Genomic DNA, 55318 nt, shown 5'->3' on the forward strand with positions numbered 1-55318 from the left:
CTGCAGTGCAGTCACCGGCGTAGCGCTTGCGCGGCCGGTGGCCGCGCCGGAGCACTGGATGGTGATATCCAGCGGCCCGTTGTGGGCGACGTTCAGAGTCAGAACCCCGTTACTGGGTGTGGCGGTCACACTACTGGCCCGGTGCTCGCCGCGATCGGTAAACGTATAGCTCGGCGTGCTGCTGGCGCCGCTGATGGCGATGGTGTCGGTCTTGAGCGGGCCGGTCTCCGAGTCGAAATTGGTCAGGTAGATCGACACCGAGTTGGCGAACTCCTTGACCACGCCGGTGGTGTAGGGGCCATACGTCATGCTGAGCGCGGCGCAACTGTTGTACTTGAGGTTGAACGCACCGCTGGTGGCCTTGTTGGTCTTGTAGGGGTTGTAGGTGACCCAGGTGTTGTCCTGGCGCCCGACGTAGAGGTCGCCGGTGGATTCCTGCGGGAACAGCGCATTCAATTCCTGGGTCTTGGCGGCGATGGAGGGCCAGCGGCTGTCGTATGCGCTGCGCTTGATCTGTACCGGGAAGGACTTGGCCAGGTCGTCGTTCAACTGCCACACGGTGGGGATGGCGGGGTAGCGTCCGCTCTTCTTGTACCAGCTGTGCTGGTTGAGATTAGGTGCCGTCGTCATCCATCAGGTAGAGACCGGAGAACAGCGTCTCTGGCGTCGCGTACACGGCACGGTCGTTACCGGTGGTGACATCGTCGACCACCACCACCTTGGTCCGATCGATCACCTGCTGGCGATTGAGGATGTGCAAGGTGCCGTCGAGGATCTTGCGGTAGACATCCATGTGGATGTTCTTGAACTGCGGGAAGAACTGCCAACGACGGGTGTTGTAGCCATCGGCGGTGGTGCCGTTGGGCAGGCTTTGCACGCTGTCGGTCCAGATCAGTTCCGGGCCGTCGAAGTAGGTTTCGCCGGTCAGCGCCAGGTGCTCGATCAGATGCGGTGCGCCCGCCGGGATCGGATAGGCGCTACCATCGGCGGCGTACCAGCCGCTGCTGTCCGGACGGATGCCGTAATGGCCCGCGAATCCCGACAGGAACATGCCCAGGCTGACACTTTCGATGTCGTGGTAGCCATAGTTCATCGTGAACTTTTCTTCGATGATGAAGTTTTTGGCATAGCTGGTGAGCGAGGTGCGCAAGGCATCGTTACGCTTGACCATCGCCAGCGGATTGATGTTGGCGCCCCAGAAGCCGCCGGTGAAGCTCACCGCCAGATAGCCGCCGTACTTGTTGGTCAGCTTGAGCAGGTTGGCCCAATGCTCCCAGCGCTGCGCCGCCGACACCGAGCACGGTTGATCGAATCCCCAGAACTGCTCGGCATAGTTGAAGCCAAGGAAGTTCGGATAGTCGCGGAAGAATTCACCGTACACCGTCGATTCGAGATCGGTGCCGTTGGGATAGTCGGGGAAGTGGCTGAAGCCGCCGCTGGAAGGCTGGACCATCGCCCAGACGCCGTTGGCTGCCGCGGTCTTGATCCACGAGCGTGCCGTCTCGATGCCGTTCTCCACCTGGTTCCAGTTGCACTGATTGTTGGTGGCGCCGTTGTGACTGATCGAGAGCGAGATCAGCAGCACCGTGTAGGGGCGCAGGTCTGCAGGAATCAGATCGATGATCTTCTGCGGATCGGCGGCGTTCCAGGTGTCGGCATGGATCACGAACATCGGCTTGTCGGGCGCGAGGCTGCGCCGGAATGCCGGGTCGGTACTGGCGCTCGCCGTTGCCGTGGACGCCTGCGTCGTGGCCGGCGGCATGGCGCGCGGGGCACTCACGGTGACCGTCGCCGCCGGCGATGGGGTCGCAGCGGCGCCGACATCGGCGGCATCCTCGCCGCCGCAGGAACTGAGTAGGCAGGGCAGCAAGACGCAGGGCAGCAGGAATGGCGAGCGCGATCGACGCAGGATCATCGGTTGTTCCGTTGAGCTTGGGAGGGGGCAGGGCCAGGCACACGCGTGACTGCATTGCGTGACGCGGTGGTGCGCCAGTCGACGATGCAGCCGCATCTCGGCAAGCCGCGCCGCCAGGAGCGTCCTCGCATGACAGCAGGCAATGGTCGTGGTGCGCCCGGTGGTGCGGCGATAGTAGGCAAGCGCAGACAACGCGCTAGCGCGTGCAGCCGGTCAGCGCGCTTTATGCGATGCGCTTTCGCTTTTCGAACACAGAAAACAGCGCTGGGTCACGTGGCGCTGCGATGGCGCAGCTGGTGGCGTGAGGTCGGCAGCAGCGCGTGCGCAGCGCGGCGAAAACAGACATGCAGTCATGGCAGTGTCACATCGCTCGGCGCGATGCGGTGCGACGCGACTCGACGCGGTAAGAGGCCGCTAGCCGCTAGCCGCAGTCATCGTTGGTACGAGAAATGCGCGCGCATGCTTGCAGAAAGCCAGGGCACGCCAGTGTGGGTGCGGTGTCGATGGCATGCGCCTGTGGCGCACGCCAATCGCAATGAGCCGCGGTCTCACTCGTCCGCGCGTAGCCGCGGCATCGATACCGCTGCACCTTCCACTTCGGTGGAGCGCGCCGCATAACGCGTGGCAAAGCGCACGTGGGTGGCGAAGCTTGCAGCCGGTACCTGCGCCAGCGAGGCAACCAGCGCACCGTTGAACGCGTCGCCGGCACCGGTGGTGTCGATGGTCTGCGCGCTTTCCGCACCCACGCGGTAATGCGCCTGGGTATCGCCGCACAGTTGTTCTTCGGCGTGCGAAATGAAGGCGCCCACCGCGCCCAGCGTCACCACCACGGTACCGCCCGGCAGCAGCTTGCGGCACAGCGAATGCAGCGTATTGCCGTCCAGCGCGGCGACGTCGTCGGCATTGATGCGCTCGCCGACATGGCGACCGAGCAGTGCGGCGAATTCGGTTTCGTTGGGCGTCAGCACATCCGAAAGCTTGAGCAGGCCAATCGAGGTCGGTGCATTGGCCGGTGCGGCATTGAGGACGGTGAGCACGCCGCATTCGTGCGCCAACGCCAGGGCAGACTCGACCGTCTCGGCCGGGGATTCCAGCTGCGCCAGCAGCACCTTTGCCGCAGCGACCAGCGGGCGTTGATTCTCGATGAAGGCCGGGCTCAACACGGCGTTGGCGCCGGCGCCGATCACGATGGTGTTGCGGCCATGCCCGTCGACATAGATGCCGCCGGTGCCGGTCGGTTCGTTGCTGGGCTCGGCGATCAGCGCAAAGCCGTCCTGCGCGGCCAGCGAGCGCGCCAGCGCACCACCGGCGTCATCGCCCAGTGCGCACAGGAAATGTGTCTTGGCGCCAGCACGTGCGGCCGCAACCGCCTGATTGAAGCCCTTGCCACCCGGGCCAGTGCTGTAGCGCCCGGCGATGGTCGCGCCCGGCACCGGCAAGGTATCGCAGCGCCACACGTGATCGACATTGAAGGACCCGACAACGACGACCGAACTCATAAATACCTTGCCTTGAATGACTGACTTGAATGACTGGATGAAACGCGGCGTGCAGTGATTAGACCGTCACGCCGATGAACCCGCACCGCCTCAACCGAAATGCGACAGCACACCGGCAATGGTAGCGGTCATGAAGGTGGCGATCGAACCGCCGAGCACCGCACGCAGGCCGAACTTGGCCAGATCGTGACGACGTTCCGGCGCCAGCCCGCCGATCCCGCCGATCTGGATCGCGATCGAGCTGAAATTGGCGAAGCCGCACAGCGCGTAGGTGGCGATCAGGCGGCCCTCGGCGCTCAGGCCCACGCCCGGCACTTCGCCCTTGACGATGCGCGACAACTCGCTGTAGGCGACGAACTCGTTGATCACCACCTTCTGGCCGATCAACGAACCGACCGTGGTGGCATCCACCCACGGGGTGCCGATCACCCAGGCGATCGGCGCCAGCACGTAGCCGAAGATCGTCGACAGGTTGGTCGGGCGGCCCAGCAGCGCGGCGGCGCCGGTGACCTCGCCCAGCCAGGTCAGCGGTGCGTTGATCAGCGCGATCAGCGCGATGAAGGCCAGCAGCATCGCGCCGATGTTCAGCGCCAGGCGCAGGCCGTCGCCGGCACCGGCCGCAGCCGCATCGATGACATTGCTGGTGGTTTTTTCCACTTCCATCTTCACCGTGCCGCGGGTCAGCGGAGTGCCGGTTTCCGGCACCAACAGCTTGGCGACCACCAGCGTGGCGGGCGCGGCCATGATGCTGGCGGCCAACAGATGCTTGGCATAAAACGCCTGCTGCGCCGGATCGCTGCCGCCGAGCATGCCCACGTATGCAGCCAGCACGCCACCGGCGATATGCGCCATGCCGCCGATCATCATCGTCAGCAGCTCGGACTGGGTCATCTTGGGGATATACGGGCGCACCGTCAGCGGCGCTTCGGTCTGGCCGATGAAGACGCTGGCGCACACGCTGGTGGTTTCCGCACCGGAAACGCGCATCACCTTGGTGATTGCCCACGCCATCGCACGCACCACCATCTGCATCACGCCCAGGTGGTAAAGCACGCCCATCAGCGCCGAGAAGAAAATGATGGTGGGCAGCACCTGGAACGCAAAGATGAAGCCGTAGCTGTCGATGTTCATCAGGTTGCCGAAAATGAAGGTGGACCCCTCATTGACAAAACTCAGCACCTTGACGAAGCCCTTGCCCAGCGCGTCGAACACGTCGCGCCCGCCCGGCACCAGCAACACCAGTGCGGCGAACGAAATCTGCAGGGCCAGACCGGTGGCGACCAGCTTCCAGTCGATCGCGCGGCGGTTGCTCGAAAACAGCCAGGTGATGCCGATGAGCACCGCCAGACCGAACAGGCCGAAACCGATCCTTCCCAAACCTTCGACCATTCCAATCCCCGGGCTGCTGATGGCAAAACGGGAAGCCTAGAGCAGGGGGTGACAGGGGGCAAGGCGAGGGGCATTCAGATGGCCTCGGTCGGCCCACAGACGAGAGGCGGCGGGCTCGGGCAGGCCCGCGTTGGCGCGCCGTGGGACCGTGCTTGCGCAAAGTCGGGAGTTCGCTTGGACGAGGTGGCGGCATTTCACAGCGTGGCGGCGCGGCTGGTGGCTGTCGTGGCCGCGCCCGGATGAGGTGTTCACCGTCATGCGTCAGCGTTCGGGGGAACTGCCGCGCAGCCTGCAGTGGCTGAAGCGCGTGATTCGATCTACTGCTGCGACTGCTACGGCTGTCGTTGCTGTATCCGCTTCATTGGGCGGGGTGTCTCTGGCGCAGATGGCCTGGGACTGTTGGCGTTTGTGCGCGAGTGCTGCTGACCGCTGCACGCATATCCGCCGGCGTCATGCGCTGGTGTATCCAGGCACGGTGCCGCATCCGGTGTCGGGGCACGCCGTCAATCCGTCCATGCGGCTGGCTGGCGCATGCATGCCACCAATGGCCCCGCCCTGGTTGCGACGCCACACGCTGGCGATTTTGCCTGTCGATCGGCAAGCAGTCGCTGCAGCAAGGCGTCGCGCCTGTCACCTGTGGATTGATGGTGACGCATCGCGCATGTAGGTGTGGAAACGCCCATGCAAGCCGAAGCATTCGGTGCAGGTAACCACCAACGGCAGACCAACACCGACGCAAGCACCGATCACGGTGCATGCGCAGTGCAGGCGGTGCTGCGAAGAGACAGTCGATCCGAGGAGAGGCCGATGCACCGCGCCGTACACGCCGCGCGCTGTGCCTGCCCGACTACACTGCGCACTCCGGTCCGGGGCAGGTGCCCTGGAGGTTGTGGGAGTTCGCCATGCTTTACCGTCGTCTGGGTTCCACCGGGCTGCAGCTATCGGCCTTGTCGTTCGGGGCCTGGGTCACCTTCGGCAAACAGATCGGGCGCAGCGAAGCGCGCAATCTGATTGCCGCCGCCTGGGACAACGGCATCAACTTCTTCGATAACGCCGAGGTCTACGCGCGCGGTCGCGCCGAGGAAGTGATGGGCGATGTGATCGCCGATCTGCGTTTGCCGCGCGATGGCTTTTGCGTGTCGAGCAAGGTGTTCTTCGGTGCGGTCGACAGCCCGCGGCCGACCCAGCGCGGGCTCTCGCGCAAGCATGTCACCGATGCCTGTCACGCCGCGCTCAAGCGCCTGCGCGTGGAGTACCTGGATCTCTATTACTGCCATCGGCCCGATCCGGAAACCCCGATCCAGGAAACCGTACGCGCCATGGATGCGCTGATTCGCCAGGGCAAGGTGCTGTACTGGGGCACGTCCGAATGGAGCCCCGCGCAGTTGCGCGAGGCCATCGCCATTGCCGAACGCGAACATCTGCATGCGCCGGCGATGGAACAGCCGCAATACAACCTGCTGCACCGCGAGCGGCTGGAGCACGAATACGCCCCACTGTGCGAGAACGGGCTGGGCACCACGATCTGGTCGCCGCTGGCCTCGGGCCTGCTGACCGGCAAGTACAACACGGGCGTGGAGGCCGACAGCCGGCTGGGCCAGCCTGGCAACCAATGGTTGCAGGACGAAGTGCTGGGCGCGCCTGAAGCGCGCCGGCTGGAGCGCGCCCGCGCGTTCTGTGCGGTGGCGGCCGAGCTTGGCCAGTCGCCGGCGCAGTTGGCCATCGCCTGGTGCCTGCGCAACCGGCATGTGTCCAGCGTGATCCTGGGCGCGAGCCGGGTCACGCAGCTGGAAGAAAACCTCGGTGGCCTGGACACCCTGGATCAGGTCGATGACGCCGGCTGGGCGCGGGTGGAGTCGAGCACGCGCTGAGCCTGGGTTGATCGAGTGCTGCGGTGGATGTCTTGTGGCGGTCGCCGCAGCTGAGAACAGCGACGCCATCGTTTTGATTTGTACCATGAATCGAAAATCAGGAAACGATTTAAAGATCAGGTGCCTCAAATGAGAATGGCTCTTGATCATTAAATGAGAATGGTTATTATTTGTCTGGCCAACCGACTGGAGAACCAGATCATGACCGCTCACCCCGTGCTGCTTCGCTCCGAACCGGTCAATCTGCGCGACCGCGCCACGCCGCGTGCCGTGCCCGCCGAAGACCTCATCAGCAGCGAGGCGCTGCTCAAGGGCCGGCGTGAAGTGCTGATCCAGCACGGCGATCGCGTCTATCGCCTGCGCCACACCAGCAACGACAAGCTGATCCTGACCAAGTAATTCCAGCCACGAGCTGGGCTGCGCACAGCCATTGTGCGCAGCCGCTGCCGCAACGCTCATCGTGCGCCTTGAGTGCCGATGACGCGATCCTGCTCCGCGCGCAACGCTCGATGGCCATCGCATCCCATCTCGCCGCACTCGCTCGCTGCGTGTGCGCAAAGATCGCAGCGGGCGCTGCCGCCGCCGCCCGCCACTCAACTCCCTCTTCCCTGCCGCGCGCGGCCTATGCCGCAACGCGCGCTGCCGGGGACGCGTAAAGGTTCCTGATGATCCGCCTGCATCCGCTGGTGGTCGCGCTGTCGCTGGCGCTGCCTGCTATTTCCCTGTGTGCCCGTGCTGCCGAACACGATGCCGGAGCGGAGGCTGCGCGTGAGGTGCACGACTTCGAACGGCTACAGGTCACCGCCACACGCACCCAGCGCGCACTGGTGGATGTGCCCAGCACGGTGGATGTGATCGATCGCGAACAGCTCGACAACCAACTGGTGCGCGAACTCAAGGATCTGTTCCGCTACACGCCGGGCGTATCGGTCACCAGCACCAGCGGCCGCTTCACCGGTGCCAGCGGCATCCGCATCCGTGGGCTGGATGGCAACCGCGTGGCGATGTTGGTGGATAACGTACCGGTGCCGGACAGCTTCAGCTTCGGCAGCTATCTCAACGCCAACCGCAACTTCGTCGACCTGGAGACGCTCAAGCGCGTGGAAGTGGTGCGCGGACCGGCCAGTTCGTTGTACGGCTCGGACGCATTGGGCGGTGTGGTCGCCTTCGTCACCAAGGATCCGTCGGACTATCTGAGCGCCGCCAAGCACAGCTACGTCGGCCTGAAGTTCGGCTATGAAGGCGACTGGAACGGTCTGTTCGCCGGTGCCACCGGCGCGTTCGGTGGCGAACGCTGGAGCGGCATGGTGGCGGTGAGTCATCGCCAGGGCCAGGAGGCGCAAAACCAGGGCGATAACCGCAGCCGCGATTTCACCCGCACCGCGGCCAATCCGCAGCGCATCGATGGCCGCAGCGTGCTCGCCAAACTGGTGTATGCCCCAAGCGCGCAACAGCGCTTCAAACTCACGGTCGAAGGCAACGAAGACGACGGCAGCATCGATGCATTGACCGGCGTCGACACGCGTAGTCCGACGGCGTCGCTACGCATCCTGTCGCAGGAAGGGCGCGATCATCAGACCCGTGCGCGGGTTTCGCTGCGGCACGAAGTCGATGCGCTGGATTCCGTGTTGGCCAACGATATGCAGTGGCAGCTGTATCGCCAGGACAGCGAGAGCCTGCAACGCACCAACGAACTGCGCGGCAACAACACGCGCCGGCATAACGAGCACACCTTCGATCAGCGTGTTTACGGGCTGCTGGTCAACGCGCATAAAGCCATCGACACCGACATACTCAGTCACCAGATCACCTATGGCCTGGATGGCACCTGGACCGATACGCGGGCCAAGCGCGACGGCTATTCGGTCAACCTGGCCAATGGCATGGTGAGCGAGCGCGTTGGTCAGGACGCGTTTCCGGTGCGCGATTTCCCGATGAGCGAAACCACCAAGCTGGGGTTGTATGCGCAGGACGAAATCGGCTTGCTCGATGGGCGCTTGTCGCTGACCCCGGGTGTGCGCGTGGATTATTTCCGCCTGTCGCCGCAGGTGGACGCCATCTTTCGCGAAGACAATCCGGGCGTGGCCGTCGAGACCATCGATCAAACCCAGCTCTCGCCCAAGTTCGGCGGGGTGTGGCGGTTCTCCGATGCATGGTCGGCGTACGCCAACTATGCGCATGGCTTCCGTGCGCCGCCGTACAACGACGTCAATATCGGCTTTACCAATCTGCAGGCGCGCTACACCGCCATCGCCAATCCGGACCTGAAGTCGGAAACCAGTCGCGGTGGCGAACTGGGGCTGCGTTTCAACGATGCGGTCGGCTATGTCGGGCTGGCCGTGTACTACACCGATTACCGCAACTTCATCGAATCGTATGCGCCGGCCGGTGTGAATGCCGACGGGCTGGCGCTGTTCCAATCGCGCAACGTGGACGATGTGGTGATCAAGGGCGCAGAAGCACGCGCGGGGATCGATCTGGGCGCGCTGGCCGGTTGGCAGGGTTGGTCGCTCAACAGCGCCGTTGCCTATGCAGAAGGCGACAACCTCACCGACAGCACGCCGCTCAACTCGGTCGACCCATTGCGCGGCACGCTCGGCGTGGCCTTCGACAGCGATGCCTGGGGGGCGGAATTGATCGGTACCTTGGTGGCCCGCAAACGGCGCCCGCAGCTGGATAGCTATTACGTACCGGCCGGCTACGCCACGCTGGATCTGATGGGGCATTGGGAATTCGCGCCCGGCGCCAAGCTCACTGTCGGCGTGTTTAATCTGGCCGATCGCCGTTACGTGGACTGGAACGCGCTACCCAACGGCACGCTGGCCAGCAGCACGGTGCTGGACCGCTTCACCGGCGCCGGGCGTACTGCCTCGGTCAGCCTGGCCGTGAGCTGGTAGCGGCCATGCCCAACCTCCGCGCAATCCCGTTGCCCCTGCATGCACGTGCTACCCGCGCGGCACTGCCGCGACCACAGCAGTTAGCGGCGCTGGGGACGGTGCTTTGCCTGTATCGGCCCACGTTGGGCAACGAACTGGATGGTTGGCAGCACGCAGTCGCTGCAGCCGCGTCCCGTCGGGTGGACAGCGATGGCGTGCACGAAAGTATCTGGTTCTTCGATGCGGCAGGACACTGCTGCTGGCGGCTCTGCCTGTTGCCCGACAGCGATTTCCTGGGCTGGGACCGCCTGGTCTCGCGACTGCCGCCACTGCCAATGGATACGCACGCGCTGGGCGTCGGCGAACGGCTATGGCGCCGGCTGGCCGGACGCATGCGCGGTGATGCATGGCGCGTGAGCGCACTACGCTTGCAGCCTGCGGCCAGCCGCGATCACCCCATCACCGCCAGCCTGGTCACTGTCTCTGCACTGGGCGCCGAGGTTGCTGCACGGCTGGCACGCGAAGAGGGTATCGACGGCCGCGTGCTCGTGGACGACTGTTGCTGCGCCCGCGCTGCGGCACTGCGTACTACCGCTGCAAACGCATGCGGTTCCGATCCCACCGACATGACGACGTCGCTGCTGCGCTTGCGCCGTTGACCTCCCCACGGTCACAACCGAGAGTTCCAATGAGCCGACTGTTTCCCCGCTGTATCGCCGCCACGCTGAGCCTGTTGCCGTTGATTGCCGCCGCCGATGCCCAGCGCGATCGGCAAAGCATCCTGGCGATGCAGGGCGAGTACGCGGTGGATTTCGCGTTCGACGAAACCGTGCTGCTCAAGCCTGGCTACGAGCGTGCATCGGCCATGCGCAGCGGTGCCAGCGAAGTGGTCATCGTGGTGGAGGATTCGCCGCGCAAGCTGGTGCTGCAGCATCTGCTGGTCGACGAAAAGAGCGGGCATGTGACCAAGCATTGGCGGCAGGACTGGACCTTCGAGGCACCGCAGCGCTTCGAATTCACCGCCGAGCAGACCTGGACGGTGCATGCGCTGGCGCCTGCCCTCACCCGCGGTGCCTGGACGCAATGTGTGTATGAAGTCAGCGACGCGCCGCGCTATTGCGGCACCGGCCGCTGGGACTACGCCGATGGCCACCCCACCTGGACCAGCGATCCGAGCTGGCGCCCGTTGCCGCGGCGCGAGTACACCCGGCGCAGCGACTACAACGCGCTGTCGGTGATCAACCGCCACACGCTCACGCCGAACGGCTGGACCCACGAACAATTCAACACCAAGGTGTTGCGCAAGCCCGACGGCACCCAGGAAGCGATCGCACGCGAGTTCGGCTTCAACGATTACCGCAAGACCACCGAGGTGAACTTCGCCCCGGCCTACGCGTACTGGAAAGGCACGCAGGGGTATTGGGCCAAGGTGCGCGCGCGCTGGGCCGCATTCCTGCAAACACCACCGGGCCTGCATCTGAAAACCAAGCCGGACGGCATGGCGATGATCGTGCCGATGTTCGAGCAGGCCGAGTCAGTGCAGAAGGGCAAGCGGGTCAAGGACACGCAAATCGATGCGGTGTTCGCGCAGTGGGTCGAACCGGCGAACTAGGCACCCCGACGCCGTAGGAGCGCACCCGGGCGCGATATGGCATTCCCGGTAAGGCCCATCGAGCCGCGGGAGGCTCTTGCGAGGTCGACCCCGGGTACGCTCCTACGAGCGAGACGGCGCTTGCCTTTATTCCTTGAACATCAGAAGCGCGGCCACCAGGATCAGGCCGAACGCGGCCCAATGGTTCCACTTCAGCGACTGCCCCAGGTAGAAGGTGGAGAAACCGGCAAAGACCAGCAGCGTGATCACTTCCTGCATGCCCTTGAGTTGCGGCGCCGAATACACCGCGCTGCCCAGACGGTTGCCAGGCACCTGCAGGCAGTATTCGAAGAACGCGATGCCCCAGCTGACCAGGATGGCGATCATCAGCGGCGTGGTCTTGTACTTCAGGTGCCCGTACCAGGCGAAGGTCATGAACACGTTGCTGGCGATCAGCAGCAGGACCGGGTACAGGTAGGCGGTGAAGGGGGCAGTGGGCATGGCGGCGAGCGGCAGAGAACGGGGGCCGAAGCATAAGCCAAGCTCGTTAAGCGCACGCGACCGTGCCGCCGGGCTCGCTCTAGCGCAGCATGCCCCAGCGGCGCACCGTGGGCCGCTCGATCGCCTGGAACACCACGCCCTCCACCAGCAGTCCCAGCACGATCACCATCGCCAGCCCGGCGAATACCTTGTCGGTGTAAAGCTCATTGCGGTTCTGGAAGATGTACCAGCCCAGGCCGCCCTGGCCGGAGGTGGCGCCGAACACCAGTTCGGCGGCGATCAGGGTGCGCCAGGCGAACGCCCAACCGATCTTCAGCCCGGACAGGATCGCCGGCAGCGCTGCCGGAATCAGCAGTTGCGCCACATAGCGCGGGCCGCGCAGGCCGTAGTTGCGTCCGGCCATGCGCAGCGCGTCCGGCACCGCCTGGAAGCCGGCGTAGGTGGTCAGCGCCAGCGGCCACAGCACCGAGTGCACCAGCACGAACACCTGGCTGCCGGTGCCCAGCCCGAACCACAGCAAGGCCAGCGGCAGCAGCGCAATGGCCGGCAGCGGGTTGAACATGGCGGTCAGCGTGCCGAGTACATCGCGGCCCCAGCGCGTGGAGGCGGCCAGTGCGGTCAGCACGAACGCCAGCAGCACGCCCAGCGCATACCCCTGCGCCAGCACGCGCAACGAGGCACCCACCCGGCGCAGCAGTTCGCCCGACAGCAGCCCGTCGTAGAACGCGTGCGCGGTCTGGACTGCGCCGGGCAGCATCAGGTCGTCGCCGACCAGCCGCGCGGCGATTTCCCATGCCGCGACCAAGACCGCCAGCACCCATGCCTTGCGCAGCCATGGCGGTGCCTGCCGACGCGTGGGCGTGGTCGCGGCAACCAGGGCAGGGTCCAGCGGCGTCAGCGCCACTTCGTACTCGGGCCGTACCGGTGGAATCGGCGGCAATGCGCTTGCGGTGTTGTCGCTCATGTCAGCGCCTCGCGTTGACGCAGGGACGGGCGACGCAACGGTGCCACCTTGTCGTCGTCCAGCGTTTCGTCGGGCAGGTCGAACAGCAGCCGATGAATGCGTTGCGCGGTCTGCTGGAACGCCACGCTGCCGGCACTGTGCGGGCCAAAGGCATGCGCGTTGAGTTCGGCGCGCACCTGGCCCGGGTGCGGCGACAGCAGCAACACGCGGTTGCCGACCACCAATGCCTCTTCGATGGAATGGGTGACGAACAGTAGCGTGAAGCGCAATTGTTCCCACAATTCCAGCACCTGCTCCTGCATGCGCGAACGCGTCAGCGCATCCAGTGCCGCGAACGGTTCGTCCATCAGCAGGACACGCGGGCGCATCGCCAGGGCGCGTGCGATGGCCACACGCTGCTTCATGCCGCCAGACAAGGTGTGCGGGTAGGCATCTGCAAATCCGCCCAGCCCGACCTGCGCCAGACTTTCGTCTGCCCGCTCGCGCGCTTCGGCGCGACCGAGTTTGCGCGCCGCACGCAGCCCGAACACCACGTTCTCGCGCACGGTTTTCCATGGCGCCAACTGGTCGAATTCCTGGAATACCACCACCCGGTCCGGCCCAGGACCGGTGACCGCATGACCGTCCAGACGGATCTGTCCTTCGCGCGGGGCAACGAAACCGGCAACCGCCTTGAGCAACGTGGATTTACCGCAGCCTGAAGGCCCCAGCAGCACGAAGCGGTCGGCTTCGTGCACGTCGAAGCGCACGCGATGGGTCGCGCGCACCACGCGCTGGGCGGAGGCATATTCCAGGCTGAGCTGATCGATCTGCAGCAGGGGCATCGACATCGCTCAGCTCCCGCCCGCAATCAGCGGGTCGTCGAAAAAGTAATCGCCCACCTTGCCCGGCGCCTGCTTGATCGCCCCGCTGTGCTGCATGAACTTGCCCAGCCCCAGCGTGTTCTGCGGTGCCACGGTGAACTGCACCTTGGGGTCCTTGAGGATCTGCAGCACCAACGCGCGGTCGATGCCCGAGCCATTGCGGCGCAGGAAAATGTCTGCCGCCTGCTCCGGATGGGCAGTGACGAACTTCGCTGCCTGGTCCAGGGCCGCGACAAACGCGCGGTAGGTCTTGGGATTGTCCTTGCGGAATTTTTCGGTGGCATACAACACCGTTGCCGACGACGGCCCGCCTTCGATCTCGTAGGAACTGGTGACGATATGCGCGGCCGGGTTACGCGCCAGTTCCTGCTCCTGAAACGGCGGGCTGGCGAAATGCGCGGTGATTTCGGTGCGGCCACGGATGATCGCCGCGGCGGCATCCGGGTGCGGCAACGCCACCTGCAGCGCGTCGAGCTGATGGGTGCCCTTGTCGCCCCAGCGTTGTTGCGAGGCATGCTGCAGAAACCGCGACTGCACCGAGACACCCGTTGCCGGCACCGCAATGCGGTCCCTTGGCGTGAAATCGCCGATGGACTTGATGCGCGGAGCGTTGCTGATCAGGTAGTACGGGAAATTGCCCAGCGATGCGACACCACGGACATTCTGGCGGCCGCGCGTGCGGTCCCAGATCGTGAACAACGGCCCGACACCGGCACCGGCGATATCGATCGAACCGGTCAACAACGCATCGTTGACTGCCGCCCCGCCGGAGAGCTGCAGGAACTGCACGTCGATATCCACACCGGCGGCCTTGCCCTGCTGTTCGATCAACTTTTGGTCCTGCGCCACGTCCAGCAGCAGGTAAACGATGCCGAATTGCTTGGCGATCCGCAGCGTGCCTTCGGCCTGCGCCTGCGCGCTGTGCACCAGCGGCAGCGCGGCCAACACCAGCAGCGCGATGCGCCGCGAAAAACGCCGGCGCGGCGCAGGAGCGTGGGAAGAGACAGTCAAACGCATGCGGCGCTCCAGTCGAGAAGGGGAGGGAACAGGTGCAGGCTCAGAACGGCGCATCGCCTTCGATGGTGGTGCGGTTGAGCCGACGGCGCAGATGATCCGGCGTGCCCGCAGCCAGATGCATCACCGAACGGTTGTCCCAGAACACCATGTCGTGCGCCTGCCAGCGATGCCGATACACCAGCGCAGCATGCGTGGAGTGTTCGAACAACCTCTGCAATAGCGCGCGGCTCTCGTCCTCGGACAAGCCGACGATGCGAGTGGTGAAATGCTCGCTGACGAACAGCGCCTTGCGGCCGGTTTCCGGATGCGTGCGCACCACCGGGTGCTGCACCGGGGTGACCTCGGCAATCTGCTCCGGGCTCAATGCCGGGCGCCACGGATTGCGGGCGCGCAACTCCTCGTACTTGGCCAGATAGCTGTGTTCGGCACGCAGGTCCTGCACCGTGCGTTTGAGCGATTCGGGCAGCGTTTGCCATGCCAGGTGCTGGTTGGCAAAGAGGGTGTCGCCGCCTTCGCTGGGCAGCTCCTGCGCATGCAGCAGCGATCCCAGGCTCGGTGTTTCCTTGTAGGACAGATCCGAGTGCCAGTAATGCCCGGCATCGCCCAGCCCGATCGGCTCGCCGTTCTCCTTGATGTTGGACACCACCAGCACTTCCGGGTGCCCGCGCAGTTGAAAGTTGCGCAGCACGTGGATCTGCAGCGGCCCGAAGCGACGGCTGAATTCCACCTGCTGCGCCGGTGTGATGCGTTGATCGCGAAACACCAGCACGTGGTGATCCAGATACGCACGGTGGATACGCGCGAAGGTGGCCGCATCCAGCGGTTGCGCAAGGTCCAGACCGATCACCTCGGCGCCCAGCGGAGCGTCGAATGGCACGATCCGGACGCTGGAGGTCTGCACGGGGGAAGACGCATCGCGCGGCGTGTGCACACGCGTTGCGGAAGTGATGCTGGCCATGACGTGGCACCTCGACGGCAACGAAAGGCCGCCTGGGCCGGCGGCCGGACACACCACTCTAGGCAGTCGTGCCACCGCTGCGAACGTACGATTTGCAAGGTACTTATGCGCTGCAGACATATGCAGCGCTCACCGACGCGCGAGGCCTCTCGCGCCGGTCGCCACAGCGTCCGTTGCCTGGCGTGCAGCACCGCCACCAAGCCACCCGCCGCATGCCGTTACCCGCATGCGACGGGTGTTACCCGCACTTACTCGCTCCGCAATGCCAGCGCCGGCGGCGTGGACAGGATGCGCCGGGTGCCCGACCAACCCGCCAACAGACTCAACGCCAACCCGAACGCGCCGCCGAGCAGCAGGCGCGGCCAATCGGGCGTCAACGCCATCTCGAACGCCTGCTTCCCCACGACCGCGCCGATCACGGCCGCAGCGGTCACCGCCAGTGTCGCCGCCAGCACGCCGAGCGCGCCGAATTCCACCAGCACCGCCCCGCGTAACTGGCCACGGCGTGCGCCCAAGGTGCGCAATACCGCGCTATCGTAGCGGCGTTCGCCGGCGGTGGCCTGCAACGCGGCCAGCAACACCAGCACGCCGGCCAGCAGGCTGAAGCCCATCACCAGTTGCACCGCCTGTGCCACCTGGTCGATGACCTCGCGCACGCGGCCCAGGATGGCATCGATATCCAGCAGCGAAATGTTCGGATAGTCGCGACTCAGCGCCGCCAGCTTGGAGGCATTGCCCGGCGGCAGGTGGAAGGCCGAAATCAGGTTGTACGGCGCATCGCCGACCGATCCTTGATTGAGCAGCAGGAAGAAGTTGACCCGGAACGAATCCCAGTCGGCCTTGCGGATGCTGGTCACGGTGAACGTGCGTTGCTGCTCGCCCAGCAGCAGGGTGATGCGATCGCCCAGCTTGAGCTGGCAGCGCTGTGCCCAGCCTTCTTCCACCGAGGCTTCCGCCGCGGTGCTGTCGGCCGCCCAGAACTTGCCCTGCAGCAGCGTATTTGCCGGCGGAAACGCGTGGCACCAGGAAAAATTCACCGGGCGGTTGTCGCCGTCGCCATCGTCGGCCGGGTCGCGGTCGCCACGCACCGGCGGTTTGTCGTTGATGGCCACCAGGCGCCCGGTGGAAAACGGCTCCACGGCCGCATCATTCACCCCCAGGCCGCGCAGCGTCTGCAGCACCGGCTGGGTTTGTTCGGGCTGGATGTTCATCAGGAAGTAGTTGGGCGTGTCTGCCGGCAGGCGGTCGCGCCATTGAGCGAGCAGGCCCGGGCCGACCACTGCCAGCAGCAACAGCGCGCACAACGACAGCGACAGCCCGACCAGTTGCACCACGCTCAGGCCGCGGCGCCGTGTCAGCGAGGCCAGGCCCAGTTTCCAGGCACCGCGCAGGCGGTGCTGGATCGGCCGCAGCAACGCGAGCAGGCCCAGCCCCAGCAACATCGCCACCAGTGCCAGCGCGGCCAGGCCGCCCAGCACCCAGCCGGCCAGCACCAGATTGCCGGTGGCATAGACGGTGAGCGCGAGCGTGGCGGCCAGTGCTGCGCCGTACACCAGCAACGAGCTGGGCGGCACGGCAGCAAAGCTGCGGTTGAGCACGCGCATCGGCGGCACGTTGCGCAGCCGCAGCAGCGGCGGCAGGCCGAAGCCCAGCAACAGCACCAGGCCGATGCCTGCACCGGCCAGGGCAGGGGTGGCCTGCGGCAGCGGCAGCCGGTTCGGGATCAGGCTGCCCAGCGCCTGCACCAGGCCTTCCTGCGCGAGCATGCCAAGCCCGATACCGACCAGGCAGGCCGGAATCGCCGTCAGCAGCAGCTGCAGCGACAGCATCGCCAGGATGTCGCGCTGGCGGGCACCCAGGCAGCGCAAGACCGCCACGGTGTCGATGCGTCGCATCGCGAACCGGTTCGCCGCCAGCGCAGTCGCCACGCCGGACAACAGCACGGCCAGCAATGCCGACAAGGCCAGGAAACGGCCGGCGCGATCGAACGCTGCACGCATGCCGCGTTGGGTGTCTTCGATACCGACCAAGCGGTACTCGCTGGCGCGGGGTTTCAACCAGGCGCGCAGATCGGCGATGGCATCCGGTGCGCCGGCGAACATCAGCCGATAGGAAGCGCGGCTGCCGGGGCCGAGCAGGCCGGCGCCGTCGATATCGGCGCGATTGACCAGCAGCGGCGGCGCGAGCTGCATCAGCTCACCGGAGGCATCGGGCTCGGCGCGCAACACGCCGGTGATGGTCAGATGGCCGGCACCGAATTCCAGCTGCTCGCCCACGTGCAGGCCCAGTGTTTCGAGCAGGCGCGGATCGGCATAGGCCTGGCCCGGCGGCGGTGCGCTGGCGGCGCGACCTTCCGTGCCGGTGCCGTCCCTGGACACCAGCAACTGCCCGCGCAGCGGGTAGCCGGCGCCGACGCCGCGGATATTGGCCATCTGGCTGGCATCGCCATGGAACAACACGCTGGGGAAGCTGACCATGCGCGTGCTCTGCAGGCCGCGCCGTTTGGCTTCTTCGGCAAAGTCGGCCGGGATTTCCTGCCGCCCGGTCACGCCCAGGTCGCCGCCAAGCACTTCGGCCGCGCTGGAGGTCAGTGCGAGCGTCACCCGGTCGACCAGGGTGCCCACTGCGGTCATCACCGCCACGCCCAGCACCAGCGCGGCGAACACGGTCAGCAGGTCCCCGGCCAGGAATTCGCGGCGCACCGCGCGCGCGGCTTGTCGCACGACGTTCATGCGGCCGGACCGGTCTGTGCGTGCAGGCGGCCGCTGTCGATGCGGTAAATATGGCGACAGCGCTGCGCCAGCGTCATGTCATGCGTGACCAGGACCAGCGTGGTGTCGCTGGTGGCGTTGAGCGCGAACAGCAGGTCGCTGATCTGCGCACCGGTGGCCTGGTCGAGGCTGCCGGTGGGCTCGTCGGCGAACAGGATGCGCGGGCGGGCCACGAAGGCGCGCGCCAGCGCCACGCGTTGCTGCTCGCCACCGGACAGCTGGCGCGGATAATGCCGCGCACGTGCGCTCAGGCCCACGGCCTCCAGCACCTCGCGCACCCGCGCCGGATCCTCGCGCCCGGCCAGTTCCAGCGGCAATGCGATGTTTTCTTCGGCAGTCAGCGCCGGCAGCAGGTGAAAACTCTGGAACACGAAGCCGACGTCGCGGGCGCGTAGCGCAGCGCGCGCTTCTTCGTCGAGCTGGCCCAGGTCCTGGCCCGCCAGCGCGATGCTGCCGCGGCTGGGCAGGTCAAGCCCGGCCAGCAGGCCGAGCAGGGTGGTCTTGCCGGAACCGGACGCGCCAACGATGGCGATGCTGTCGCCTTCACTGACCGTCAAGCTCACGTTGTCGAGGATGTGGAGCGTTCCCTCCGGGCCACTGACGGACTTGCCGACCTCGCGAACGTCGATGGCGGTGCGGGTGCTGGAGCGGGGGGCCAGACTGTCGATGAGGAATCTCCGAATGCGTGAAAGAACACTGCGATATGGCGTACTGGCCCTGTGGCTGCTGACACTCTCCCTGCTTGCGCCGGGGATTGCCTCTGCCAAAAGTCCGGTCGCCACCGCGCCGATCCTGGTCGTCGGCGACAGCCTGAGCGCTGCGCACAACATCCCGGTGCAGTCCGGCTGGGTGATCTTGCTGGACCAGCGCCTGAAGCGTGACATGGCGACGCCCCCGGCAGTCGTCAATGCCAGCATCAGCGGCGAAACCACCTCCGGCGCGCTGACCCGGCTGCCGGGCCTGCTGGAAAAGCACCGCCCCGGCGTGGTGGTCATCGAGCTCGGCGGCAACGACGCGCTGCGCGGGCTGACCCCGGCCCAGCTCAAGGGCAACCTGGAAAAGATGATCCAGCTCAGCCAGCAAGCCGGCGCCAAGGTGCTGTTGCTCGGGATCGACGTGCCGCCCAATTACGGCCCAGCCTACCGCGAGCGGCTCAAGGCGACCTATGCGGACCTCTCCAAACAGTACAAGACCGCGCTGGTGCCGTTCTTTTTGGAGAAGGTCGCGCTGCAGCCTGGCCTGATGCAGGCAGACGGCCTGCATCCCACCGCCGCCGCGCAACCGAAGGTGCTGGAGACGGTATGGCCGGCGTTGCGCCCGCTGCTCGGCCGCTAACGACGGGGCAGCGCAAAACGTTATCCAGTCTTCACGCCCTTTCCACCGTCGATCCGGCATGTTTCACAAAGCTGAAGACCGAGGAAAGTCCATGCGTCAGACCAAGGAAACGTCCGGCCTCGTGCTGGTCGTCGAAGACAACCGCAATATCTCCGAAATGATCGGCGAGTACCTGGAAGGCCGTGGCTTCGAGGTCGACTACGCGCAGGACGGCCTGGATGGCTACCGCCTTGCCGCGGAGAACAGCTACGACGTGGTCGTGCTGGATCTCATGCTGCCACGCCTGGACGGCATCGAAGTGTGCCGCCGCCTGCGTAACGACGCACGCAAGTCCACCCCGGTGTTGATGCTGACCGCCCGCGACACGCTGGACGACAAGCTCACCGGCCTGGGCTTTGGTGCCGATGACTACCTGACCAAGCCGTTCGCAATTCAGGAACTGGAAGCGCGCCTGCGTGCCCTGATCCGCCGCGAGCGTCGCCAGGTGGGCTCGGAAGTGCTCAAGGTCGCCGACCTGGTGCTGGACCCGGTGAGCATGCGGGCCACCCGTGCCGGCACCGAGCTGCAGCTCTCGCCGATCGGCCTGCGCTTGTTGACCATCCTGATGCGCGAATCGCCGCGCGTGGTCACCCGCCAGGAAATCGAGCGCGAAATCTGGGGCAACGGCCTGCCGGATTCGGACACCCTGCGCAGCCATCTGTACAACCTGCGCAAGATCATCGACAAGCCGTTCGACCGTCCGCTGCTGCACACCGTGCAGAGCGCCGGCTATCGCATCGCCGACATCGCCCAACCGATGGCGTGATGTCATGTGCCGGCCGCCGTTCTGGCGGCCGGCTGCCTGCGGTGCAGGCGCTCGCGCGCCGATCGATCTCCTGTGCCGCCGGCTGGTTGCACGAAGGACTCACGGAAGCGTTGCCTATACTCCGGCGCTCTTCCCTGGATGCAGCAATGCCACACGGGCTCCCGAGAAAAATACGTCTCGCCTTCCTGCTGCAGGTCGCGCTGGCGAGCCTGGCGCTCGTGCTGGCCGGGTATCTGGTGTCGTTCGTCATCAAATACAGCCTGGTGCGCACCGTGCTCGCCGACGAAGCCGTGCATTTCTGGCAGATGCAAAAGAGCGTGCCGGACAACCGGCCACCGAATACGCGCAACATCCAGGGCTATTTTTCGCCTGCCGGTGCTGCCCCCGCCGCTGCGCCGGCCGCGCTGCGCCACCTGTCTCCGGGTTTCAGCGAAGTGGCTGCTGCCGATGCGCTGGTGTATGTCGATCAGCGCCCGGAGGGGCGGCTGTATCTGGTGTTTCCGCGCTCGCGTGCGGCGCATCTGACCTTGTGGTTCGGTGTGGTGCCGGCAATCGTGGTGCTGGTGGCGATCTATGGCGTGTCCTGGTTCACCTATCGGGTTTCCAAGCGGCTGGTCTCGTCCATCAGCTGGCTGGCGCGGCGTGTGTCGCATTGGGATCCGCGCAACCCGGATGTGGACGAACTGGCTCCGGAGCGGCTGCCTGCCGAATTGCAGGGCGAAACACGCCAGTTGGCCGCCGCGCTGCATGCGCTGGGGCTGCGCGTCAGCGAGCATGTCGCGCGCGAACGCAATTTCACCCGCGATGCCAGCCATGAATTGCGCACTCCGCTCACGGTGATCCGCGTGGCCAGCGACATGGCCTTGGCCGACGACGAATTGTCCGCACGCACGCAGCGCAGCCTGCGCCGCATCCAGCGTGCCGGCCACGATATGGAAGCGGTGATCGATGCGTTCCTGATCCTGGCGCGCGAGGCAGAGATCGACCCGCAAAGCGAAAATTTCGATGTGGCCGAGCTTGCCAGCGAAGAACTGGAAAGTGCGCGCGAACTGCTCGGCGACAAACCGGTGTCGTTGCGCATGGTCGGCGACCGCAGCCTGCAGATGTTTGCTCCGCCCAGGGTCATGCGGGTGGTGCTCAGCAATCTGTTGCGTAACGCCTGCGCGTACACCGATACCGGCAGCATCGAGGTCGAGGTGACCCACGACCGTATCGTGGTCCGCGATACCGGCATTGGCATGAGCGAAGAGGCGCGTGCCCGCGCGTTCGAACCGTTCTTCCGCGCCGATCCCACCCGCCCGCAAGGCACGGGGCTTGGCCTGTCGATCGTTCGTCGGCTGTGCGATCGCTTCGGCTGGCGTATCGAACTGCAGAGCGAAGCCGGGGTCGGGACGTCAGTGGCGGTGATCGTCGCCTAAGGCGGTACTCGGGGGTCCTGGCGCGTGCTGATAACGCCCTGCTGCCGGCCAATAGCCAGGCAGCATGGCAGGAAGACGACGAACGGCTGCTGCACGTGCGATTGGCTAACTGCTTCAATCACTTTACTGGCCGCTCGGTAGCCGGAACGCTCGACGTGGTGCCAGCAGTGCAGCGCCCGGCGAGTGCACTCCTGCAGCGTGTTTAGCGACGTTGCAGATGCTTGGCATCGCCGGTATCTCTCGCGCACCGCAAACGCCATCGCCGCGGCCGAAATCGCAGACGCCTACGGCAGTCGTGTGTGAGAACAGGGCCGGCAGCCTGCCGCCACGATAAAAACGCGCTGCCATGGAGCGGCAGCCAACCTCGCGCCTGCAGCCGGCCGATCCGGCGACAGGCGTGCCGGATCGGCTCGGTTGCGTTCTAGCGTTGTTCCAATACCGGTGCCACGACCTTGCGCCAGATCGCGTACCCATCGGCCGTCATATGCAGCCTGTCGGCGCGGAACAGTTCTGCGCGCGGCTTGCCGCTGGCGTCGAGCATCGGAGTGTAGATGTCCACGAAGTCCACCCGCGGCAGCGGGGCGAGCGCGTCCTTGATCAGGCGGTTGGCCGTGATTACCGCCGGCAGCAACTGCGCGCGCGACGGGCTGGGCTTGATCGACAGATAGCTGATGCGTGCCTCGGGCAGGTCGCGGCGTACACGTGCAACGAATGCCAGCACGTCATCGCGCACCTGTTCGGGCGTGCGGCCGCTGTTGAGGTCGTTGTCGCCGGCATACAGCACCACCTGGCGTGGCGCATATGGAATCACGATGCGGTCTGCGTACCAGGTGCTGTCGCGCACTTCCGAGCCGCCGAAGCCGCGATTGATCACCGGTTTGCCCGGGAAATCCTGCGCCAATGTCTCCCAGAACCGGATCGACGAGCTGCCGACGAACACGATGCCGTGCTTGGGCGGAGGCTGGCGCGCATCGCTCTCGGCGAAGCGTTGCATGTCTTGTTCCCAAGCGGCATTGGAAACCTGGGCCGGCACGGCCGGAGCGGTGTGCAGGGCGTCGGCGTACGCATGGCCGGACAGAAGGGCGAGGGCGCACAGCACGCTGCGCAGGCGATGGATGGTCATGCAGGAACCTTCAACAGTGAAGCGGGCTCCCATGGTGCGCCAGGCTGGAAGCTGAGGGCAAACCTGCCGGCAGCTGGCGGGGCGGGGCGCCACGGTGCAAGATTCGCACTTTCCCCAGCAGCGACCATGCCATGCGTTCGACTTGTTCCCCTCTTCGCCCCTGCGGCAGGACGCACTGACGCATGGCCGATCAATTGGGGCACGTCCCGCGCGGTCCGCGCCGCATGCTCAAGGCGGCGATCTGGTCATGGCAGGGATTGCGCGCGGCGTGGCTGCACGAATCCTCGTTCCGCCTGGAGGTCTGTCTGGCAGCCGTGCTGGTACCGCTCGGTCTGTGGCTCGGGCAGTCGGGACTCGAGCGCATTGCACTGATTGCACCACTCTTGATCGTGTTGGCGGCCGAACTGCTGAACTCGGCCATCGAAGCGGTGATCGAACGCTACGGCCCGGAACATCACATATTGGCCGGGCGTGCCAAGGACATGGGTTCGGCGGCGGTGTTCGTGCTACTGATCAATGTGCTGCTGTGCTGGGGATTGATCCTGCTGCCGCGGCTGTGGTGACGCGCGGCAGGCAGGGCGAACCGGGCGGGGAGGTGTGCATGCGGGCTTGACTTGGCACGTGGCATGCTCGGGCTCTCTTCCAACGGAATCGCCTGCATGCCTGTCCTGATTCGCGCCCTGGTGTTGCTGATCCTGACCGCGTCGCTGTCCGGTTGCGGCTATAACGCGATCCAGCAGAAGGAAGAAGGCGTCAAGGCCGGTTGGTCGGAAGTGCTCAATCAGTATCAGCGCCGTGCCGATCTGATTCCCAACCTGGTGCGAACGGTGCAGGGCTACGCCCAGCAGGAACGCCAGGTCCTGACCGAGGTGACCAATGCGCGCGCGCGCGTCGGCCAGATCCAGGTCAACGCCGATGACGAAGCGTCGTTGAAGCAGTTCCAGCAGGCACAAGGCGAATTGGGTAGCGCGCTGTCGCGGTTGTTGGTGGTCAGCGAAAACTATCCGCAGCTCAAGTCGGACCAGTCGTTCCGCGATCTGCAGGTGCAGCTGGAAGGCACCGAGAACCGGATTACGGTAGCGCGTGGCCGCTATATCCAGACCGTGCAGGACTACAACACCTACATTCGCTCATTTCCGCAGGTGATCACGGCCAAGATCTTCGGATATCAGCCCAAGCCCAATTTCAGCGTGGAAAACGAAGCGCAGATCTCGCGGGCCCCGCAGGTGGATTTCGGTACGCAGCAGGCGCCGCAGCAACAGCCCGTGCCGCGGCCTGCGCAGTAATCAGCTGCTCTACGTGTCCGGCGCCTGTGCAGTCGTCGCCAGCAAGCGCAGTACGCGCTGTCGAACGACGCACGGGCACCTGCCACGGCAACGCCTGCCAAGGTGCACATCGGTCCGAATCTGCAGGCCAGACCGACAGAGGCGAGCGCTGGCTTCTCGCCCATCGGGGAGGGGGTGAAGGGAAGGCGCCAGAGCGTGCAGTCGTTCCGACCACCCGTGGCCTCGCTTCGGGCGCACCCTCTCTGCAAGAGGCAATGTCCTGCAGTGAGAAGGAATCGCAAACCCAGCGCTGATCGACGGTCAGCGCACATCAGCTAGGAGTCGGCAATGCGGCGATTGTGTGTGCGAGTGGTGTGGATGATGGCGTTGCTGCTGCTGCCGGCATCGCTGCTGGCGCAGGAGTTGGCTGCCATCCCGCCGCTGCGGTCGCCGGTGGTCGACGTCACCGGCACCCTGGATGCGGCGCAGATCCAGCGACTGGAGCAACAGGCGCTGGCCTTGCAGCAGCGCAAGGGCGCGCAGCTGCAGATTTTGATCGTGCCCACCACGCAGCCCGAAGCGATCGAGCAATACGCCCAGCGCGTGTTCGACCAATGGAAGATCGGCCGCCAGGGCGTGGACGACGGCGTGCTGCTGCTGGTGGCCAAGGACGACCGTCGCGTGCGCATCCAGCCAGGTTACGGGCTGGAGGGCGCCATTCCGGACATCACCGCCAACCGCATCATCCAGGAGTATCTGGCGCCGAGCTTTCGCGAGGGCGATTACGCGGGCGGCATCACGGCGGCGACCGCAACACTGGCCGGGCTGATCGAGGGCGAGGCCCTGCCGGCGCCGGTCAGCGGGCACGCCGATGGCGGCAACGGCACGGGCGGCGGTGGCTGGATCATGGCGCTGTTTATCGGCTTCGTGGTGGCGATGGTGGCGCGCGGCATCCTGGGCGCGCTACCGCGCCCGCTGCGCGCGGTGCTGACCGGCGTTGCCGCTGGCGGCGCGGCATTGCTATTGACGTCGTTGCTGTTCGCCAGCGCAGGTGCGGCGGTGATCGGTCTGCTGGCTGGCTTGGCCTCCGGCTCGCCGGGCCGCTTTGTCGGTGGCGGTGGCTGGGGTGGTGGCGGCTTCGGTGGATTTGGCGGCGGCGGCCGTGGCGGCTTCGGCGGTGGTGGTGGTTGGGGCGGTGGCGGCGGGTCATCAGGAGGCGGTGGCGCCTCGGGGAGCTGGTAATGCGGTGGCTCAGGCATCTTTTCGCGCCCTCGGCGCAGCGCATCTTTCCAGCCGCATGCATGGATTCCATTGCGGCGGCGGTGACTGCGAGCGAGCGCTCGCACACCGGCCAGATCATGGTCGCGGTCGAGGCCGACCTGCCACTGCAGGCATTGTGGCGCGGACACAGTGCACGCCAGCGCGCCGAGCAGGCCTTCGCGCAACTGCGGACCTGGGATACCGAAGCCAACAACGGGGTGCTGATTTACCTGCTGCTGGCCGACCACGCCATCGAGGTGGTGGCAGACCGCGGCCTGCGCAGCCGGGTGCCGGAAGCGTGTTGGGCAGAGGTGTGTCGGCGCATGCAGCAGTTCCTGCGCGAAGGCCAGCACGAAGCGGCGGTCCTGGCCGGCATCGAGGCGGTGACCGAGCTGTTGGCCGAGCATTTCCCGGCCCCCGCCGGCGCGCAGCATGAAGACGAGCTACCTGACCGGCCGCGGATCTTAGGCTGAGCGCGTACGAGGTGTCAGAATAGCGGCCTCGCTCTATGTGATACGCGGTCCGCATGATCTATTTGCACGCCATCGACCCCATTGCCTTCTCGCTCGGCCCGGTGCAGGTGCACTGGTATGGCTTGATGTACCTGGCGGCGTTCTTCTCTGCCTGGGCGCTGGGCCGTTCGCGCATCCTGCGCGGTCGTCTGCCCGGGGTAGACATGGATGGTTTCTCCGATCTGCTGTTCTACGGCATGCTCGGCGTGGTGTTGGGCGGGCGCATCGGCTACATGCTGTTCTATGCGTTCGAGACCTTCCTGGCCAATCCGCTGATCCTGTTCAAGGTCTGGGAAGGCGGCATGAGCTTCCACGGTGGCCTGCTCGGCGTGTTGATCGCTTGCTGGCTGTGGGCGCGCAAGCACCGGCTGCACTTCTTCGATGTGATGGATTTTGTCGCCCCGCTGGTGCCGCTGGGTCTCGGTTTCGGGAGGCTCGGCAATTTCGTCGGCGGCGAGTTGTGGGGAAAATTCACCCAGGCCGGCTGGGGCGTGATCTTTCCGCATGCGCCGGAGCTGGCCGACCGGTTGCCCGCGCAGATCCAGGCGCAGTACGCCGCCGGCGCCTTGAACCAGTTCGCCCGCCACCCCTCGCAGCTTTACGAAGCTGCGCTGGAAGGCGTGGTGATGTTCGTGGTGTTGTGGACGTTCTCGATGAAGCCGCGTGCACGGTATGCGGTCTCCGGCCTGTTTGCATTGCTGTATGGCGTGTTCCGTTTCATCGTCGAATTCGTGCGCGTACCCGATGCACCGATCGGCTACCTGGCCTTCAACTGGCTGACGATGGGCCAGATTCTGAGCCTGCCATTGATTGCGGTTGGCCTGGTGTTGCTGGCGATGTCGCGCCGCGCGCCGGTGTTGCAGCCGGTGCTGCCGGCGCCTGCGGGCGTGGAGGCTGCCAAGTGAAGCCGTACCTGGAGTTGTTGCAGCACGTGCTGGAACACGGCGCGGAGAAGTCCGACCGCACCGGCACCGGCACGCGCAGCGTGTTCGGCTGGCAGATGCGCTTCGATCTCAACGACGGCTTTCCGTTGGTGACCACCAAGAAGCTGCACCTGCGCTCGATCATCCATGAGTTGCTTTGGTTCCTGAAGGGCGACACCAATATCGGCTACCTCAGCGACCACCAGGTGCGCATCTGGGACGAGTGGGCCGACGACAACGGCGATCTGGGGCCGGTGTACGGTAAGCAGTGGCGGCGCTGGACTGGCCCGGACGGCGTCGAGATCGACCAGATGCAGTGGCTGGTGGATGAAATCAAGCGCAATCCGGATTCGCGTCGCCTGGTGATCAGCGCCTGGAATGTCGGCGAGCTGCCGCAGATGGCGTTGATGCCGTGCCACAGCCTGTTCCAATTCTATGTGGTGAACGGCAAGCTCAGTTGCCAGCTCTATCAGCGAAGCGGCGACATCTTTCTGGGCGTGCCGTTCAATATCGCCAGCTATGCGCTGCTGACCCACATGGTGTCGCAGTCCACCGGGCTGGGCGTGGGCGATTTCGTGCATACGTTGGGCGATGCGCACCTGTATTCCAATCACTTCGACCAGGCACGCGAGCAGCTGACGCGCACCCCGCGCGCGCTGCCCATCTTGCGTTTGAATCCCGAGGTCACCGACCTGTTCGCGTTCCGCTTCGAAGACATCGCCATCGAAGGCTACGACCCGCATCCGGCGATCAAGGCGCCGGTGGCGGTCTAGACTCAGCCTGGCCCATAACTGACTAGGCGCCTCATGCAGAAGATGATTCTGTGCATCGCACTTGTATTCTGCTTGCTGACACCCGTGGCGGAAGCCCGGAAAGTGGCGGGCATGTCTCCAATCGAGCAGTCACGTCAAATCTACTTGCGAGTCTTTCAGCCGCCCTTGCACCAACAGATGGTGCAAGGTTCGATAGACGACTTGCTCAAGGTGACGGAAGCCCAAGCGAAATCCAAGTGGCAAGATAACTGTCCTGAAATGCAGCCTGCGCTGTCTTCGATGCTGGATAGGCAGTTGCGTCCGTCACTCGAAAGGATGATGAACGATCCGGCGCTCGCAGAGAGCACCATCGCGGCCATGCAAACGACACTCTCCGCGAGCGAGCGCGTCATGGCGACGGCGGCTCTAGACTCCGGAAACGACTTGGTGGCCACTCAATTGATCTACAACAACCAAGCGCTCGCACGGGAAGTGGGTGCGATCATGGAAAATACGCTGCGGGAAGCTCAGCCAGCCCTGATGGAGCTGGTCAAGAGCGGAAGTTTGAGCTTGAGGCCGATTGCCGAGATGTGCGATGCGCGCTTAATTCAAGGCCAGGGCAAAGAATGAAACTCTCGCTGATCGTCGCCTTCGACCGCAACAACGCCATCGGCCGCGACAACGATTTGCCCTGGAAATTGCCGGACGATCTCAAGCGCTTCAAGGCGCTGACGCTGGGCAAGCCGATCCTGATGGGGCGCAAGACGGCGCAATCGCTGGGGCGTGCGTTGCCGGGGCGATTGAATCTGGTGCTGACCCGTTCGGGACAGGTGCCGTTCGACGGCATGCAGGCTGTGGCGTCGGTAGAGCAGGCGATCGAACGCGCCGTGCAGGATGGGGCGCAGGAGCTGTGCGTGATCGGTGGCGGGGAGGTGTATCGCCTGACCATGGAGCGTGCCGATCTGCTGGCAGCGACTGAAGTGAACACCGCAGTGGATGGTGCCGACACGCATTTTCCGCCGATCGACCCAGCGGTGTGGTCGCCGGTGAAGCGCGAGTTGCATGCTGCCGATGATCGGCATGCCCATGCGTTTGCGTTCGTGGATTACGCGCGCCGCTGAGCGATGCCGTGTCGCGCCCGGCACCGCGATGGCGACGGGCGCCTCGCGCGCTCAGTCCTGTGGCGGATCGACCGGCGGCTTGGGGCCGGCCACTGCGTTCCCCGCATTGCCGCGATTGCCGCGCGAACGCTGACGTCCCTGTCGCTCACGTGGACGCCGCGGCGCGCGTGCGGCCGGTGCCGGCCCGGTCACTTCGCGTCCGGGCACCTGCACCACGCGTAGTTCATCGCTATCCAGCTGCAACGCCGTCAGCTTGCCGCCCCAGACCGCACCGGTATCGATCGCATGGACGCCCTGGGTGATCGTCAGACCCAGCGCGGACCAGTGCCCGCAGACGATCTTCAGGTCGCGCTCGACCCGACCCGGCACTTCGAACCAGGGATACAGGCCCTGTGCCTGCGTCCCCGGCGTGCCCTTGTCGTCGGTGGCGATGCGCCCACGCGGGGTGCAATAGCGCATGCGGGTGAACAGATTGATGATGGCGCGGCTGCGGTCGTAGCCGCTCAGGCCCGGCGACCAACCCGGCTGGTCGCCGTACATATTGCGCAGCAGCTTGCGATAGCCGCCGCCCTGCAGTTGCTGCTCGACCTCGCGTGCGTGTTTTTCGGCCATCTGCGTGGTCCACTTCGGCGCCAGCCCGGCGTGGATCATCATCCAGCCCAGCGCGCGGTCTACGTGCGCCAGCTTCTGCATGCGTAGCCAGTCCAGCAGCGCATCGCGATCTTCGGCCATCACGATGCGCAGCAGATCCGGATTGACCTTGCGCTGCTCTTCTTCCGAACGCGCACCGATCGCCAGCAGCGACAGGTCGTGATTGCCCAGCACCACCACGCTGTGCGCGCGCAATGAATGCACCAGACGCAACGTTTCCAGCGATTGCCCGCCACGGTTGACCAGGTCGCCGCAGAACCACAGCGTGTCCTGGGCGGGGTCGAAATTGATCTTCTCCAGCAAGCGCTGGGTGATGTCGTAGCACCCTTGCAGGTCGCCGATGGCCCAGACGCTCATTGCGTGCGCTCCCTCACTCCAGCATTCATCAGTGCAGCGTCCTGGGCACGCTCAGCACGAAGGCGGCGATCGGGGCGATAAATTCGGTGCCATCGTCGGCCACCATGTCGTAGTGGCCTTGCATCTGTCCCTGCTCGGTCTCCAGCAGCACGCCGGAGGTGTAATGGAAAGCCTCGCCCGGGCGCAGCCACGGCTGTTCGCCGACCACGCCTTCGCCATCCACCTGCTCGGTGCGACCGTTGCCATCGGTGATCTGCCAATGGCGCGCGATCAGGCGCGCAGGCACCGCGCCCGCATTCTGGATGCGGATGCTGTAGGCAAAGGCGTAGCGGCCTTCGTCCGGGGTGGATTGATGGGCGAGGAAGCGGGGCGATACCTCGACCTCGACCCGGTAGCGCGGATCATCTTGCATGGCGAAAGTCTAAATAAAACAGTGTGGGAGCGGCGCTCAAGCCAGCTCGACATTGGCCAGCCGGATGAAATCCGCGACCTCGAGTTGTTCGGCGCGTGCATCCGGTCTCACCTGCGCAGCCTCGAAATGGGCCGGTTCGCAGATGGTGGACAAGGCATTGCGCAGGGTCTTGCGGCGCTGCCCGAACCCGGCGCGCACCACATCGGCGAAGCGGCGGCGGTCGTTGATCTGCACCGTGGCCGGGTCGCGCGGCACCAGCCGCACCACGGCCGAGTCCACCTTCGGCGGCGGCCGGAACGCGCCCGGCGGCACCACGAACAGCGCAGTCACCTCGCAATACGCCTGCAGCATCACGCTGAGTCGTCCGTACACCTTGCTGCCGGGGCCGGCGGCCATGCGGTCGACCACTTCCTTTTGCAGCATGAAGTGCATGTCGGCCACGGCAGCGGCATGGTCCAGCGCATGGAACAGGATCGGCGAGGAGATGTTGTAGGGCAGGTTGCCGACCAGGCGGATCGGCGTGCCATCGGCCAGTGCAGTGAAATCCACGCTGAGCACGTCGCGGTGAATGATGCTCAGCGCGCCGATCGGTGCGGCGGCTTCGGTCAACGGCGCGATCAGGTCGCGATCGAATTCGATCACGGTCAACGCGCCATGCTTGCGTAGCAACGGAAAGGTGATGGCACCCTGGCCCGGGCCGATCTCGACCAGATGCTGGCCGGCGCGCGGGTCTACCGCCTGCACGATGCGGTCGATGTAATACCGGTCGGCAAGAAAGTGCTGGCCAAGCGACTTCTTGGCCGGTGCGCTGAAGGAAGAATTCATCTGCGCAGTTTAACGGAGGCCGCGCCTGCACGCGGCGTCGTCGCGCATCCGCCGGGCCTGGCGGATAGACGGCATGCACCAGCGGCATGCTCGCAGCGCGGAAGCACACGGGGTGTTAGCGGCGCGCCGCCAATCGCGCGCACAACGCAGTGGCTGCCATCAGGCTGGAGGGGTCGGCGATTCCGCGGCCGGCCAGTTCCAGCGCAGTACCGTGATCCACCGCAACGCGCGGGTAGGGCAGGCCCAGGGTGATGTTCACTGCCTGCTCGAAGCCGCTGTACTTGAGTACCGGCAGGCCCTGGTCGTGATACATCGCCACCACTGCGTCGAAACCACGCAGTTTCTGCGGCAGGAATGCGGTGTCCGCCGGCAGCGGGCCGATCAGCTGCATGCCCTCGCCGCGCAGCTGCTCCAGCAGCGGAATGACGATATCCAGTTCCTCGCGGCCCAGGTGACCGTCTTCGCCGGCATGCGGGTTGAGGCCGAGCACGGCGATGCGCGGGTGCTCCAGGCCGAAGTCGCGCTGCATCGCTGCGTGGGTGATGCGCAGGCACTGCAGCAGCGCATCGGCGGTGATTGCATCGGCCACCGCACGCAGCGGCAGATGGGTCGTCACCAGCGCGACGCGCACGATGCTGTTGGCCAACATCATCACCACCGGGCAACCGGCTTGTTCGGCCAGCAGTTCGGTGGTGCCGGTGTAAGCAATGCCGCCGGCATTGATCACTGCCTTGTGCACCGGGCCAGTGACGATTCCCTGCAACCGGCCGGCAAGGCAGTCGCCGGCCGCGCTGCGCAGGCCGGCGATCACCGCTGCGGCATTGGCCGGGTCAGGTGCGCCGAAGCGTGTTGCCACGGCTTGGCGAACGGGATGCAGCGGCAGGTCGCCAGGCGCGCGCGCGGGCTGGTCGGGATCGAGCAGCCGCACAGACAACGACAGCGCCGTGGCGGCGCTGTGCAGGGTATCTGGGTCGGCGTAGGCAATCAGATGCGCGTCCGAGCGCGGCTGCTGCGCGAGCCGGACGCAGAGTTCCGGCCCGATTCCGGCCGGCTCGCCTGGCACCAGCGCGAGCGACGGGACCATCATGCTATCCGGCTACCCGGTCTCAGCGCGTCGGCTTTGCCGGCGGCGGTGAGGGCGCTGCCGGATCAGCCGACTTGGCCGGAGCGGCAGTGGCATTGTCATCGGCACGGTCGCCGGTGCGGTAGCTCACATACGCTTCGCCACGCAGTTCCTGCAGATAGCGGTTGTACTCTTCTTCCAGCTTGCGGCGACCGATGGTTTCACGCACCTGCGCGCGCTGATTCTCGGCGCTCACGTCGGTCTGACGGCTGCCGACGCGCTGCACGATGTGCCAGCCCGCCTGGGTCCGGAACGGTTCGGAGACCGCGCCATCGGTCAAGCTTTCGACCTGCTTGCCGAAATCCGGGCCGAATGCGTCGGCTGGGAACCAGCCCAGATCGCCACCCTGGCCGCGGCTGTTGGTGTCCTCGGAGGACTCCTTGGCCGTCGCCTGGAAATCGGCACCGCCCACGATGCGCGCGCGAATCGTATCGATCTTTGCCTTGGCCTGCGCCTCGGTCTGGTTGTCGCCGATCCGCACCAGGATGTGGCGTGCGTGGTACTCGGTGACCATCTTCTTTTCGCCGCCGGCATTGGCGTCGCGCATTTCCACCAGCTTGAGCAGCTGGAAGCCGCTCGGGCCGCGCAGCGGGCCGGCCACCTGGCCAGGCTGCATGTCGCGGATCAGCTGCGCAAATGCGTTCGGGATCTCATCCAGGCTGCGCCAGCCCAGATCGCCACCTTCCAGCGCATTGGGGCTATCGGAATAACGCACCGCAGCGGCCGAAAAATCCAGCTCGCCCTTGTCGATCAATGCTTTGACGCCATCGACCTTCTTCTGGCCGGTGGCGATCTGCTCGGCAGTTGCGCCTTCCGGCAAGCCGATCAGGATGTGCGCCAGGTGGTACTGGCTACCGGTGGCGGCCTGTTGGGCCAGCGCGGTATCCACTTCGCCTTCGCTCACGCTGATGCGGCTCTGCGCAAAGCTTTGGCGCAGGCGCTGCACGATGATCTCGTCGCGCACCGAAGAGCGGAAATCGGCGTAGCCCATCCCGTCGGCTGCCAGCTTCTGGCGCAAGCCGTCCACCGTCGTGCCGTTCTGCTGGGCGATGCTGGCGATGGCGCGGTTGAGTTCCTCGTCGCTGACGCGGATGCCGTTGCCATCGGCACGGCTGACCTGCAGCTTGACCAGCACCAGGCGCTCAAGGACCTGGCGCTGCAGCACATCGTCTGGCGGCAGCTGGTTTTCGCGACCGGCGTACTGCGACTTGACGTTGCGCACGGCGCGATCGAGCTCGCTCTGCAGCACCACGTCTTCGTCGACGATGGCAGCGATGCGATCCAGCGGCTGGGATTGCTGTGCCGAGGCCAACGGCGAAACCGTGCTGGTGATGGCCAGCAGCGAGGCAAGAACAACAGAGAAAGGCTTGGTCATGGAATCAGGTTCGGATCGTAATCGTCCGGATTGGTCGTGGTGTTGCTGGGCGGGACCAGGTAGAGGTCGTCGCGGTAATAGCCGAGAATAGCACGGCGCAAAGTGCGGTCCGTGTTCTGCCCGAACGAGCTCAGGCCCTTCAGCACGAACTCAATCTGGATCGAGTTGTCCATCTCGCCATCGCGGTTGCGCACGAACCGGCGCACCAGCCCGCGCACCGCCAGGCAGCAGCTATCCCATTGCACGCCCCCGATGATTTCCAGCGGCTTGCGGTCCAGCAGCGAGTAGTAATACCGACCGACCGCGCTCCAGCTGGGGTTGATCGGGTACAGGAAGGAGAAATCGGCCTGCTTGAGCTGGTCGCTGTTGTCGGTGAGGTTGCGACGGTAGCGATACGCCAGGTTGATGATGCCGTCGTTGTTGAGCAGATAGCGCGTGCGCAGGCTGGCCAGATCTTCCTTGCGCGAGTTGGGGTTCCACTGGTAGGTGGCGCCCATCGACCAGCGGTCGTTGATCATGTAGTTGGCGTCGGCCACCCAGGCGGACTTGCCCTGGTCGATGGTCTGTTCGCTGCCGGCTGCCGAGTTGTTGCTGTTGTTGATGGTGACCAGCGAATCGCTGAAGTACAGGATTTGGCCCGCACTCAGCGAGAGCTTTTCGCGACCATCGTCCTGGCGCAGCCAGCGCGAGGTCACCGCCAGGGTCAGCTGGTTGGCATCGTTCTGGCGGTCGGCGCCGGTGTAGCGGGTGTCGCGGAACAGCTGCCCGTAGCTGAAGGTGAACGGACGGGTGTCGAACACCGGCAGATCGTCTTGGTCGCGGTATGGCACGTACAGGTAGTACATGCGCGGCTCCAACGTATTGAGATAGTTGGTGCCGAACAGCGAGGTTTCCCGATCGAAATACAGGCCGGCGTCCAGCGAGGCAATCGGCAGGCTACGCGACGGCGAGCGGTTGCCAGTCAGCGGTTTGGTATTGGCCAGCGTGGAATCCAGCTGGTACGCGGTGTAGCGCCATGCCACGGTGGGCGTCAGGAACCACGCTGCGCCCGACAGCGGCATCGAGATATACGGCTTGACGTCCAGGCGCGCACCGCTGCCGTATTCCTTGTTGCGGATATTGGTACGGACGTACTCGTCGCCATTGTTGCCGTTGGCGTTCGGGATGTAATTCACCTGGTACGAATCGTCGTGGGTGAAGCGCACCGCCTCGGCATAGATGCCGGCCTCGAAAATGCCCAGCGGCTTTTCCCAGGTGAAATACGCACGCGGCTGCCGGTTATATGGCAGGGCTTGCTCGTCCAGCGTGTAGTCGGTGAGCTGCCAACGGTCGGCCATCAGGCCTGCGGTCCAGGTTTCGCCGGTGCCGTAGATGCCCACGGTGCTCTGCAGGCTGGAAGCCGAGCCGATGCCGTTCAGGCGACTGGTGAAGTCCTCGACATAGCGCGTGTCGCTGACCCAGGAAATGCTGCTGCGCGCCTGCCAATTGCTGTTGACGTTGTGGTAGCCGCTGTAGAACACGCTGCCACGGTCCTTGTCGCGCAACTTGTCGTTGGGCAGGTAATTCCCGGTGACTTCACCGCGACCGCCCTCGTACAGGTAGCGGAATTCGGTGCCGAACATGAAACCGCGCTTGCTCATGTAGCGCGGCAACAACGTGGCGTCGTAGTTCGGCGCCAGGTTCAGATAGATCGGCTGCAGGTAATCGAAGCCGTTACGGCCGGACAGGCCGAATTGCGGAAACAGCAGGCCGGTCTGGCGGCGGTCATCGATCGGGAACTTGAACCACGGGAAGTACAGCACCGGCACCTTGCCGATCTGCAGCACCGCGTTGCGCGCGGTACCGAAACCTTCCTCGTTGTCGACGTCGATCTCCGGCGCGCGCACGCGCCAGATCGGCTGCGAGGGGTCGCAGGTGGTGTAGGTGGATCGATGCATCTGCCCGACCTGGCCCTGCAGGTCCACCGATTCGGCGTCGCCATTGCCGCGGCGCTCCACCAACTGGTACTGGATGTTGGTGACCTTGTGGGTGTCGGTATCCTGATTGCCCTCGGCGCGGTCGGCCACCATGCGGAACGAGGTGTCCTGGTAACGGACATTGCCTTCGGCGATGTAGTTGCCGGTTTCGGTGTCCATGCGCAGGTTGTCGGCACCCAGGAACTGGTCGCCGCGCTTCAGCGCGACATTGCCCTGGTATTGCGGGGTGGTGCTGGTGCCGGAGAGCTGGTCGCCTTCGATGTCGGTCGGCAACTGCTGGCGCATCTCGGCCGCCTTGGGGTCGGCGGCGGGGGCGCCGTCGAAGCCGGGTAGCGGGTCTACGGCCGGGCACAGTCCCCAGTTCAACGGCTTGTCGGCAGCCATGGCCGGAAGGCAGATGGCGATGCTCAAAGGCAGGGGCAGCAGGCGGAGAGCTCGGCGCACGCGTGGGTTCAACCAATAAAATGGCGACTAGCTTGCCGCATACCCCGCATAGGGGCAATGAAGAGCGCCGGCGCCGGGAGGGCGAGGTTCATCGCACCCGGCGACGCGACCGGCGCCCTGGCCGGGGTTCAGCGCAGCGCTGCCACGTGCGCCACGCTGCTTTCGCGCAGCGCCTGCAGGTCGTAGCCGCCTTCCAGCATCGAGACCACGCGGCCGCGTGCATGGCGGTCGGCCAGGGTGCGCAGCGCGCCGGTGAGCCAGGCGAAATCGGCGTCGTCCAGCATCAGGTCGGCCAGCGGGTCGCGCAGATGCGCATCGAAGCCGGCGGAGATCAGGATCAACTGCGGGCGGAAGGCATCGATGAGCGGCAGCATCTCGTCTTCCCAGACATTGCGGAAGCGCAGCCCGTCGCTGCCCGGTGGCAGCAGCAGGTTGTGGATATTGCCGACCCCGCGCTCGTACACGCTGCCCGAATGCGGATACAGCCCGGACTGGTGGGTGCTCAGGTATTGCACGGCGGGGTCGCGTTCGAAGATCGCCTGGGTGCCGTTACCGTGATGGACGTCGAAGTCCACGATGGTGATGCGCTCCAGCCCATGCCGGTCGCGCGCATGGGCGGCGGCCACGGCGATGTTGTTGAACAGGCAAAATCCCATCGATACCTGTGCGGTGGCGTGGTGACCGGGCGGACGCACCGCGCAGAAGGCGGTGCGGGTCTGGCCCTGCATCACCGCATCGACCGCGGCAATGCCGGCACCGGCCGCGCGCAAGGCCGCCGCGCGCGAGGCCGGCACCATGCGCGTGTCCACGTCCAGCTGACGGTAGCCCTCGAAGGCGGTTTCCAGCACTGCATCCACTTGCTCGCGCTCGTGCACGCGGCACAGGTCGCCCAGCTTGGCCAACGGCGCTTCGCGCCAGTCCAGATCCGGGAATGCGCCGCGCAGGGCCTGGACCACCGCTTCCAGGCGGGCGGGGCTTTCCGGGTGCTCAGGGCCGGCGTCGTGACCGAGGCAGGCGGGATGGGTAAAGACCAACATGGGGCAACTCTAGCCTCTGTGCCGACCCGGGCACATGCTCAACCGCGTCGGCGGTCGTGCCGCCACAGGACTTCCTGCCGACCATCGGTACGCGCCAGTACGCGCGCCAACACGAACAGCAGGTCGGACAAGCGGTTGAGGTAGCCGATCGCCTCGTTGCGTACCGTTTCCTGACGCGACAGCGCAACGGTCTCGCGCTCGGCCCGGCGCACGATGGTGCGGGCCAGGTGGCAGCGCGCGGCGGCCTCGCCGCCGGCTGGCAAGATGAATTCCTGCAGTGCGGGCAGGGTGTCGTTGAAGGCATCCAGCTGGCGCTCCAGCGCCTGGATGTCGGCCGCGTCGATGGCGGCATGGCCGGGAATGCACAGCTCGCCGCCCAAATCGAACAACTGGTGCTGCACGGTGGTCAGCAGTGCGGCGATCGGCTCCGGCACGCCGGGGGCGGCCAGCAGCACGCCGATGGCCGAATTGGCTTCGTCCACGGTGCCGTAGGCATTGACGCGCAACGCATCCTTGCCGGTGCGGCTGCCGTCGCCCAGGCCGGTACTGCCGTCGTCGCCGGTCCGCGTATAGATACGAGAGAGTCGGTTGCCCATGGCTTAGCCGGCGTAGGGCTGGCGACGCGGTGCGGACAGACGCTCGGCAGCCACCTGGATCACCGCGGCAGCCGCCACGTACAGCGCGGCGCTGCGCAGATAGGGCCCCAGCCAGTCGGTGTAATTCTTGAACCAGCCGGCCACGGTCGGGTCGGCCACGCTGGCGCTGATCCAGTAGAAGCTGCCCTGGGCGATCAGCTGGCACAGCGCCACGGCAATCAGCAGGGCCGGCACCAGTCGCGCCAGCGCGCTCCACTGTGCGCCGTGGTAGTGCCGGCGCAGCCACACGCCGCCGGCCCACAGCGCGAAATACGCCGGGATTAGGCACCAGTACGCCGGCGACACGCAGTAGTGCTGCCAGAAGCTCAGGCCCTGGCCGGTGATGACCAGCCAGTCCACCGCCACGGCCAGCAGCATCAGCAGCGGAAATGCCAGCTTGGTACGTGCAGCCAGATGGAATCCGCCGATGAAGAACACCGCCCAGGACGCGTCCGGAACCGGCGCGAAGTGATTGATCCGGGTGGCCGCCATCAACGCGGCGAGCAGACTCAGAATCAGGGTGTCGTGCGAGCGAGACGTCATGCGCGAGGCGGGCCGGATTGCAGGCCCTGGAGTGTAGCGTGGAAGTGGTGCTGCCCGCGGCTTGGGTAACGGCAGCTGCACAACGACTGTGCAGTGCCAAGCGGGCGTGGCCGGCGCCCGGAATCGGCCTGCGCCACGCCTACACCGCCGTTTCTGGGTGCGCCATCCACGCCCGCCTGGCGACTGCTCGCCACGCTTTTCCAGCCGCTGCATGTGTTTGGGGAGCGCGTGAAGCGCTGCGCTGCGCGTCAACCATGCACGGCGCAGGTGGCAGCGGGCGCGGCAAGATGTCCCGCCCTGCGTCGGCAACGCGCAGGGGGCGAAGGCTTATCATGTGGGGATGACACATCCCCATGACGTTCTGATCGTTGGCGGCGGCCTGGTCGGCTCCAGCCTTGCGATTGCGCTGGACCGCCTCGGCCTGGATGTCGGGCTGGTGGAGGCCACCCCGGCCGGCACGCCGCCGGCAGTGTTTGATCAACGCAACCTCAGTTTCGCCGCGGCCACCGTGAACGCGCTCGGTGCGCTCGGAGTGATGGCCAAGCTGCGCAGTCCGCCCGGGCCGATCCGGCGCATCCATGTCAGCCGCGCCGGGGACTTCGGCCGCGTGCAACTGGACGCGGCCGATTATGGCCGCGACGCCTTCGGCCAGGTGGTGGTGGCACGCGACTTCGGCGATGCCTTGCAAACGCGCCTGGACGAACTGACCCATCTGCGCCGTTACCGGCCCGCACGGTGCATCGGCATAGAACCGGTGCAGGACGACCTGCGCGCGGTGCGCCTGGCTACCGATGCGGGCGAGCAACGGGTGCAGGCCAAACTGGTGGTCGGCGCCGACGGCAGCCATAGCGCGGTGCGCGAGCTGCTGCATATCGGTACCGATACCCACGATTTCCTGCAGACCCTGTTCGTGGCGCGCGTGCGTGCCTCACGACCGCCCGATGGCACGGCCTGGGAGCGTTTTGGCGAACATGGGCCAACGGCGCTGTTGCCACGCGGCGACCGTCATTACGGTGCGATCCATTGCGTGGCGCGCGCCGAGGCCGAAGCCGTGGCTGCGCTCGATGACACCGGCTGGCTGGCGCGCCTGCAGCGTGCAGCCGGCTGGCGTGCCGGGCGCATGGTCGCCACCGGCGAACGCAGTGCCTATCCGCTGGTGCAGGTGCTGGCCGACAGCCTCATCGCCGAGCGCGTGGTGCTGCTGGGCAATGCCGCGCAGACGCTGCACCCGATCGGCGCGCAGGGCTTCAACCTGGGGCTGCGCGATGCGCTGACGCTGGCCGAATTGATCGAGCACGATCGCAGCGATGCCGGTGCCGGTGCGTTGCTGGCCGAGTATCTGGCGCGGCGGCGGGTGGATCGCAAGCACACCATCGGGTTTTCCAGCGGTCTGGCGCGGCTCACCGGCAACCCGGCACCGTTGCTGCGGCCGTTGCGTAGCCTGGGCTTGTTTGCGGCCTCGCAGGCGGCCCCGCTGCAATCGATGCTGGTGGGCGGCGCCATGGGCTTCCGTGGCGATGTGCCGCAACTGTGCCGGGGCAGCGCATGAGCCGGCGCAGCATGCACGAGGTGGTGATCGTCGGCGGTGGCGTCGTCGGCGCCGCCTGCGCGCTGGCATTGAACGATGCCGGCCTGCGCGTTGCCCTGATCGAAGGGCGCGAGCCTGCCCGCTGGCGCGCCGAGCAACCCGATCTGCGTGTCTATGCCTTCGCTGCCGACAATGCCGCGTTGCTCGACAGCCTGGGCGTGTGGAATGCGGTGCGTGCCGCGCGCGTGCAACCTTATCGGCGCATGCGGGTCTGGGATGCGGGCGGAGGTGGCGAGCTGGGCTTCGACGCCGACACCCTGGGACGCGAGCAATTAGGCTGGATCATCGAAAACGACGTGCTGGTGGACCGCCTGTGGGCCGCCGTGCACGCGGCCGGCATCGAAGTGCATTGCCCGGCACGCGTGGTCGAGCTGGAGCAGGACGCCGCCAGCGTGCGCCTGCGCCTGGACGATGGCAGCCGGCTGGAAGCGGCAATGGCCATCGCCGCCGATGGTGCAGCATCCACCCTGCGTGAACTCGCCGGGCTGCCGGTTTCCCGGCATGCCTACGCACAGCGCGGCGTGGTTGCCTTCGTGGAAACCGAGCACCCGCATCAGGCCACCGCCTGGCAGCGTTTCCTGACCACCGGGCCGCTGGCCTTCCTGCCGTTCGCCGATGGCCGCAGTTCGATCGTGTGGACCTTGCCCGATGCCGACGCCGAGCGCGTGCTGGCGCTGGACGATGCCAGTTTCTCGCGGGAGTTGACCCAGGCCTTTGCTGCGCGCCTGGGCGAGGTACGCGTGGTGTCGGCACGCACCGCCTTCCCGCTACAACGGCAGCTGGTGCAGCAGTACGTCAGCGGCCGCGTGCTCACCTTGGGCGATGCCGCGCATGTGGTGCATCCGCTGGCCGGGCAGGGCGTCAACCTGGGTCTGCGCGATGTGGCGGCGTTGCGGCAGAGCGTGCGCGAGGCGATGGCCAAACGCGCCGATTGGGCCGCGCCGCATCGCCTGCAACGCTGGGCACGTACCCGGCGCAGCGAGAACACCGTGGCTGCCTACGGCTTCGATGCGATCAACACGGTGTTTTCCAACGACGACATGCACCTGACCTTGTTGCGCGGATCGGTATTGGGCCTGGCCGGCAAGTTGCCGCCGTTGGTCGATGTGCTGTGGAAGCGCGCCTCCGGCGGCGCGTGAGCCAAGCGCGCCAGCCGCCAAAATCGGCGGCGGCTGGCTGTCATGCCTTGATATGCCTTTGATGCTATAGCGAAGGCAGCAGGTTCCATACGACGTGCGTGGCTGCCGTGGCTACAGTCGCGCCATGACCTTGTCTGCGCCTCCTTCGTCCAAGCCGGCAGTGTTGTTGTTGTGCGGGCTGCTGTGCGATGCCGCCATCTGGCAACCGCAGCGCACCGCGCTGCGCGATCTGGCCGATGTGCAGGTGATGGATTTCGCTGGCTTCGACAGCATTGCGCAGATGGCCGCGCATGTCTTGGCCGTTGCGCCGCCGCAGTTTGCGCTGGCAGGACATTCGATGGGCGGGCGGGTCGCGCTGGAAATCATGCGCCAGGCGCCCGCGCGCGTGCTGCGGCTGGCACTGCTGGATACGGGCATCGCGCCGCGCCGCGAGCGCGAACGCGAAGAACGGCTGGCATTGGTGCGACTTGCGCATGCCCAGGGAATGCAGGCGCTGGCGCAGCGCTGGCTGCCGCCGATGCTGCACCCCGATCACCGTGCCGATGGCGAATTGATGGATGGCTTGATGGCCATGGTGCAGCGGCAAAGCGCGCAAAGTTTTGCCGGGCAGATCAACGCCCTGCTGGAACGCCCCGATGCGGCGCCGGTGCTCGCGCACATCACATGCCCGACGTTGCTGGGCGTCGGGCGGCAAGACGCGTGGAGCCCGTTGGCGCGGCACCAGGACATGGCGCGACACATTCCGCAGGCGCGGCTGGCGATCTTCGAACACTGCGGGCACATGGCGCCGGTGGAAGCACCCGCTGCCGTCAGCGACGCGCTGCGCGACTGGTTGCAGGCCGCGTGATGGCGCACCCGCCCAACGCGTGGCACGAGGTGGCCACTGCTGCGCAAACACGCAATCCGCCGGATATCGAGAGTGCTTTGGTCACGCCTTGAGGAACGCTGCATGCACGAAGACGTTTCGATCATCATTGCCTGCGAGCAAGCGATCCGCCGGTTCGCGCTCTACAACGATCGCCATGATCATGCCGGTCTCGCCGCGTTGTTCACCGACGATGGCGTGTTCGCGCGCCCCAGTGCACCGGATGCGCCCGTGCGGGGGCGCGAGGCCATCTTGCAGTCGTTTCGCGAGCGTGCGCCGCGCACCACGTGCCACCTGATGCTCAATACCTTGGTCAGCGTCCAGTCGCACACGCTGGCGCATGCGCACAGCCACGTCCTGCTCTACACCGCTGACGCTACCTCCGCAGCGCCGCCGTGGACGGCGCAAGCGCCGGCATTGCTGGGCAGCTTCGAGGATGTGCTGGTGCTCGAGCAGGGACGCTGGTTGTTCCAGCAACGGCTCGGGTCACTGCTGCTGCGGGTCGGCGCCAGCTGAGTCGGCGCATCCGGGCGGCAGACAACTTCTTGACTCACCGCTGTCCTGACGGCGCATGCCGCGTGCCGCCGTCTTCCAGTCCCACGTTCTCCCCCTCCCCGTCGCGTTGCATCGCAGTCATCCATTCCCTTTGCATCGGAGATTCGCCTAGTGGAACGCGTCCGTTCGTCTGCTCGTTGTGGTTCGGTGTTGCCGCGTGCGCTGTCGCCTCGTCAACCTGCATTGATCATCGCTGCCTTGCTGGCCGCAGCGTCGCCGGCAGCGTGGGCGCAGGCTGTGCCGGAAACCGCGGCGCCACCCCAAGGCATCAATCTGGGTGGCACCAGTTTCTTGGATGGCTTCGGTTCCATGCAGCCTGGATGGACGGCCATCGAGTATCTGCGCTACTACGATTTCGACGCGATCAAAAATGCCAACGGCAACAATTCGCCGGCGTTCCGCGACCCCAAGGTTGGCGTCAGCGTCGCATTGACCCAGCTCATCTATGTCACGCCCTACACCTGGAAAGGCGGTTCGTTGAGCTTCAATGCGATCGTGCCGCTGGTCAATTACGACACCTCCGTCGCTGCCGATAGCCCGGTGCGCTTGAGCAGCAATGGCTTGGGCATGGGCGATATCTCGTTCGGGCCGGCGCTGCAGATGCCACCGGTGATGCGCGATGGGCGGGTGTTCTTCTTCCAGCGGTTTGCCATCGATGCCTTCGCGCCCGTGGGCAAGTTCGATCGCGATATCGCCATCAACCAGAGCACCGGTTTTTGGTCGGTCGCACCGCATTGGGCCTTCACCGTGCAACCCAGCGACACTTGGGAAATCAGCGGGCGGCTGAATTATCTCTATAACTTCCGCACCAGCCGCGCAGGTGGCGTGCCGCCGATTCCCGGGTTCCGTTTTCGCAATGGCCAGGCCGGCGATGTGCTCTGGGCGAACTTCGCCAGCTCGGTCAAGGTCACCGAGCAATTGCGTCTGGGCATCAACGGGTATTACCTGCAGCAGTTGAAGAACAACCGCACCAACGACCAGAGCGTCCCCGACAGCAAGCGCAGGCAGTTCTATGTTGGCCCCGGGTTGTCCTGGCGGTTCGACGAAAAGAACCTTCTCAACTTCAATGTGTACCTGCCCATCGAGGTGGAGAACTCGGTGGCAGGCAATAGCTACAACCTGATGATCGTGCACTCGCTGTAACGCGCGCCGGTCATGCATCCCGCATTGCCGCCGCGGCGGTGCCGGCGATGCGGGATGACGCGGATGCGATGCGTCATGCGAACGAGCTCGCGCTGGTGGCCTGGCCTCATCGCTCAAGCGGGATGCTTGGCACGCAGGGCATCGACGAGCAAAGCGCTCGTCTCACAGTCCCATGCTGTGCCGTTGCGTGTTGGCATGTTCGCGGAACAGCAATTCGGCGCGTGCGCCATCGCGTTGTTCGATGGCCGAGACAATGGCGCCGTGTTGCCTGTGCCCGTAAAACAGGTCGTCGTAGGCGAGCGCAGCAGTGCGTTGGCCGAACACGACGTTGACCGGGCTGACGAACGGCACCAGTGTGCAGCGTTCCACGGTTTCGGTCAGGATCGGCTTGTTGGCCGCCTCCACGATGGCGCGATGGAAACGGGCATTCATTGCGCCATACGCCTGCTCGTCGTCGGCACAGAGATTGCGGCTGGCCAGGATGCGGTCGCCTTCGCCCAGGCAGGCGTGCAAGGTGGCGAGCAACTCGGCGGCGGCGCCCCGTTCGGCGATGGTGCGCGCGGCCATGCCTTCCATCACTGCGCGCACCGCCAGTGCATCCAGGCTTTCCTGCTGGCTGAAGCGCCGCACGGCGTAACCACGGCTGCCTGCCTGCACCAGCAGGCCTTCCTGACATAACGCCGGCAGGGCCTGACGGATCGGCGTGCGCGAAATCGCCAGGCGCTCGGCCAGCGCGGCTTCGGTGACACGCTCGCCCGGCGCGAAGGTGCCGCACAGGATCAATTCGCGTAGCTGCTGAATCGCTTGCAATCGGTGGTTGTTCGCCATTGGCTCCATTCTCTCGCGCCATACCGCAGCGCACGTTCCTTCGACAGGGAAAACTTGCAATCACTTGTATAAAAACCTTGCGGATGAGATCGCTTGATGGCAATTTGGATCCCAAGGATACCGTTTTGGCAATCCGGAGTCGTTGGTCGTCCTTTGTTGGGATCCATTGCGTTGCAGATCCCCAATCACCCACTGACGCGCGCCTGCCCTGACCGGGGCCCGGCCCGCGTCGCAGGAGCGGAACATGGCAAGCATCATCGGCGGTATCGGAACCTCGCACGTTCCCACCATCGGGGTGGCCTACGACAAGGGCAAGCAGCAGGACCCGGTGTGGAAGCCGTTGTTCGACGGCTACACGCCGGTGGCCGCGTGGCTGGCCGAGCAGCAGGCCGACGTGCTGGTGTTCTTCTACAACGACCACTGCACGACGTTCTTCTTCGATCTGTATCCCACCTTCGCGCTGGGTGTGGGCGAGCGCTTTCCGGTTGCCGACGAAGGTGCGGGGCTGCGCAACCTGCCGCCGATCCGCGGCGACGTGCAGTTGCAGGCGCATATCGCCGAATGCCTGGTCAATGATGAATTCGACCTGACGGTGTTTCAGGACAAGCCGATCGACCATGGCTGCGCGGCGCCGCTGCCGCTGCTATGGCCGCATGTGCCGGACTGGCCGGGCACGGTGGTGCCGATCGCCATCAACGTGCTGCAGTACCCGCTGCCGACGGCGCGGCGCTGCTATCGCCTGGGCCAGGCAGTGCGCCGCGCGATCGAATCGTATCCGGAAGATCTTCGGGTGGTGGTGGTGGGTACCGGTGGGCTATCGCACCAGATCCATGGCGAGCGCACCGGGTTCAACAACACCGAATGGGACATGGAATTTCTGGACCGGTTCCAGCATGCGCCCGAGACCCTCACCGATCTCACCCACACCGATTACGTGCGCCTGGGCGGTGCGGAGAGCGTGGAGCAGATCATGTGGCTGGCGATGCGCGGCGCGCTGGATGGGCCGATCCGCAAGCTGCATCAGAACTACTACCTGATGACCACCACCGCGATGACCGTGGTGCTGTACGAGCCGGGCGAAGAAGCGGCTGGCGCGCCGCGTTCGGCCGATCTGCTCGCGCGCGCTGCCGCTGCGGCCTGAGGAGGTGCTGATGAATCCGCAAACCAAGGGCATGGAGCAGATCGGCGGTACGTACCTGTTCGATCTGCGTACCAGCAATCGCGCGCTGCGCCTGAACCGCTTTTTCTGGCACATGATCCGCGCGCCGTGGCGGGATCGTTTCTTGCAGGATGCAGAAGTTCTGATGCAGGAAGCCGAACTCACCGAGCAGGAGAAGGCGCTGATCCGTGCGCGCGACTGGCTGGGCCTGGTGCAATACGGCGCCAACTTCTTCGTCATCGAAAAATTCGCGCGCGTGGTGCGCATGACCAATCTGCAGGTCTACGCAATCATGCGCGGCGAATCGTTCGAAGACTTCATGCAGACGCGGCGTGTGCCCCATGCGCGCTGAGCTGGGCGCAGTGGCCGTGCGCCGCATCGTCGCGTTACCCGACTTCCCAACCCAAGGTCTTCCCCAATGACCATGTCATCCGTGTTCTTCGAACACCGCATCAAGGTGCGGCACCTGCGTGTCATCGAGGCGCTGGACCGACAGAAAAGCCTGTTGCGCGCCTCACGCGTCTTGAATGTCACCCAGCCCGCGCTCACGCGCGCCTTGCAGGAGATCGAAGAGATCGTCGGTGCGCCGCTGTTCGAGCGACATTCGCGCGGCGTTCGTCCCAATGCGATGGGCGAGGTGCTGGTGCAGACGGCGCATGTGGTGCTGGGGCAGCTACGACGCGCGCAGGACACCTTCGAAGGGCTGCTGCAGGACGATGCGCTCACGATCACCGTGGGCGCCTTGCCGGTGGCGGCCAGCGGTTTGCTGCCGGCGGTGCTGGCCGCGCTGTATCGCACCGAACCGACGCTACGGGTGCGCCTGCTGCATGGCCGCACCGATGAGCTGTTGCCCAAGCTGGCCGGTAACGAGATCGATCTGGTGGTCGGGCGGTTGTATCCGCTGGCCCGCTACGATGCATTGATTCGCAAGGTGTTGTACCAGGACCCGATCGCGCTGGTGGCGCGCAGCGACCACCCGCTATTTACCAATGGGCCGGTACGCATTGCCGAGGCGGTCGCGTACCGGCAGGTGCTGCCGACCCTGAGCCAGCATGTGGAACGCGACGTGGCGCAGGTCATGCGCGAGCATGGTCTTGCAACGCGCGACCAGTTGCGTTCCAGCTCGGCCAGTTTCACACGCGAAATCCTGCTCGGTACCGACAGCATTGCGGTGATGCCGAGCATGATGGTGGCCGGCGACATCGCACGTGGCGAGTTGCGTGCCTTCCAGCTGCAGCAGCCCTCGCAGGCACGCGCAGGAGGGGTGATCTATCGCGATGGCGCCGCAATCCACAAGCCCGGCGTGCGCTTGCTGATGCGCGAGCTGGAGCACCAGCTGGCCCTCATGGCCGAGCAGGGCGCGGTGTGGGTGGACGACCGCGTTGGCGAAGACGATGTATTGCTGGATGCGTCTGCGTGAGCGCATAAGGCTGGCGCAACGCGCAACGCTTGGCGATGCATGCTGGATTGCATCGACGCCCAGGGGCCATTGAGCGTGGCTGCATACATCGGAACGTGCGCCGCGCCACAGCAACGGGCAGCCCAGGCTGCCCGTCGTGCCGTTGGCGGTGCGCATTCGCGCCCATGCGACGGCACCTCAGGTGTCACTGGCCAAGGTGTCCTTCAAGCGCGCTTTTTGTAATTTGCCGGTTGCCGTGCGCGGCAAGGCGTCCACCACGCGCAGATGCTTGGGCACCTTGTACTTGGCCAGGCGTGCGGCCAGATAGTTGCGGATCTCCTCCAGGTCCGGTGCCGCAGCGGCCGGCACGATCGCCAGATAACCTACCTCGCCCCATTGCGGGTCGGCCAGGCCGACCACCGCGCACTCGCGGATGTCCGGGTGGTCTGCGAGCAACGCTTCGATCTCTGCCGGATACACGTTCTCGCCGCCGGAAATGAACATGTCTTTCTTGCGGTCGACGACCCAGAAGAAACCGTCGGCATCGCGCTGCACGATATCGCCGGTACGGAACCAGCCCTGCCCATCGAGCACGTCGGCGCTTGCCTGCGGATCGCGCCAGTAACCGGGGCTGAGGTTGGGGCCGCGCAAGAGCAATTCGCCGGGAACGCCCGCTGGGCAGTCGTTGCCGTTGTCATCGACCACGCGCGTGCGCACCGATGGCGTCGCGATGCCGGCCGCGCCCAGCTTGTTGCGGATCACATCGCAATCCACCGACATGCCGAACACCGTGCCGGCTTCGCTCATGCCGAAGCCGCAGACCATCGGGATGCCATCGTCCAGCCAGCCAAGCAGATCGTCGCTGGCGTGCGGCGCGCCACCGCTGACCAATGCGGTGAGATGGCGCAGCGCTGCCGCATCGAAGCCGGGCTGTTGGCGAAATGCCTGCATCATCTGCGGCACGCCGACGTAATGCGTGATTCCCAGCGATGGATCGGCAAGCCAGCCCAACGAGCGTTTGGGCTCGAAGCCATTGGAGACCTGGATCGAACCGCCCACCGCCAGCGCCGAGCGCACATTGGTGACCAGGCCGATGATGTGAAACATCGGCGCTTCGCACAGAAAGCTGCTGCGCGCATCCACGCGTGTGGTGACGCCGAAGTTATGCGCGGCATGCCGCAGGTTCTGCTCGCTGAGCATCACGCCCTTGGGCTGGCCTGAAGTGCCGGAGGTAAACAGGATCAGGCTCACACGCTCCGGCGGAATCGATGGCGTGTCGGCAGGCTCCAGTGCATCGGCGCTCCCGATAAAACCTGCCAGGCTTTCCATGTCCGTGCGACCGGCAGCGACATCGTCGCCCAGCAGCACGCGCGGCTCTGCGCGTTGCAGTAGCGCATCGAGCTCGCTTGCGCTCAACCGCCAGTTGAGCGGGACATAGATCGCGCCGACCCGCCCGCAGGCAAAGTGCAGGGCCACCTGCCAAACCGAATTGCGCGCCAGCACCGCCAGCCGCTCGCCATCGACGCAGCCACGCCGACGCAGCAAGGCCGCCAGGCGGCCCACCAACGCATCCATTTCGGCGTACGTCCATTCCAGGCCCTGCACCAAATCGCGTGCGGCAAGCTGTTGCGGCGAGAGACGGGCGTGGAAGGCGATCGAGTCGGTCGGCATGGCCATGGCGCGGTCTTCTGGAAGAGTGGGAGGTGACTGGGTGTGGGTGCGGGTGCTGTGTGCGAAAGGTTGAGACGTCGCGCAAAAACGTGGTGCGCGAACGGCCGGTGCCGCCACACGCATGCCGGCGCACGGCAGGCAAGCAGTGTGCAATCGGTTGCTGGTGTGCATGCCAATACCCAGGCAGGCGCGCGTTGCTTGGGCTGTGCGCTAGCTCAGGTAGACGGTCTTGGTTTCGAGGAAGGCCTGCAGGCCTTCGATTCCGCCTTCGCGGCCGATGCCCGAGTGCTTGAAGCCACCGAATGGCATGCTGATATCGACCCACATGCCGTTGATTGCATGACTGCCGCTGCGCACGCGGCGCGCGATGCGATAGGCGCGTTCGGCGTCTTCGCTGTAGATGGTGCCGTGCAGGCCGTAGTCGCTGGCATTGGCCTTGGCGATGAGGTCGGCGTCGTCGTGGTAGTCGATGAAGCTCACCACTGGTCCGAAGATCTCCTCGCGCGCAATGGTCATGTCCGGCGTCACCTCGGCAAACACCGTCGGCTCGACGAAGAAGCCGCGCGACAGGTGCGCCGGGCGGCCTCCACCCATGACCAGGCGTGCGCCCTCGGCCTTGCCCTTGGCGATGTAGGACTGCACACGTTCGAGCTGGCGGCCAAGGGCCAACGGGCCCATGCCGGTGTCTGCCGCAAACGGGTCGCCCAGTTTCACGGCGCTCAATGCCGCGCAATACGCCTGCAGGATTTCTTCGCGGCGCTGCGCCGGCACCAGGACGCGGGTCAACGAGAAACACACCTGTCCGGCGATCGGCATGGAGTAGGGCACCAGGCTGGGCAGCACCTTGGCGAGGTCGGCATCTTCAAGCACGATCGCTGCCGATTTGCCGCCCAGCTCCAGGCCAACCCGTGCCAGACGCTCGGCGCAGGCAATGCCGATCGAGCGGCCGGCCTGGGTAGAGCCGGTGAAGCTGACCTTGTCCACGTGCGGGTGGCGGATCAATTGCTCGCCCACCTCGCAGCCGGCGGGGAGCAGGTTGAACACGCCATCGGGCACGCCGGCGGCGCTGATGCACTCGGCCAGGATATAGGCATCGATCGGGGTTTCCGGCGAGGGTTTGGCCACCACCGTGCAGCCGGCAGCCAGCGCGGCGGCGACCTTGTAGCACAGCAATACCAGCGGCGCGTTCCAGGGCGTGATGGCGGCGACCACGCCAACCGGCTCCTGCACCACATGCACGCGGCCACCATTGGGGCGCACGCGCGGTTCGACGAATGCGTGGGTGGCAATCAGATCGGCGTAGTAGTCGAATAAATCCGGCGCCTGCTGCGACGCGCGCCTGCTGAAGCCGATGGTGGCGCCCACCTGGCCGGTCCATGCTTCGGCCAGCTCCGGCATGCGTGCACGCAAGTGATCGGCCACCCGCTTGAGCACCACGCTGCGCTCTTGCGCGGAAAGCTGCGGCCAGGGGCCATGGTCGAACGCGCTGCGTGCAGCAGCGATGGCCGCTTCGGTATCTGCGTGCGAGGGCTCGGTGTAGCACAGCAGCGGTTGTTCGGTGTGCGGCGCGATCACATCGACAGTGCGATCGCCGGTGCTTGCGCGCCATTGCCCATCGATGAACAGGCCCAGGGGACTGCGCGCGGCGATCCCGCGCAGCGTTTCGGATAAGGCTTCCATACTCCCTCCTCGGTGCAGAAAACCACTGGCAGCGCCAGCGATGCACGCGCAACGCGCACCGCTTGGACGCCGTAGGACGCGCTTACGCTCGGTGCTTGCTGAGGTCGTACTCGCCCAGGCCAGGCTTGTAGCTCTTCTCGTCGATGAACTGACGGATGCCTTCCTTGCGGGCGTTGTTGTCGAACGAGTTGGCCGCTTCCTGCATGCGCACCAGGTAGTCTTCGGCCTCGTCGTAGGTCATGGTGCCGACGCGGCGTACCGCATCCTTGGCGTACTTGAGTGCGACCGGGTTCTTGCGCAGCAGCAGCTCGGCCACTTCGCGGGTGCGGGCTTCCAGGCGTTCCAATGGCACGCTTTCGTTGACCAGGCGCCATTCGGCAGCCTTCTTGCCATCTACCATTTCACCGGTCAGCGTCATCCACATCGCATCGCGCATCGACAGTAGTTCCACCGCGACCTTGGTGACGCCACCACCGGGCAGGATGCCCCAGTTGATTTCCGACAGGCCAAATTGCGCCTCATCGGCGGCAATCGCCAAGTCGCAGGCAAACAGCGGGCCGAAGCCACCGCCGAAACACCAGCCGTTGACCATGGCGATGGTCGGCTTCTGGTACCAGCGCAGACGACGGAACCAGCCGTACGATTCGCGCTGCGAGCGCCGCACGCCACGCAGGCCCTGCGCTTCGGTTTCGCGGAAATATTCCTTCAGGTCCATGCCCGCCGACCAGGCGGTGCCTTCGCCGCCGAGCACCAGCACGCCGACGTTGTCGTCGAACTCCAGCTCGTCCAGCACGTCCATCATGCGGCGGTTGAGCGCCGGGCTCATCGCGTTGCGCTTGTCGGGGCGAGCGAACTTCACCCAGGCGATGCGGTTTTCGATGCGAACCGATACCACGTCATGCTCGTTCAAGCGGCGTCTCCTTCGAGTCGTGAGAGTGCTGATGCGTTGATGGGCTCAGAGCGCTTCGGCCAGCGCGGTGTCTGGTACGGCGGCGCGCTCCAGTGCAGCGCTGGCGTTCAACTTGCAGAGCAGGCGCAGCAGGGTTTGTTGCTCGCCGGCCTGCAGGCCGGTGCAGGTGCGTTCGCCCGCGCGCGCCAGGCAGCCCTGTGCAACCAGCAGCGTGCGCTCGCCCGCGTCGGTCAGGTACAGGCCCTTGCTGCGACGGTCGCGGCCGGCAAGGCGTTCGATCAGGCCTTGCTCGGCCAGCGCATTGGCGATCTTCATGCCGGCGGCGCGATTAACCAGCAGCCGGTTGCCCAGCTCGGTCTGGTCGCAGCCGGGTTGATCGCGGATGTGGATCAACGCGGTCACGCGCGCCGGGGTCAGCTGCAGTTCGGCCAATTCCTGGCGCGCGGCGTGGCTGGAGGCCAGGGCGGCGAGTTGCAGCTGGTAGCCAAGGTCGGCGGCAAGTGAGAGGCAAGCGGTCATCGATCCGTCCAGATTGTATCCGTCAAATACAATCTAGCCGACCGAAGCGGGCGCTGCAAGAGGGGGCGAAAGCATGATGCGAAGCACAGTGCGCGGCTGCGTAGTAGCGCCGCGCCTGCCGTTACGACGATCAGCGAATCAGCCAGCCGGCGAGCTGTTCGCGGGTCAGGTACCCGCTGTGACGGGTGTCGAGCGCGTCGAATTCATCGGCCAGGGCAGGGTTGGCCTGCGCCTCCGCACGGCTGATGCGGCCATCGCCATCGGTATCCATGGCTTCGAAATCGATGCGATAGCTGCCGACCACGCTGCTGGGCTGGATCGAACGCACGATCACGCTGGATTCCCCGCGCGGGCGTTCCAGTTCGGTTTGATGGGTGACCTCGCCACTGGACAGCGGCTGGGTGCGGATGGCACTGGGCACGTCGATCAGCGGCATGCTGCTGGCCGGCGTCGTGGGCGCCTGTTGCGCCTGTGCGGCAGTGCAGAGCAAGAGCGACAGCGTGGAAACGAGTGTGGCAAGACTGCGGGTAGTCATCAGATCCCCCTGATGCGGAACAGCCCACAATCATAGGGCCTGGCGGCCTGTTGCGCTGGGCGTGACGGCGGCGCTGCGCTTGGCGGCCGGGATACGTTGCTGGAGTGTCACAAGCGGCGAACATGCCTTGTCGCGCTGCTGCGCAGTCAGCGTGAGGCGAGCACTGCGCATCGCATCGCGCAGTGCTCTGGTGAGCGCCACTCAGCCGGGGATGAAGGGGAACACGATCTTCAGCAACCCCTTCAGGCCGCCCTCCGCCGTGCTCGTCACCGCCTTGGCACCCAGGCTGTTGAGTGCCCGGCGCACGTCGTCCCAGCGCACCTGCGCGATGTCCTTCTTGAGCAGGTCCGACACCTCTTCTGCGATGGGTGTGAGTTTCTGCAAAGCGCGCACGGTGGCTTGCGGATCCGGTTGCAGGTAGCCCCAGCGCTCGGCGATTTTCAGCAGCGTGTCGAAACGCACCGCGACCACTTCGCGGTTGCGTTCGTACACCGGCAGCGCACCGACATCCAAAATGGCTTGTTCGAACTGTTGCGCGTCGTCGGGGTGTTCGATGCGCACCGCCAAAAAGCCTTCCTTGCGGCTGCGTTCGCTGACATGTTTTGCGCCGGAGCGCAGATTGTCTTCGGTGAGCACGTTGGCGACGATCCGCTGCATCGCCGCGTCGCCCTCTTCGGGCACCAGCGAGCGCCAACGCGCATAGCCATCGCGCCGCAGCGCCTTGACCTTGGCCGACGTTACCCGCAACTGCAATGCGACCGCCGCGTTGGAGCTGTTGCGCGAGATGGCGCCATCGCGTTCGAGCAGCACGAAGATCAACAATTCCAGGTCACGCTTGGTCAGCGACTGAAACCCCTGCAACAGGGTCAGGCGCAGAAATTGGCTGCCGAAGGCGGCCGCGTCCTTCAATTCGATCGGTTGCATGGGGAGTCCTCCACAGGTGACCTGCAGCATGCCAGGACGCTGTTGCGCGGCCTGAGAACCAATGCGACGCACACGCCAGTTTCAGTGTCCGGTTTCGCGCCCGCGACGATCGGACCTGAACGTTTCAACTGCGCCACGATCCTGCAAGGTGACGAACACCTGCTTGCCATCGGCACCGCCGAAGGCCACGTTGCTGGCCTTGCGTCCCTTCAATGCAACCGTGCGCAGCAGCTTGCCCTGCGGCGACACCACTGCAATCTGCCCGGCATCGTAGCGGGCGATGTACAGATTGCCGTCGGCATCGCAGCGCATGCCGTCCATGCCGAAATCGGCAAAGCTGATCAGCAGCCGTTTGTTGCGCAGGCTGCCGTCGCTGCCACGGTCGTAGACCCACACCTTGCGCGACATGCTTTCGTTGACATACAGGTGCTTGCCGTCGGGGCTGACATCCAGGCCGTTTGGCGTGGTCATCCCTGCTTCCAGCAAGCGCACCGCGCCGTCGCGGCCGATGTGCCACAAGCGCCCGCCATTGTCCTTCCAGTTCGGATCGCTGGCGTAGAAGCTGCCATCGGGCGCCAGCGCCAGATCGTTGGGGCCGTCTGCTTCGGGCAACGCCGCAAAGGTACTCACCGCGCGCGTTTGCATGTTCACCTGCAGGATCTTGTGGCCGGTGTAATCGGCGACATACATGGTGCCGTCGCGAAAGCGGATGCCATTGCCGGTGCTTCCCGCGGGCAAGGTGACGAACACCTCGGCACGTGCGCTGCCGTCTGCCTGCAGCGCGATGCGCGCGATGGTGCCGTCCTTGCCCAGGTTCACCGCGTACAGCGCGCCATCCGGACCAGTCGCCGGGCCTTCGGCATTGTGTGTGAATGCGCCATCGCCGATCAGATCGCGCGCAACGAAGGGTGTGTCGGCAGCGATGGCGAGCGAACTGGACAACAGCAGTGCCAGCGGCAAACAGCGAAGATGGGCAGCGAGGGTCATGCGCAATGCTCCGGATGTGATCGCCAGCAGTGTGCCAGAACGTGCAGCGCGACCATGGCGGTGATCACACCCGATCAAGTAAGGTGCGCGAGCAGTACGCCCACACCCGCGAAGGAGGTTTGCATGTCCGTGGAATCGATCACACGTCGCCGCTTGCTTGCCGCCTTTGGCGGTGCAGGCATCCTGCTCGCTGCACCGACGTGGGCAGTGCCGAAGAAAAAGCCCGGAAAACCGCTCAATGTCGCGTTGGTCGGGTTGGGAAGTTATGCCAGCGAACAGCTCGCGCCCGGCCTGGCACTGACCAAGCATTGCAAGCTCGCCGGGATCGTCACCGGTACGCCGTCGAAGATTCCGCAGTGGCAATCCAAGTACGGCATCGCCGACCGCAATGTCTACAACTACGAGAACTTCGATCGTATTGCCGACAACGACGACATCGATGTGGTGTACATCGTCACGCCCACGCATCTGCATGCACCACTGACCCTGCGTGCGGCTGCCGCAGGCAAGCATGTATGGTGCGAAAAGCCGATGGCGATGCATGCCGGTGAATGCGAGGCCATGATCGCTGCCTGCAAACGCAACAAGGTGGCGCTGACGATCGGCTACCGCATGCAGCATGAACCCAATACGCGGCGCGTGATTGCGATGGCCAGCGAGAAACCGTTCGGCGCGATGCAGCGCGTGCGTGCCGAGGCCGGGTACAACGGCTACCAAGGCACCGCCAAGGCCGATCGCCCGTGGCGGTTGCGCTCGCAGTTCGGTGGTGGCGCGATGTACGACATGGGCGTGTATCCGCTCAATGCCGCCCGCTATACAACCGGCGCCGAGCCGCTGGCAGTGACGGCCAAGCGCTGGACCGACCGACCCGATCTGTTCGATGAAGTCGACGAGCACATGGACTTCACCCTGGAGTTTCCCAATGCGGTGCGCGCCGAGTGCAAGACCAGCTTCGGCAAGAACATGAATGTGTTGCGCGCCGAATGCGAGCGTGGCTGGTACGAGTTGTCGCCCTTCCAGAGCTACCAGGGCGTGACCGGCAGGGCCAGCGATGGCCGCGTGTTCGACGCCAAGGTGCCGCATCAGCAAGCGCTGCAGATGGACGAAGACGCGCTGGCGATTATGAACGGCACACCATTACGTGCACCGGGCGAAGAAGGTCTGCGCGACATCCGCATCGTCGATGCGATCTACCGTTCGGCGCGCGAGGGCAGCAAGCGCATCGTGCTGTAAACGAGCCGGTTCCGGCGGCCAAGTGCCGCCGGGGCCACCGCAATAGCAAGCAGCGGCCCAGAGCCGCCAGGCATGG

The 55318-nt window shown here is 65.5% G+C and carries 52 protein-coding genes and 1 pseudogene (1 of these 53 running past the window's edge); 25 read left to right on the forward strand and 28 right to left on the reverse strand.

From position 1 onward, the window contains the following. The 3 genes and pseudogenes from ACCQ03_RS04530 to ACCQ03_RS04540 all read right to left on the reverse strand — a co-directional run. Positions 1-1915: pseudogene (locus ACCQ03_RS04530) on the reverse strand (glycoside hydrolase family 98 domain-containing protein) (it extends 432 nt beyond the left edge of the window). A gap of 548 nt (positions 1916-2463) precedes the next feature. Further along, positions 2464-3414, reverse strand: a complete 951-nt coding sequence (locus tag ACCQ03_RS04535; protein ID WP_057677923.1) for a ribokinase — start codon at positions 3412-3414, stop codon at positions 2464-2466. A 90-nt stretch (positions 3415-3504) separates the two neighbouring features. Beyond that, entirely contained in the window at positions 3505-4803 is a 1299-nt protein-coding gene (locus tag ACCQ03_RS04540; RefSeq protein ID WP_008573564.1) for a NupC/NupG family nucleoside CNT transporter, read from the reverse strand. Positions 4804-5705: 902 nt separating this feature from the next. Here ACCQ03_RS04540 and ACCQ03_RS04545 point away from each other — a divergent pair. From ACCQ03_RS04545 to ACCQ03_RS04565, 5 genes are all read left to right on the forward strand, one after another. Beyond that, positions 5706-6674, forward strand: coding sequence for a potassium channel beta subunit family protein (locus tag ACCQ03_RS04545; RefSeq protein WP_057677924.1), 969 nt, complete (start codon positions 5706-5708; stop codon positions 6672-6674). Between the two features lie 159 nt (positions 6675-6833). Continuing rightward, positions 6834-7073: a hemin uptake protein HemP gene (hemP, locus tag ACCQ03_RS04550; protein ID WP_003485179.1), complete on the forward strand. Its 240-nt coding sequence runs from the start codon at positions 6834-6836 to the stop codon at positions 7071-7073. 266 nt (positions 7074-7339) lie between these two features. Beyond that, positions 7340-9571 (forward strand): TonB-dependent hemoglobin/transferrin/lactoferrin family receptor, encoded by a 2232-nt coding sequence (locus ACCQ03_RS04555; protein ID WP_209225669.1) that lies wholly within the window; start codon positions 7340-7342, stop codon positions 9569-9571. 5 nt (positions 9572-9576) lie between these two features. Next, a complete protein-coding gene (locus ACCQ03_RS04560; protein ID WP_057677920.1) occupies positions 9577-10209 on the forward strand; it encodes a hypothetical protein in 633 nt (210 codons plus the stop codon). Positions 10210-10238: 29 nt separating this feature from the next. Next, positions 10239-11162 (forward strand): DUF6607 family protein, encoded by a 924-nt coding sequence (locus tag ACCQ03_RS04565; RefSeq protein WP_150145565.1) that lies wholly within the window; start codon positions 10239-10241, stop codon positions 11160-11162. A 126-nt stretch (positions 11163-11288) separates the two neighbouring features. On the opposite strand, the gene ACCQ03_RS04570 is transcribed toward ACCQ03_RS04565, so the two are convergent. The 7 genes from ACCQ03_RS04570 to ACCQ03_RS04600 form a co-directional block, all read right to left on the reverse strand. After that, positions 11289-11642, reverse strand: coding sequence for a DMT family protein (locus ACCQ03_RS04570; RefSeq protein ID WP_031421165.1), 354 nt, complete (start codon positions 11640-11642; stop codon positions 11289-11291). Between the two features lie 79 nt (positions 11643-11721). Beyond that, positions 11722-12606 carry an ABC transporter permease gene (locus ACCQ03_RS04575; RefSeq protein ID WP_057677918.1) on the reverse strand — a complete coding sequence of 295 codons (885 nt, stop codon included), beginning with the start codon at positions 12604-12606 and terminating at the stop codon, positions 11722-11724. Next, positions 12603-13436, reverse strand: coding sequence for an ABC transporter ATP-binding protein (locus ACCQ03_RS04580; RefSeq protein WP_057677917.1), 834 nt, complete (start codon positions 13434-13436; stop codon positions 12603-12605). Before ACCQ03_RS04580 ends, ACCQ03_RS04575 begins: the two co-directional genes overlap by 4 nt. Before the next feature lie 3 nt (positions 13437-13439). Beyond that, entirely contained in the window at positions 13440-14486 is a 1047-nt protein-coding gene (locus ACCQ03_RS04585) for an ABC transporter substrate-binding protein (RefSeq protein ID WP_057677916.1), read from the reverse strand. A 40-nt stretch (positions 14487-14526) separates the two neighbouring features. Beyond that, positions 14527-15444, reverse strand: a complete 918-nt coding sequence (locus tag ACCQ03_RS04590) for a TauD/TfdA dioxygenase family protein (protein ID WP_057677915.1) — start codon at positions 15442-15444, stop codon at positions 14527-14529. Positions 15445-15692: 248 nt separating this feature from the next. Next, complete coding sequence (locus tag ACCQ03_RS04595; protein WP_209225667.1) at positions 15693-18176, reverse strand: ABC transporter permease; 2484 nt, start codon at positions 18174-18176, stop codon at positions 15693-15695. Beyond that, a complete protein-coding gene (locus tag ACCQ03_RS04600; protein ID WP_020372742.1) occupies positions 18173-18772 on the reverse strand; it encodes an ABC transporter ATP-binding protein in 600 nt (199 codons plus the stop codon). Before ACCQ03_RS04600 ends, ACCQ03_RS04595 begins: the two co-directional genes overlap by 4 nt. A gap of 109 nt (positions 18773-18881) precedes the next feature. On the opposite strand from ACCQ03_RS04600, the gene ACCQ03_RS04605 reads away from it, so the two are divergent. The 3 genes from ACCQ03_RS04605 (at position 18882) to ACCQ03_RS04615 (ending at position 21773) form a co-directional block, all read left to right on the forward strand. Then, positions 18882-19550: an arylesterase gene (locus ACCQ03_RS04605; RefSeq protein WP_209225788.1), complete on the forward strand. Its 669-nt coding sequence runs from the start codon at positions 18882-18884 to the stop codon at positions 19548-19550. A gap of 91 nt (positions 19551-19641) precedes the next feature. After that, positions 19642-20355 carry a response regulator transcription factor gene (locus ACCQ03_RS04610; protein WP_002811889.1) on the forward strand — a complete coding sequence of 238 codons (714 nt, stop codon included), beginning with the start codon at positions 19642-19644 and terminating at the stop codon, positions 20353-20355. Positions 20356-20501: 146 nt separating this feature from the next. Beyond that, positions 20502-21773, forward strand: coding sequence for a sensor histidine kinase (locus ACCQ03_RS04615; RefSeq protein ID WP_209225665.1), 1272 nt, complete (start codon positions 20502-20504; stop codon positions 21771-21773). A 421-nt stretch (positions 21774-22194) separates the two neighbouring features. Here the strand turns inward: ACCQ03_RS04615 and ACCQ03_RS04620 are convergent, their stop codons facing one another. Further along, complete coding sequence (locus ACCQ03_RS04620; RefSeq protein ID WP_057680060.1) at positions 22195-22896, reverse strand: SGNH/GDSL hydrolase family protein; 702 nt, start codon at positions 22894-22896, stop codon at positions 22195-22197. 182 nt (positions 22897-23078) lie between these two features. Between ACCQ03_RS04620 and ACCQ03_RS04625 the strand changes: the two genes are divergently transcribed. The 8 genes from ACCQ03_RS04625 to ACCQ03_RS04660 all read left to right on the forward strand — a co-directional run bounded on the left by ACCQ03_RS04625 (position 23079) and on the right by ACCQ03_RS04660 (position 28729). Further along, the gene (locus ACCQ03_RS04625) at positions 23079-23459 is read left to right on the forward strand and encodes a diacylglycerol kinase (protein ID WP_017157322.1); all 381 of its coding nucleotides are present in this window, start codon (positions 23079-23081) and stop codon (positions 23457-23459) included. A 96-nt stretch (positions 23460-23555) separates the two neighbouring features. Further along, positions 23556-24182 carry a LemA family protein gene (locus ACCQ03_RS04630; protein WP_057680129.1) on the forward strand — a complete coding sequence of 209 codons (627 nt, stop codon included), beginning with the start codon at positions 23556-23558 and terminating at the stop codon, positions 24180-24182. Between the two features lie 327 nt (positions 24183-24509). Further along, a complete protein-coding gene (locus ACCQ03_RS04635; RefSeq protein ID WP_057687015.1) occupies positions 24510-25403 on the forward strand; it encodes a TPM domain-containing protein in 894 nt (297 codons plus the stop codon). Next, positions 25403-25894 (forward strand): TPM domain-containing protein, encoded by a 492-nt coding sequence (locus ACCQ03_RS04640; protein ID WP_057680137.1) that lies wholly within the window; start codon positions 25403-25405, stop codon positions 25892-25894. Before ACCQ03_RS04635 ends, ACCQ03_RS04640 begins: the two co-directional genes overlap by 1 nt. Before the next feature lie 53 nt (positions 25895-25947). After that, positions 25948-26838: a prolipoprotein diacylglyceryl transferase gene (gene lgt, locus ACCQ03_RS04645; protein ID WP_011346474.1), complete on the forward strand. Its 891-nt coding sequence runs from the start codon at positions 25948-25950 to the stop codon at positions 26836-26838. Further along, a complete protein-coding gene (locus ACCQ03_RS04650) occupies positions 26835-27629 on the forward strand; it encodes a thymidylate synthase (RefSeq protein ID WP_209225663.1) in 795 nt (264 codons plus the stop codon). The genes lgt and ACCQ03_RS04650 overlap by 4 nt, the downstream gene beginning before the upstream one ends. 33 nt (positions 27630-27662) lie before the next feature. After that, positions 27663-28238 (forward strand): hypothetical protein, encoded by a 576-nt coding sequence (locus ACCQ03_RS04655; RefSeq protein WP_209225661.1) that lies wholly within the window; start codon positions 27663-27665, stop codon positions 28236-28238. Continuing rightward, entirely contained in the window at positions 28235-28729 is a 495-nt protein-coding gene (locus ACCQ03_RS04660) for a dihydrofolate reductase (protein WP_057680171.1), read from the forward strand. Before ACCQ03_RS04655 ends, ACCQ03_RS04660 begins: the two co-directional genes overlap by 4 nt. A gap of 51 nt (positions 28730-28780) precedes the next feature. On the opposite strand, the gene ACCQ03_RS04665 is transcribed toward ACCQ03_RS04660, so the two are convergent. The 9 genes from ACCQ03_RS04665 to ACCQ03_RS04705 all read right to left on the reverse strand — a co-directional run bounded on the left by ACCQ03_RS04665 (position 28781) and on the right by ACCQ03_RS04705 (position 38107). Continuing rightward, the gene (locus ACCQ03_RS04665) at positions 28781-29737 is read right to left on the reverse strand and encodes a symmetrical bis(5'-nucleosyl)-tetraphosphatase (RefSeq protein WP_017159103.1); all 957 of its coding nucleotides are present in this window, start codon (positions 29735-29737) and stop codon (positions 28781-28783) included. A 28-nt stretch (positions 29738-29765) separates the two neighbouring features. Then, on the reverse strand, positions 29766-30149 hold the full coding sequence (apaG, locus tag ACCQ03_RS04670) for a Co2+/Mg2+ efflux facilitator ApaG/CorD (protein WP_007965232.1): 384 nt from the start codon (positions 30147-30149) through the stop codon (positions 29766-29768). 36 nt (positions 30150-30185) lie between these two features. After that, on the reverse strand, positions 30186-30974 hold the full coding sequence (gene rsmA, locus ACCQ03_RS04675) for a 16S rRNA (adenine(1518)-N(6)/adenine(1519)-N(6))-dimethyltransferase RsmA (protein ID WP_057680066.1): 789 nt from the start codon (positions 30972-30974) through the stop codon (positions 30186-30188). Positions 30975-31089: 115 nt separating this feature from the next. Beyond that, complete coding sequence (pdxA, locus tag ACCQ03_RS04680) at positions 31090-32061, reverse strand: 4-hydroxythreonine-4-phosphate dehydrogenase PdxA (RefSeq protein ID WP_039570749.1); 972 nt, start codon at positions 32059-32061, stop codon at positions 31090-31092. Positions 32062-32080: 19 nt separating this feature from the next. Further along, on the reverse strand, positions 32081-33472 hold the full coding sequence (locus tag ACCQ03_RS04685) for a peptidylprolyl isomerase (protein WP_039570752.1): 1392 nt from the start codon (positions 33470-33472) through the stop codon (positions 32081-32083). After that, complete coding sequence (gene lptD / locus ACCQ03_RS04690; protein WP_370512611.1) at positions 33469-35892, reverse strand: LPS-assembly protein LptD; 2424 nt, start codon at positions 35890-35892, stop codon at positions 33469-33471. Before lptD ends, ACCQ03_RS04685 begins: the two co-directional genes overlap by 4 nt. A 128-nt stretch (positions 35893-36020) precedes the next feature. After that, positions 36021-36929, reverse strand: a complete 909-nt coding sequence (locus ACCQ03_RS04695; protein WP_057680064.1) for a histone deacetylase family protein — start codon at positions 36927-36929, stop codon at positions 36021-36023. A gap of 38 nt (positions 36930-36967) precedes the next feature. Beyond that, positions 36968-37525 carry a cob(I)yrinic acid a,c-diamide adenosyltransferase gene (locus ACCQ03_RS04700; RefSeq protein ID WP_057680063.1) on the reverse strand — a complete coding sequence of 186 codons (558 nt, stop codon included), beginning with the start codon at positions 37523-37525 and terminating at the stop codon, positions 36968-36970. Between the two features lie 3 nt (positions 37526-37528). Then, complete coding sequence (locus tag ACCQ03_RS04705) at positions 37529-38107, reverse strand: hypothetical protein (protein WP_017159102.1); 579 nt, start codon at positions 38105-38107, stop codon at positions 37529-37531. A 340-nt stretch (positions 38108-38447) separates the two neighbouring features. Between ACCQ03_RS04705 and ubiH the strand changes: the two genes are divergently transcribed. The 5 genes from ubiH (at position 38448) to ACCQ03_RS04730 (ending at position 43397) form a co-directional block, all read left to right on the forward strand. After that, the gene (gene ubiH / locus ACCQ03_RS04710) at positions 38448-39656 is read left to right on the forward strand and encodes a 2-octaprenyl-6-methoxyphenyl hydroxylase (protein WP_209225659.1); all 1209 of its coding nucleotides are present in this window, start codon (positions 38448-38450) and stop codon (positions 39654-39656) included. Beyond that, positions 39653-40834 (forward strand): UbiH/UbiF family hydroxylase, encoded by a 1182-nt coding sequence (locus ACCQ03_RS04715; protein ID WP_057687013.1) that lies wholly within the window; start codon positions 39653-39655, stop codon positions 40832-40834. The genes ubiH and ACCQ03_RS04715 overlap by 4 nt, the downstream gene beginning before the upstream one ends. A 124-nt stretch (positions 40835-40958) precedes the next feature. Then, positions 40959-41681, forward strand: a complete 723-nt coding sequence (locus ACCQ03_RS04720) for an alpha/beta fold hydrolase (RefSeq protein ID WP_057680024.1) — start codon at positions 40959-40961, stop codon at positions 41679-41681. A gap of 102 nt (positions 41682-41783) precedes the next feature. Next, entirely contained in the window at positions 41784-42215 is a 432-nt protein-coding gene (locus tag ACCQ03_RS04725) for a nuclear transport factor 2 family protein (protein WP_057680025.1), read from the forward strand. Positions 42216-42365: 150 nt separating this feature from the next. Beyond that, positions 42366-43397, forward strand: coding sequence for a SphA family protein (locus ACCQ03_RS04730; RefSeq protein ID WP_057680026.1), 1032 nt, complete (start codon positions 42366-42368; stop codon positions 43395-43397). Positions 43398-43559: 162 nt separating this feature from the next. Here the strand turns inward: ACCQ03_RS04730 and ACCQ03_RS04735 are convergent, their stop codons facing one another. Beyond that, positions 43560-44234, reverse strand: coding sequence for a GntR family transcriptional regulator (locus tag ACCQ03_RS04735; protein ID WP_017157302.1), 675 nt, complete (start codon positions 44232-44234; stop codon positions 43560-43562). A 235-nt stretch (positions 44235-44469) separates the two neighbouring features. Here ACCQ03_RS04735 and ACCQ03_RS04740 point away from each other — a divergent pair, with 235 nt between their 5' ends. The 3 genes from ACCQ03_RS04740 (at position 44470) to ACCQ03_RS04750 (ending at position 46804) form a co-directional block, all read left to right on the forward strand. Beyond that, positions 44470-45366 carry a gallate dioxygenase gene (locus ACCQ03_RS04740; protein WP_017157301.1) on the forward strand — a complete coding sequence of 299 codons (897 nt, stop codon included), beginning with the start codon at positions 44470-44472 and terminating at the stop codon, positions 45364-45366. 10 nt (positions 45367-45376) lie between these two features. Next, a complete protein-coding gene (locus ACCQ03_RS04745; RefSeq protein ID WP_057679205.1) occupies positions 45377-45736 on the forward strand; it encodes a protocatechuate 3,4-dioxygenase in 360 nt (119 codons plus the stop codon). A gap of 66 nt (positions 45737-45802) precedes the next feature. Then, a complete protein-coding gene (locus ACCQ03_RS04750) occupies positions 45803-46804 on the forward strand; it encodes a LysR substrate-binding domain-containing protein (protein WP_017157299.1) in 1002 nt (333 codons plus the stop codon). Between the two features lie 177 nt (positions 46805-46981). Here the strand turns inward: ACCQ03_RS04750 and ACCQ03_RS04755 are convergent, their stop codons facing one another. The 7 genes from ACCQ03_RS04755 to ACCQ03_RS04785 form a co-directional block, all read right to left on the reverse strand. Next, a complete protein-coding gene (locus ACCQ03_RS04755) occupies positions 46982-48460 on the reverse strand; it encodes an AMP-binding protein (protein ID WP_209225657.1) in 1479 nt (492 codons plus the stop codon). A gap of 204 nt (positions 48461-48664) precedes the next feature. Then, complete coding sequence (locus ACCQ03_RS04760) at positions 48665-50134, reverse strand: aldehyde dehydrogenase (protein WP_057679203.1); 1470 nt, start codon at positions 50132-50134, stop codon at positions 48665-48667. Between the two features lie 82 nt (positions 50135-50216). Then, complete coding sequence (locus ACCQ03_RS04765) at positions 50217-51044, reverse strand: p-hydroxycinnamoyl CoA hydratase/lyase (RefSeq protein WP_008572593.1); 828 nt, start codon at positions 51042-51044, stop codon at positions 50217-50219. Positions 51045-51089: 45 nt separating this feature from the next. Beyond that, positions 51090-51563: a MarR family winged helix-turn-helix transcriptional regulator gene (locus ACCQ03_RS04770; RefSeq protein ID WP_017159099.1), complete on the reverse strand. Its 474-nt coding sequence runs from the start codon at positions 51561-51563 to the stop codon at positions 51090-51092. 130 nt (positions 51564-51693) lie between these two features. Next, entirely contained in the window at positions 51694-52098 is a 405-nt protein-coding gene (locus ACCQ03_RS04775) for an EF-hand domain-containing protein (RefSeq protein ID WP_057659524.1), read from the reverse strand. Between the two features lie 201 nt (positions 52099-52299). Beyond that, positions 52300-53022: a hypothetical protein gene (locus ACCQ03_RS04780; RefSeq protein WP_209225655.1), complete on the reverse strand. Its 723-nt coding sequence runs from the start codon at positions 53020-53022 to the stop codon at positions 52300-52302. A gap of 81 nt (positions 53023-53103) precedes the next feature. After that, positions 53104-54009 (reverse strand): SMP-30/gluconolactonase/LRE family protein, encoded by a 906-nt coding sequence (locus ACCQ03_RS04785; protein ID WP_057679201.1) that lies wholly within the window; start codon positions 54007-54009, stop codon positions 53104-53106. Positions 54010-54132: 123 nt separating this feature from the next. Between ACCQ03_RS04785 and ACCQ03_RS04790 the strand changes: the two genes are divergently transcribed. Next, positions 54133-55242 (forward strand): Gfo/Idh/MocA family protein, encoded by a 1110-nt coding sequence (locus ACCQ03_RS04790; RefSeq protein WP_039570772.1) that lies wholly within the window; start codon positions 54133-54135, stop codon positions 55240-55242. Positions 55243-55318: the final 76 nt, after the last annotated feature.

The sequence above is a fragment of the Xanthomonas sp. NCPPB 3569 genome, from assembly GCF_041475645.2.
GTDB classification, from domain to species: domain Bacteria; phylum Pseudomonadota; class Gammaproteobacteria; order Xanthomonadales; family Xanthomonadaceae; genus Xanthomonas; species Xanthomonas phaseoli.

What these genes read in the sequence shown, in the direction of transcription:
- ACCQ03_RS04535 (WP_057677923.1), bottom strand. Translation starts at nt 3,414, where the DNA reads ATGAGTTCGGTCGTCGTTGTCGGGTCCTTCAATGTCGATCACGTGTGG.
- ACCQ03_RS04540 (WP_008573564.1), bottom strand. Translation starts at nt 4,803, where the DNA reads ATGGTCGAAGGTTTGGGAAGGATCGGTTTCGGCCTGTTCGGTCTGGCG.
- ACCQ03_RS04545 (WP_057677924.1), top strand. Translation starts at nt 5,706, where the DNA reads ATGCTTTACCGTCGTCTGGGTTCCACCGGGCTGCAGCTATCGGCCTTG.
- hemP (WP_003485179.1), top strand. Translation starts at nt 6,834, where the DNA reads ATGGTTATTATTTGTCTGGCCAACCGACTGGAGAACCAGATCATGACC.
- ACCQ03_RS04555 (WP_209225669.1), top strand. Translation starts at nt 7,340, where the DNA reads ATGATCCGCCTGCATCCGCTGGTGGTCGCGCTGTCGCTGGCGCTGCCT.
- ACCQ03_RS04560 (WP_057677920.1), top strand. Translation starts at nt 9,577, where the DNA reads ATGCCCAACCTCCGCGCAATCCCGTTGCCCCTGCATGCACGTGCTACC.
- ACCQ03_RS04565 (WP_150145565.1), top strand. Translation starts at nt 10,239, where the DNA reads ATGAGCCGACTGTTTCCCCGCTGTATCGCCGCCACGCTGAGCCTGTTG.
- ACCQ03_RS04570 (WP_031421165.1), bottom strand. Translation starts at nt 11,642, where the DNA reads ATGCCCACTGCCCCCTTCACCGCCTACCTGTACCCGGTCCTGCTGCTG.
- ACCQ03_RS04575 (WP_057677918.1), bottom strand. Translation starts at nt 12,606, where the DNA reads ATGAGCGACAACACCGCAAGCGCATTGCCGCCGATTCCACCGGTACGG.
- ACCQ03_RS04580 (WP_057677917.1), bottom strand. Translation starts at nt 13,436, where the DNA reads ATGTCGATGCCCCTGCTGCAGATCGATCAGCTCAGCCTGGAATATGCC.
- ACCQ03_RS04585 (WP_057677916.1), bottom strand. Translation starts at nt 14,486, where the DNA reads ATGCGTTTGACTGTCTCTTCCCACGCTCCTGCGCCGCGCCGGCGTTTT.
- ACCQ03_RS04590 (WP_057677915.1), bottom strand. Translation starts at nt 15,444, where the DNA reads ATGGCCAGCATCACTTCCGCAACGCGTGTGCACACGCCGCGCGATGCG.
- ACCQ03_RS04595 (WP_209225667.1), bottom strand. Translation starts at nt 18,176, where the DNA reads ATGAACGTCGTGCGACAAGCCGCGCGCGCGGTGCGCCGCGAATTCCTG.
- ACCQ03_RS04605 (WP_209225788.1), top strand. Translation starts at nt 18,882, where the DNA reads ATGAGGAATCTCCGAATGCGTGAAAGAACACTGCGATATGGCGTACTG.
- ACCQ03_RS04610 (WP_002811889.1), top strand. Translation starts at nt 19,642, where the DNA reads ATGCGTCAGACCAAGGAAACGTCCGGCCTCGTGCTGGTCGTCGAAGAC.
- ACCQ03_RS04615 (WP_209225665.1), top strand. Translation starts at nt 20,502, where the DNA reads ATGCCACACGGGCTCCCGAGAAAAATACGTCTCGCCTTCCTGCTGCAG.
- ACCQ03_RS04620 (WP_057680060.1), bottom strand. Translation starts at nt 22,896, where the DNA reads ATGACCATCCATCGCCTGCGCAGCGTGCTGTGCGCCCTCGCCCTTCTG.
- ACCQ03_RS04625 (WP_017157322.1), top strand. Translation starts at nt 23,079, where the DNA reads ATGGCCGATCAATTGGGGCACGTCCCGCGCGGTCCGCGCCGCATGCTC.
- ACCQ03_RS04630 (WP_057680129.1), top strand. Translation starts at nt 23,556, where the DNA reads ATGCCTGTCCTGATTCGCGCCCTGGTGTTGCTGATCCTGACCGCGTCG.
- ACCQ03_RS04635 (WP_057687015.1), top strand. Translation starts at nt 24,510, where the DNA reads ATGCGGCGATTGTGTGTGCGAGTGGTGTGGATGATGGCGTTGCTGCTG.
- ACCQ03_RS04640 (WP_057680137.1), top strand. Translation starts at nt 25,403, where the DNA reads ATGCGGTGGCTCAGGCATCTTTTCGCGCCCTCGGCGCAGCGCATCTTT.
- lgt (WP_011346474.1), top strand. Translation starts at nt 25,948, where the DNA reads ATGATCTATTTGCACGCCATCGACCCCATTGCCTTCTCGCTCGGCCCG.
- ACCQ03_RS04655 (WP_209225661.1), top strand. Translation starts at nt 27,663, where the DNA reads ATGCAGAAGATGATTCTGTGCATCGCACTTGTATTCTGCTTGCTGACA.
- ACCQ03_RS04660 (WP_057680171.1), top strand. Translation starts at nt 28,235, where the DNA reads ATGAAACTCTCGCTGATCGTCGCCTTCGACCGCAACAACGCCATCGGC.
- ACCQ03_RS04665 (WP_017159103.1), bottom strand. Translation starts at nt 29,737, where the DNA reads ATGAGCGTCTGGGCCATCGGCGACCTGCAAGGGTGCTACGACATCACC.
- apaG (WP_007965232.1), bottom strand. Translation starts at nt 30,149, where the DNA reads ATGCAAGATGATCCGCGCTACCGGGTCGAGGTCGAGGTATCGCCCCGC.
- rsmA (WP_057680066.1), bottom strand. Translation starts at nt 30,974, where the DNA reads ATGAATTCTTCCTTCAGCGCACCGGCCAAGAAGTCGCTTGGCCAGCAC.
- pdxA (WP_039570749.1), bottom strand. Translation starts at nt 32,061, where the DNA reads ATGATGGTCCCGTCGCTCGCGCTGGTGCCAGGCGAGCCGGCCGGAATC.
- ACCQ03_RS04685 (WP_039570752.1), bottom strand. Translation starts at nt 33,472, where the DNA reads ATGACCAAGCCTTTCTCTGTTGTTCTTGCCTCGCTGCTGGCCATCACC.
- ACCQ03_RS04695 (WP_057680064.1), bottom strand. Translation starts at nt 36,929, where the DNA reads ATGTTGGTCTTTACCCATCCCGCCTGCCTCGGTCACGACGCCGGCCCT.
- ACCQ03_RS04700 (WP_057680063.1), bottom strand. Translation starts at nt 37,525, where the DNA reads ATGGGCAACCGACTCTCTCGTATCTATACGCGGACCGGCGACGACGGC.
- ACCQ03_RS04705 (WP_017159102.1), bottom strand. Translation starts at nt 38,107, where the DNA reads ATGACGTCTCGCTCGCACGACACCCTGATTCTGAGTCTGCTCGCCGCG.
- ubiH (WP_209225659.1), top strand. Translation starts at nt 38,448, where the DNA reads ATGACACATCCCCATGACGTTCTGATCGTTGGCGGCGGCCTGGTCGGC.
- ACCQ03_RS04715 (WP_057687013.1), top strand. Translation starts at nt 39,653, where the DNA reads ATGAGCCGGCGCAGCATGCACGAGGTGGTGATCGTCGGCGGTGGCGTC.
- ACCQ03_RS04720 (WP_057680024.1), top strand. Translation starts at nt 40,959, where the DNA reads ATGACCTTGTCTGCGCCTCCTTCGTCCAAGCCGGCAGTGTTGTTGTTG.
- ACCQ03_RS04725 (WP_057680025.1), top strand. Translation starts at nt 41,784, where the DNA reads ATGCACGAAGACGTTTCGATCATCATTGCCTGCGAGCAAGCGATCCGC.
- ACCQ03_RS04735 (WP_017157302.1), bottom strand. Translation starts at nt 44,234, where the DNA reads ATGGAGCCAATGGCGAACAACCACCGATTGCAAGCGATTCAGCAGCTA.
- ACCQ03_RS04740 (WP_017157301.1), top strand. Translation starts at nt 44,470, where the DNA reads ATGGCAAGCATCATCGGCGGTATCGGAACCTCGCACGTTCCCACCATC.
- ACCQ03_RS04745 (WP_057679205.1), top strand. Translation starts at nt 45,377, where the DNA reads ATGAATCCGCAAACCAAGGGCATGGAGCAGATCGGCGGTACGTACCTG.
- ACCQ03_RS04750 (WP_017157299.1), top strand. Translation starts at nt 45,803, where the DNA reads ATGACCATGTCATCCGTGTTCTTCGAACACCGCATCAAGGTGCGGCAC.
- ACCQ03_RS04755 (WP_209225657.1), bottom strand. Translation starts at nt 48,460, where the DNA reads ATGGCCATGCCGACCGACTCGATCGCCTTCCACGCCCGTCTCTCGCCG.
- ACCQ03_RS04760 (WP_057679203.1), bottom strand. Translation starts at nt 50,134, where the DNA reads ATGGAAGCCTTATCCGAAACGCTGCGCGGGATCGCCGCGCGCAGTCCC.
- ACCQ03_RS04770 (WP_017159099.1), bottom strand. Translation starts at nt 51,563, where the DNA reads ATGACCGCTTGCCTCTCACTTGCCGCCGACCTTGGCTACCAGCTGCAA.
- ACCQ03_RS04775 (WP_057659524.1), bottom strand. Translation starts at nt 52,098, where the DNA reads ATGACTACCCGCAGTCTTGCCACACTCGTTTCCACGCTGTCGCTCTTG.
- ACCQ03_RS04780 (WP_209225655.1), bottom strand. Translation starts at nt 53,022, where the DNA reads ATGCAACCGATCGAATTGAAGGACGCGGCCGCCTTCGGCAGCCAATTT.
- ACCQ03_RS04785 (WP_057679201.1), bottom strand. Translation starts at nt 54,009, where the DNA reads ATGACCCTCGCTGCCCATCTTCGCTGTTTGCCGCTGGCACTGCTGTTG.
- ACCQ03_RS04790 (WP_039570772.1), top strand. Translation starts at nt 54,133, where the DNA reads ATGTCCGTGGAATCGATCACACGTCGCCGCTTGCTTGCCGCCTTTGGC.